Consider the following 57,671-nt stretch of genomic DNA (forward strand, 5'->3'; position numbering starts at 1 on the left):
GCCGGGATCTTCTTCGAGGAAACGGTCGATCGATTTGCGCGGGGCGATGAACCGGCAGTGTCGGCCGAAGTCCTCGAAGGCCATCACGTTGGTGTGGATGATCTTCCCGGCGGTGTTCGGGTGTGCGTACTGGATGTGGTAGCCGTCCAGGAACGCGTCCTGCATGATCTTCCAGTTGGTGGGTTCGTCGAATCCGCCGGCCCGAAAGCACACGAGCTTGTCCATCTCGTACTCGGCGAGCATCGGATCGATGTCGGGACCCAGCCACGACGCCACGTCGATCTCCGCATGCGCGTTGTCCACGACCCAGATGAATCCGTGGCGCTCTTCGGTGGGGATCTCGATGAGGCCGTGCTCTTTACGGTCCACCTCGCCGAAGGTCGAGTCGCGGGTGATCGTCCGGAGCGAACCGTCCGGATCGTATGACCACCGGTGGTAGCCACACGAGAAGATGCGGCAGCGCCCCTTCTCGCTCTGCTCCAACATCGCCCCGCGGTGACGGCACAGGTTCACGAAAGACCGGACGCTGCCGTCCTTCTGCCGCACGACGATGATGTTGTTGCGCGGCATCTGCACCGTGACGAAGTCGTTCGGCCGCGAGATCTCACTTCCGTGCGCGACGATCGACGGCACGCGGCCGAAGATGTGGTCGCGCTCGTCCTTGGCGAGCACCGGGTCGGTGAACTCGTCGGGTTCGAACTGCACGATGTCGTCGAACTCGTCGGTCGTCTCGTTGCGCAGATGCTCGAGCGCGCGACGGATTCGATCCTGACGGGGAAGCGAAGTGGTCATGATTCCCTCCGTGATGGAGCGGTTGTTGCGAGTGGGACAGTGCTCGCCCGGGCCGGGGCGACACTCCTTAAACCTACAGCAATAAGTTTTAACCGGCAATCAGCGGAGGCGATCCGATGGTGAGCCGGTGCGGCGGGGAGGTGAGAGGCAACCCGCCGCACCGGCCGATTCGGTGGCCGGCACACCACCGGCCGGTCAGGACTCGGGCGTGAACCGGATCGGCATCCGCACGCACCCGCGGACCTGGCTGGCATGGAACACCGGCGGATCGGACTCGACGAGTTCGTAGTCCGGGATGCGCCGATGCAGTTCTTCGAGAGCGATCGTCAGCTCGATCCGCGCCAGGTGCGAACCCAGACAGCGGTGCGCGCCTCCGCCGAAGGCCAGGTGACGGTTCGGCTTGCGGGTCAGGTCCAGCGCCTCCGGATCGTCGAACTCGTCCCCGTCACGATTGGCCGAGCACAGCATCAGGATGAGCTGTTCACCCTCGGCAATCGTCACCCCGCCCAGTTCGACGTCGCGGGTCGCGCGGCGTCCGGGAACGACGGCGGCCTCGATGCGCAGGATCTCCTCGACAGCGGTCGGGATCATGTCCGGGTCGTCGATGATGCCCTGACGCTGATCCGGATTGTTCACCAGGTGGACGATCGCCCAGGCGAGCGAGCCCTGCACCGTGTGCAGTCCCGCGATGAGCAGGAGGAAGAACATGCGATTGAGCTCTTCGTCGGTGAGCAGACGCAGCCCGTCCTGCATCTCCACCTCGGTGTGGATGAGCTGCGAGGTGACGTCGTCACCCGGGTTGGCGCGCCGCTCGTCGACCATCTTCTGGAAGTAGCCGAGCATCTGCATGCCGGCGATGCCGCGCGCCTCGAGGGATTCCTCCTCGGTGCCGCCGGGCTTGCCGAACAGGACGACGTCGGTCGCCTCGGTGAACAGCGGCGCGTCCTCGATGGGCCAATCCATGAGCGCCAGGAAGATCCGGGCCGGTAGCTCGTGGGCGAACGCGGAGATGTACTCGGCCTCGCCTTTCGCGGCGAAACCGTCGAGCAGGTCGTTGACCACGCCCCGGATCTCATCCGTCAGCTTCTTCATCCGCGCCGGACCGAACAGGGGCTGCAACGCTTTGCGATAGCCCGTGTGCTCCGGGGGATCGAGCTCGATCGGGATGAACTTCCCGAAGGCCTCGTTGGTCACGAGGTTGTTGGGGTAGCTGGAGAAGGTCTCCGCGTCACGCAAGACCTCATGGATCTCGTTGTAGCGCGTGACGATCCAGTGCCCGCCGTACAGAGGCGAGTACACGACAGGACCCTTCGCGGCGAGTTCTGCCGCACGTTCTTGGAATCGATCGATCGGGGCTGCGATGGACTGGTCGTACACGTCGAAGTCGACGGTGACATCCTCGCGGGACCGTTCCGTAGTTGTCATCACTAGTCCTTGGGTGTGGTGGGTTCGATGGTCTGCAGCGCCAGTGCGCGTTCTGGACACATGGCGACGGCATCTCTGGCCAGGGCTGCTTCGTCCTGCTCGAGAGGGCGGTCGGGCACCACGGGGTCGCCCTGATCGTCGGCATCGATCAGATCGGGGGCGACCCCGTAGCAGAGGCCATGCCCGGCGCACGCCACGCGATCCACGGTGAGGGTGCTGGGCTGGGGGGACATGACTAGGCGTTCGGGTTCTTCTGGTCGAGGTCCTCCGGGAACCACATGCCCACGCGCGAGAGCGTTCCGCCGTCGCCCGAGCCGATCACCTGACCGGACATGTAGGCCGAGTCATCCGACGCGAGGAACAGGGCGATCTTCGCGTTGTCGACCAGTGACGGGGGACGATTGCGCTTCAGCGGGATCGGCGACACGTACGGATCCCACGGGCCGGCAACCTCTTCGTACGATTGCCCGACGACCGGAGAGCCGGCAGGCATCAGGAAGTTCGGCGACATGCCATGAACCGGCGCGATGCCATTGACGCGAATCCCGTAGGGACCCAGATCGAGACTGAGGCCACGGACCAGACCGTTGACCCCGGCCTTGGTCGCCGAGTACAGCGCGATCTGATGGTAGGCGACGAACGAGGCCGCCGACGAGGTGGCGATGATGGTACCGCCACCGTTGCGCTTGAGCGCGGGAACCGCAGCCTGCGCGGTGAAGATCACGCCGCTCAGGTTCACGCCGAGGACGTTGTTCCAGTCCTCCTCGGTCAGGTCTTCGAAGTCGACCTGCTCGCCGCCGGCGACGCTGGGAACACCGCCGCGGGAGACGACTCCGGCGTTCGCCCAGGCGATGTCGAGCTTGCCGTAGTGCTCGACGGTCTGATCGACCGCGGCGGTGATCGCGGACTTGTCCGCGACGTCGGCCGTGATGGCGATGGCGTCGCCACCCTGCTGCTCGACCAGTTTCACGGTCTGCTCGGCACGATCGGCGTCGATGTCGACCACCGCGATCTTCGCACCCTCGCCGGCGAAGAGCTGCGACGACTGCCTACCGAGTCCGGAACCCGCGCCGGTGATCAGCGCTACCTTGCCTTCAAGCTTCATGAGTTTCGATTCCTTGCTCTCGTTGAACGGACCGGCATCTTCGAAAGGCATTCGCGGACAACGCGCTGCCGCCGGATCCGGGGATGAGGTGCCCGAGAAGAACATCTCGCTGATGTGACGCCCGCCACCCTCGGTCCCCACCGTAAGCCGAAAGACATGAGACGTCAAGCGATATTTGTCAGCAGCTCGGAGATTCGAGAGTTGCTTTGCGACACAGCTTTACGGAAACCGAGCACTCTCGCGAAGACATGACAGAAAGCAGGCATGCCGAAACGGCGTGGCAGGCGCCACGCCGTTTCGGCATGCGGGAGGGTTTGCTCTAGGCCTCCGGTTGCGGCGCCGGGAGATGGACCGTCTTGAGCTCGAAGAATTCGTCGAGCCCTTCAGGGCCCCCTTCACGTCCGACGCCGGACTGCTTATAGCCGCCGAACGGCAGCGTGAAGTCGATGACGGACGCGTTCACGTTCACCGTCCCGGTCCGGATACGTTGCGCCACTTCGAATCCATGCTCGACGTCGGAAGTGAACACCGCACCCGAGAGGCCGTACTCGGAGTCGTTGGCGATGGCCACGGCGTCGTCCTCGTCTTCATAGGTGATGATCGAGATCACCGGACCGAAGACTTCTTCCTGCGCGATGGTCATGTCGTTGCGTACGTTGTCGACAAGGGTCGGTTGCACGAAGAAGCCCTGGTCGCCGACGCGGCCACCCCCATGGACGATCTCGGCGCCCTCCTTGCGCGCCGCCTCGATGTAACCCTCCACGCGGTCTCGCTGACGCGCCGAGGTCAACGGGCCGAGGAAATTCGTTTCTTCCCAGGGGTTTCCGATGGGGATCATGCCGAGTGCCGCTTTGTAGGCCTCGACGACCTCGTCGTGTCGCGCAGCCGAGACCAGGACGCGGGTCAGGGCGATGCAGGCCTGGCCGGACTGCAGACACCCGGCCATCGGCAGGTTCTGCATGACCGTGTTCAGGTCGGCGTCGTCGAGGATGATGGCCGCCGACTTACCACCGAGTTCCAGGGAGACCTTCGCGACCCGGTCGCCGGCGAGGTTCATGATCCGGCGACCGGTCGCAGTGCTCCCGGTGAAGGTGATGTGATCGACCCGCGGGTCGGTGACGAGCAATTCGGAGACCTCGCGGTCGGCGACGAGGACGCTGAGTACGCCCTCGGGGATCACGCCCTCGTCGACGAGTTCACCGACCACGTCGGCGAACACCGACGGGGACAGCGGAGCTTCCGGCGAGGTCTTGAGCACGACCGAACAACCCGCCGCCAGTGCCGGGATCACCTTGAACGCAATCGTGCCGATGGGACCGTTCCACGGGATGATCGCGGCGACCACTCCGCTCGGCTCCTTGAGGATGCGCGAGATCCCGCCGTCGGCGCGCGTCCGATCCTCGCGCAGGTTCACCTTGCGGGCCTCCTCGGCGACCGCGCGGAACAACCCCACCGTCATCTGCTGCGTCATCGCGCTCACCGGAACCGGAACGCCGACTTCGACGATGCCCAGCGTCGTCAGCTCGGCAACCCGCGCCTCCAGCCGGTCGGCGATGGTGTCGATGACCGCGGCCCGCTCGGCGATCGGCGTGCGCACCCACGTCCCCTCATCGAACGAGGTCCGCGCCGCCTCGACCGCGCGTGCCATGTCGTCGGCGGTCGCGGCCCGTGCGCGTGCGGCGGTGCGCTCGAAGTACGAGTCGACGACCTCGATCCACTCGTCACCCGACGAGTCGACCCACCGGCCGCCGATGAACACCTGGTCGCGATCGGCCACGGTGGCGAGTGGATCGGTGGCTTGTTCTGTGATTGTCATGAAAAGCAGTTCTCCTCGAGAAAATCGCGGCGGACCAGCGCGGACCACACCACTGCGCCGCCTGTGAAGCGGATCACAGCACAGCTTAATAACCGAACGCCATTAGGTCAACAGCTGACATATTCTGTCCGATGTATCGCAGCGGTGGCCGCGGTCTCGGCACCCTGCCGTCCGTGACGAGACATCAGACCGACGACGCCTGCGGCTCCGGCGGCGGCGCCACCGAGTGCGAAGACCAGGCCGTACGCCGTCTCCGACGGGCGGGCTCCGCCCGTGACCGTGAGGGTCGCGAAGAGCGAGGCCACCGTCGCACTCGCGATCGAGCTGCCGACGATCCGCGCGATCGCGTTCACACCATTGGCAACCGCCGTGTCCGCCGCCGGTACCGCGTCGGTCAACAAGGACGGCAGTGCCGCGTAGGAGCCACTGACGAAGACATTGACCACGACGGCCGCGACGATCAGCTGCCACGGCCGGTCGCGGGCGAGGACGAGGAGCACGAACGCGATCACACCGATGACGCACATCGCCGCGAGGACCCGGTCTCCGCGAAACCGGTGGATGAGTCGCCCACTCACCGCGGCGGCGACGAACCCGGCGCCGGCGCCGGGGAGCAGGAACACCACACTCGCCGCCAGCACACTCGCCCCGAAACCGTAACCGGCGACATCCGGTTCTGCCTGGACGAACTGCGCGATACCGAGGAACTGAAAGTACATCGCCGCTCCCACGAGCGCCGCGGCGATGTGCGCGGGAGTCACCCGCCGTCCGACCATCGCCCTGGGCGGCACCAGGGGCGCACCCGCCCGGCGCTCGTGGAGACACCAGAGCCCGAGGCACGCCACGCCTCCGAGACCCACTCCGACGGCGAGCCCGGCCGATCGGCGCGGGCCTTCGGCGAGTGCCAGCAACACCGCACAGAGGCCGATCGCGAGCAGGAGCACACCGGCCACGTCGGCCCCCGGGCCCGGCACTGCCGCGCCCGGCGTCGCGGGGACCGCAACGGACACCCAGCCGAGCGAGAGGACGCTCAGCGTCAGCAACATCCAGAAGACCCGCTGGTAGGGTCCGTCGCCCGCGACCAGCACGCCGGCGGCTACCATCCCCAGCCCCGCGCCGCCCGCCATCATCCCCGACATCAGCCCGATGGCGTGCGCGAGCCTGCGGTGGTCGGAGGTCTCGCGGAGCACCGCGACGCCGATCGGGAAGATGGCGAACGCGGAGCCCTGCAGTACACGCCCGATCACGAGCAGCGGCAGATTCGCGGCCACTACGCACAGGACGGAACCGAGGACGACCACGACGAGGATGGCGATCAGGACGCGTCGTCCCCCGCGGCGGTCCGCGAGCTTGCTGAGCACCGGCGTACAGATCGCCGCCGAGAGCAGGTTGGCGGTCAGGACCCATCCGATCTCGGCGGGTCCGACCCCCAGTTGCGTCGACATCGTCGGGATCACCGGAACGACCGCGGCTTGCAGGACGGACATCGTCGTCACGGCGAAGCAGAGGGCCGCGACCGCCCAGCGGTTCGACGCCGCGGTGCCTTCGGGACGGTTCACCCCTGGAGCCCCTTCCGTTGTCGTTTGTCAATAAACCTTATACCGTTAGTTTGATGCGTGCATCATCGACGGAGGGAACGTCCATGTCCGACACCACAAGCGCCATCCGCCTGCGGGGGGACGGTGTCACCCTGGCGGCTGATCGCTGGGATCCACGCGAGCTGCCTGCGGCGGGGACCGCGCTCCTCATGCACGGTGGCGGCCAGACGCGGCATTCGTGGCAGCGCACCGGACAACGGCTCGCCGAACACGGCTGGACCGCGACGACGATCGACGCCCGGGGCCACGGGGACAGCGACTGGGCGGCGGACGGTGACTACTCGATCGCCGCGCACGCCCGCGACCTGGCAGCGGTGGTCGCGGCCATGGAGACCCGCCCGGTCCTCATCGGCGCCTCCCTCGGGGGGATGGCCTCGCTGATCGCGCAGGGAGCCGACCCGACGCTCGCCCGCGGCCTCGTCCTGGTCGACATCACACCCAGCGCCGAACCGGCGGGACTGGAGAAGATCTCGACCTTCATGCGGGACGGCCTGGCGGGCTTCGACTCGCTCGACGACGCCGCCGCGGCGGTGGCGGCCTACAACCCGCACCGCCGCCGGCCCCCGCGACCGGACGGGCTGCGCAAGAATCTGCGACGACGCGACGGGCGGTGGTACTGGCACTGGGACCCGCGGATGATGGCGGACCGGTCCAACAGCCCCGAGCAGGCCGGCGTTCGCGAGGAGCAGGCGCGGACAGCAGCGCGGGCGATCACCGTACCCACGCTGCTGATCCGGGGTGCGCAGTCCGACGTGGTCAGCCCGGAGAACGCACGCGACCTCCTCCGGTTGATCCCGACCGCCCGTCAGATCGATGTCGGCGGCGCCGGACACATGGTCAGCGGCGACGACAACGACGTCCTCAGCGAGGGACTCATCGAGTTCCTCGACCAGGATCTCCGGATGTGAGGGCCGCGACGGCGCCCACCTCCGGACCCACCCGCGACAACCAGGCCGCCGCCAGGCCGAGAAGGGCTATGGCGCAGAGCAACACACTGAGCCACACGGTCGTGTCGTCGAAGGCGAGCGGCACCGCGACGAGCGGCACGATCGCGGCGCCGAGCGCGTTTCCGGCTTCCCGGCCGAGCCCCAGTCCGCTGAACACATGCCGGGACCGGAACAACTCGGTCACATAGGCACCCATCGGCCCGAAGACCATGCCCACGCCCAGCCCGTTGCCCAGGGCGAGAACGAGCCAGAACATCGCCGAGGACCCGTATTCGGAGAGCAACCAGAATGCGGGCCAGGCGAACACCGCGCTGTAGACGAACCCGCCCATGATGATGACCCGCCGTCCCACGCGATCGGACAGTCCGCCGAACACCGGGATCAACAGCGCGTTCGCCACCTGGGCGGCGATCAGACCGATCAGGATGTCACTACTGCCCAGCCCGAGCTGATTGGCACCGAAGGTGCCCATGAACACGAGGTAGAAGTAGCCGATACCGGTCATCCCGATGGCCATCACCATCACCACGAGCAACGCCATCGGCTGCTGGTTGATGACGTCACGGACCGGGGTCCGCGCCGGGCCGCCGGTGTCCTCGATCCGATGGAACTCCGGCGTCTCGGGCAGCGATCGGCGCAACCACAACCCGTACGCGAGGATGAAACCGCTGCACAGGAACGGAATACGCCAACCCCAGCTCATGAACACGTCCTCGGACATGACCGTCGAGCAGAGCAGGAGCGCACTCGTTCCCAGCACACCGCCGAGCGCCGCGCCCATACCGGGCAGCGACCCGAGCAGGCCGCGCTTGCGCTGCGGCGCGAATTCGACGGCGACAAGGGTCGCGCCGCCGTACTCGGCGCTGGCCCCGATACCTTGGACGACCCGCAGCATCACCAGCATCAACGGAGCGAGCCAGCCGATCTGGCCGTGACTGGGCAGCACACCGACCAGCATGGTCGCCGCGCCCATCAGGACGAGTGTGAGGACCAGGATGCGCTTGCGGCCGTATCGATCTCCGAGGCTGCCCAGGATGACACCACCGACGGGGCGCACGACAAAACCGATGGCGAACGTCCCCACCGCCTGCAAGGTGCCGAGGAGCGGACTCGATCCGGAGAAGAACACACTCGCGAACACCACGGAGGCCGCGGACGCGTAGAGGCTGAAATCGTAGTACTCCAAGAGTGTCCCGACGAACGCAGCCCGGCCGGCCTTCTTCGACATCTCGGGCGTGGTGGGTGGCGCCGCCGGGGAGTTGTCCCGGCTCGCCGATGATGTGGTCTGACTCATGAGATCCTTCGCCTTCGGTACCGGGCATTGCACCCGAAAAGGACAGTGACCCTGCGAACATTAACCTAAAGGCATTTGTTTTGTGCCAGACCGGGAGAATCGCGGCCGTCGTTCCCCGATCCGAAAGCAGCGACCCCACTTGTGTGGTTCAGTCGGTTCGGGAAGCAGTTGCATTGTGATGCAACCGGATCAGGGGCAGCGACTGGACCGGCCTCAGGCCCGGACGGCCTCGAGAATCCGGTTCCTCGATTCTTCGCGCCGCGGCCAACCGCCCAGGATCAACGTCGTCAGACACGTCGGTTTCCACCTGGTCACGATGTCCTCGCAGATCTTGTCGACCGGCCCCACCAGTGCGACGTCCTCGACCATGGCGGTGGGCACCGCCTGGGCGGCGAGATCGGAGCGGCCGGCCAGATAGAGCGATTGGATCTCGGCACACACCTCTCCCCATCCCATGCGGACGAAGACGTCGTTGTGGAAGTTCGCCCCTTTGGCGCCCATCCCGCCGGCATAGAGCGCGACCACGGGCTTCAACCGCGCGGCCGCCCGTTCGACATCGTCGTCCTCCGCGAGCCAGCACACGTTGGCGATCTCGAAGTCGTCGGCCGTCCGGCGCGCGGTCTCGCGGGCGAACCCGTCCGCCAGCGCGGCACGGTAGAACCCGTCGGTCTTCGGCGAGAACCACAGCGGTGTCCAGCCGTCGGCGATCTCCGCGGCGAGGGCCACGTTCTTCGGTCCCTCGGCACCCATGTACACCGGGATGTCGGCGCGAAGCGGGTGCACGATCGACTTCAACGGTTTCCCCAACCCGGTGCCCCCGTCCAACGGCAGTTGAAAGTGCCTGCCGTCGAACGTGACCGGTTCATCCCGCGCCCACACCGCACGCATGATCGACACGTACTCACGAGTGCGCTCCAGCGGGCGTGGATAGGGGGTGCCGTACCAACCTTCGACGACCTGGGGGCCCGACGCCCCGATGCCGAGGATGAGGCGACCCCCGCTGAGATGATCGATCGTCTGCGCGGCCATCGCCAGCGCGGTGGGAGTGCGTGCGGCCATCTGGCACACCGAGGTGCCGAGCGCGATGGTCGACGTCCGCGAGCCCCACCACGCAAGTGGCGTCAAGGCGTCGGACCCATACGATTCCGCGGTCCAGAAGCTGTCCACGCCGAGCGCCTCGGCCTCGGCGAGCGTCTGCTCGATCCGCCGCGGCGGTCCCGCTCCCCAGTACCCGGCCATCACACCGACCTTCATGCCACCGCTGCCTCTCTGCTACTTCTCGCCGATACCGTTGTCGCCCAGTGATTCCGGCAGGGATGACTGCTCAGTGATTCCGGTAGACCGCAGGCCGCTTCTCGAGAAATGACAGGACCGCCTCGCGATGGTCTCTGGTCATCGCCGCCAGGATCTGCGTCCGGTTCTCCAGGTCCATTGCCGCGCGGAGACTCGGGACCTCGAGATTCGACCACATCACTTCCTTGGTCATCCACACCCCGAATGGACTGTTCCGCGCGACGTTCTCCGCGATGCCGATGGCTTCGTCCACGATCTGTTCGGACGGAACCGATCTCGAGACGATGCCCACACGCTCGCATTCGGCGGCGTCCACCGGTCGCCCGGTGAGCATGATCTCGGCGGCCCGGGCGAACCCGATCATCCTGGGGAGCAACCAGCTCACCCCGATGTCGCAACTCGACTGCCCGCGGTTGATGAACGAGGCATGCATGGATGCCGTGTCGGACATGATCCGGACGTCGGCCATCAGCGCCAGGGCCATCCCTCCGCCGGCGGCGGCCCCGTTGACAGCGGCGATCACCGGTGGCCGAGCCCCACGGAACGCCTCCATCAGTGCGGCGATGTGTTGTTGCACCCGCATGCCGGCCTGCGCCCGTCCCTCGCCTTCTCGCGCGCCGGGTGGTTCGCCATAACCGCGCAGATCGATCCCGGCGCAAAAGGCCCGGCCGTTTCCGGTGAGCACGATTGCGCGCGTCTCGGAGTCGTGGCGCACCTCCGCAAGCACCTCGTGCAAGGACTCGACCAACCGAGCATTCATCGCGTTCAACGCGTCCGGCCGGTCGAGCCGAATCAGCAGAACGCCCGGGCGGGGCCTCTCGGTCACGATCGCATCCGGCATGCGGCATTCTCCTCGCGTTCGCGGCGCGCCCGATTCCGTGGTGCGCGTCTCGAATTCAGGCTAATGTCTTTAGATTAATTCCTCAAGATCGAAGACCACGGAGCACTCGCGGAAAGGGCCAACGCCATGAACGGACTCGACGGAAAGGTCGCCGTGGTGACCGGCGGCGCCAGCGGGATCGGCGCAGCCACCTGCGGCCTGCTGGCAGCCAGAGGCGTGCGAGTGGTGGTGGCCGACATCGATGACGAGCGCGCCGTGGCCGTCGCGGCCGCTCTCGGCGACCGCGCGGTCCACATCCACGCCGACGTGACCGACGAAGACGATGTCGCTGCAGCGGTTCAGGAGGCCACCACCCGCTTCGGCCGTCTGGACGCGATGGTCAACAACGCCGGCCGGGTCGGCAACTGGACCTACATCGCCGACACGTCCGCCGAGGACTGGGATTCGGCGTTCGCCGTGCTCGCACGCAGCGCGTTCTTCGGCACCAAACATGCCTCGCGTGTCATGCGCGACCAAGGATTCGGCACCATCGTGAACGTCTCGTCGGTGGCCGGGTTGCGTACGGGGTTCGGCCCCCACCCGTACGGCGCCGCGAAGGCCGCGGTTCTCGCGCTGACCCGCAGCGCGGCGCGCGAACTGGCCGAGTTCGGTATCCGCGTCAACGCGGTGACCCCGGGTGGCGTCGCCACCCGGATCGTCGGCAGCGGTGCGGGATTGGACGGTGACGACCTGGACGCCAGCATCGAGACCGTACGCCGGGGGCTCGCATCGTTCCAACCCGTCCCCCGGGCGGGTGAGGGAGACGACATCGCCGGTGCCATCGGCTATCTCGTCTCCGACGACGCCTCCTTCATCACCGGACAGAACATGATCGTCGACGGCGGCCTCACCCTGGGCAAGGCGTGGCCGCGGAACTACCGCGCGGAAGCCGACGCCGCGGCCGCGCAGCACCGGCGGTAGCCGACTACGGTCAGACCCCCACGGGCCCGCCGAGCCAGACTCCGACCTCCTCGCCCGAGACGTGCCGGCCGTCCTCTCCGACCAGGAAGGAGATTGTCGCAGCGATGGACTCGGCGGGTACACGTGGCCAGTGCGCGGCCAGGTTCGCCGCCGCGTTCTCGCCGCCCGAGGCGATGATGTCGGTCTCGACGAACCCCGGCATGACGGCATTCACGGTGATGCCGCGGCGGGCGACCTCCTGCGCCAGCGAACGGGTCATCCCCACGAGGCCGGCCTTGGCGGCCGAGTAGGCGCTCATCCCCGGCGACGGTCGCCGCCCGCCGGACGGACTGCTCAGGAAGACGACCCGACCCCACCCGGCGTCGTACATGGCAGGTAGAGCCGCGTGCGCACAGTAGAAGGCGCCGCTGAGATTGACGCCGATGACCCGGTCCCACTCGTGTGGAGACTGCTTGCGCGCCGACGCTGCGAGATTCATCCCCGCGTTGTTGACCAGTACGGTCGGCGGGCCGAGCACCCGTGCCGCCTCGGCGATCAGCTTCTCCGCCTGAGCGGCATCCGAGACGTCGGCACGGATGGCGACCGCGCGTCCGCCGGCCGCGACGATCTCACCCGCCACCTCTTGGGCCGCCGCCGCGCCGGAGGCGTAGTTGACCGCAACCGCATGCCCTTCCGCAGCCAGTCGTCGCGAGATCGCGGCGCCGATGCCCCGCCCGCCCCCGGTGACGACCGCGACCCGTTCCGCGCGATCCACGACCTCACCTGACCTTCGGATAGGTCTGCGGGACATCGGAGTACGTATCCCGGAGCTGCCGCTTGGAGATCTTTCCGCTGGGCATTCGCGGGAGACCCTCGTCGACGAAGACCACGTACCGTGGCACCTTGTAGTCCGCGAGGTTGCGGTTGCAGAATTCGACGATGTCGACCTCGGTGAGGCCCTCGACCTTTTTGACCACCGCCGCGGGTGTCTCGCCGAACTTGTCGTCGGGAACGCTGATCACCGCCACCTCCTCGACTCCGGGGATCCGGTTGATCACCTGTTCGATCTCCACCGGGGAGATGTTCAGACCGCCGGAGATGATCATGTCCTTCAGACGATCCACGAAAGTCAGATAGCCGTTCTCGTCGAGTGTGCCGAGGTCGCCGGTGTGCAGCCAACCGTCGATCAGTGCCGCGCGGGTCGCGTCCTCATTACGCCAATACCCCGGCATCATGCCCGGACCCCGCAACAGGATCTGCCCGACGGAGTTCGGGGCGCAGTCGTTCCCGTCGGCGTCGACGACACGGATCTTGGTGAAGATGCCGCCGAATCCGCATTTGTCGGGATGCTCGGCCGCCTCCGCACGGGGCATCGCCGAGGCCGATCCACCGATCTCCGTCTGCCCGTATATCTGCCGCAATTGGACACCGCGGTCCAGCCAGACACCCACCAGCGCGGACGGCACACGCGCGCCGCCCACGTGCGCGGTGGTCAGGTGGGCCAGATCGGCATCGGCGAAGCCCGCCACCCGGGAGATCTGCTCGAAGAGGATCGGTGGGCCGGTGAGAGTCGTTGCCCGGCTCCCGATCAGGACCCGCAGCGCGGACTCCGGATCGAATCCGGGTTGCAGGAGCAACGTCCCGCCGTGCAAGACGGTGCGTGAGATCCCCCAGATGATGCCCGCGGCCGTGAACAGCGGGAGGACGAGCAACGGGCGCAGGCCGTTCTGCTGGATCGGTTCCATCAGTGACCATTCGTGCATCTCCCCGGCGATCGTCGCGTGCGTGAACACGACCCCCTTCGGCTTACCCGTTGTCCCGCTGGTGAACACGATCGCCGTGGGGTCCGACAACTCGACCACCGGGCTGCGATACGCCGGGTGCGCGACGCCGCGCAGCGGTCGCACATCGGCCTCGAACTCCGCGATGACGAACGTGTCGCGGGTGCTGCGCACCTCCTCCACACGAGAGCGCAGGTCCGCGTCGCAGAACACGACCGCGGGGTCGCAGTCGTCGACGAGGACCGTCAGTTCCCCGGCGAGCATGCGTTGGTTGAACGGCGCCGAGATCGCACCCACCTTCATGGCGCCCAGGGCGGCGACACACCACTCCAGCGAGTTCACGCCGACATAGCTCACCCGGTCGCCTACTCCGACGCTGCGAGACCGCAGGTCGTGGGCGACCCCGTCTGCCCAGGTGTCGAGTTCGCGGTAGGTGACCACATCGCCGGCGAAGTCGATCGCGGCCTGGTCCGGCACCGTGCGGGCCCAGTATCCGAGTGCGTCGACGACGGTTCCGCTCATGTACAGCCTCCTGTTTGGGTGTGGACGTCGCCGACTCGGTCAGGCGCGCGGGGCGGCCCGGGCCGCACCGATCGAAGGTGTCCCGGGTCACACCGACTAATCTAAAAGCATTCGGTTATGTTGGCAACCCCGCACCGGATCAGCGGCGGATCACCTCGACGTTGATCCCGGTGAGATGCGATTGGTTGCTGAGGGGGTCGTACCCCTTCGCCCCGGACGGCGCGAGTTGGTTGACGTTCACCCCCGGATGGCGTCGGGCCACGTCGAGACCGCGCGCCCGGTCCTGGCCCCAGCCATGGGTCATCGCCACCACGCCTTCGCGCAGGGTGTCGTCCCCGACGACCACGGCCGGCAGAGCGCCATGGAGATTGCGCACGGTGACGTCGTCGCCGTCCACGAGATCGCGCCGGCGCATGTCGACGGGGTTCATCCACAGCGGATTGTCCTGATGGACACCCTGTTTCAGAACCGGGAGATTGTGCAGCCAGCTGTTCACCATGAAGTGGTTGCGCCGGGTGATCAGCTTGAGCTGGTCGTCCGGCTCCGCCACGAGACCCTCGAGGATCCGTTCGGCATCGTCGAAAGACCGACGGAACAGATCGGGACAGCAGTCGATCAGGCCGTCGTCGTGCTGCACCGCGATGTCGAAGACATCGCTGGGCACCGCTTCCGGAAGCACCTCGGTCTGACATGGTTTGTCCTTGAGCGTCTCGACGGACAGGTCCGCTTCCCGCAGCACGGCGTCGATCGCCGCGAGAGGGCCGGCCTCCGGGTCGTCGAGAAGGCTCGGTACACCCATCTCCTGCTGGATGCGCGAGAGAATCCACCAGTCGTCACGCCGTTGCCCCACCGGCGCGACGACAGCGGGGGTGTATTGGACGTAGGGCTCCATCGCCACCCCCATCGTGTTCAGGAAGTTGACGTCTTCGCGCTCGAGCCAGTCCGTCGCAGGCAGGATGTAGTCCCCGATCTCGCCCGTCACGGTGCGATACAGGTCCACGGTGACGATCAACTCCAGCGATTCCAGGGCACGCCGCAACCGGTCTCCACCGCCGACCGACAGGAGTGGGTTGCCCGACACCACGATCAGGGCACGGATCGGGTCGTCGGAGCGCTCGATGAAGTCCGGCAGCATGGCGGCGGGGAGATCCCCTCCGACGGTGCGGATCTCCCCGAGCGGACCGGAGAAGAACGGGTCCGCGCGCCGGCGCCGGGAGTTCTGGACGACGTCGGCGACGCCTCGCGAGTAGATGTTGCCGCCGCGGCGTCCGAGGTTCCCGGAGAACAGACTGACCATGGTGAGCATCCAGTAGGCGAGCGTGCCCAGCCTGCCCTGGTTGACGCCGGTGGCCATGTAGATGCTCGCACTCGGCGCGGCGCAGAACTCGTCGGCGACCCGGGCGATCGTCTCGGCGGGGATCCCCGTGACCCCGGCGACCCGCTCCACCGGGTAGCGTGAGACGAAGTCGAGCAGATCGTCGATCCCCCGCGCATGCTGTTCGACTGCGCCACGGTCGAATCCGATCCGGAACACGATCTCGTGCAGGAGCCCGGCCAGAAAGTAGAAGTCGGTGTCCGGGGTGATCAGCAGCACGTCGCCGGTCTCCGGCGTCGACGACTCGATGCGGCGCGGATTGACGAACAGCACTGTCCCGCCGCGCTTGGCGATCGCGCGCAGTTTGGCCATCGGATCCGAGATGTGGATCAACGTCATGTGGGAGACCTGCGGATTGCTCCCGAGGCACAGGAAGTAGTGGGTGTGCAGCAGGTCCGGAATCGGGTGTGCCATCGACGCGCCGTAGACGGCCTCGCTCGCCGCGTACTTGGCCGATGTGTCCTGGGTCCCGGCGCTGAACCTCATCCGCGTGTCGAACCCCCGCGCGATCCGCGCCGCGTTCGCATAGTAGAGACCGTTGAACGCCGATGGGTTGCCCTGGTACACCGCCAATGCGTTGCGGCCGTATCTGTCTCGGATGGCGCCGAGCCGGTCGGCGATGTCGCGAACCGCCTCGTCCCAGGACACACGCTCGAAGTCGCCGTCCCGGCGGTCGCCGGTCCCGACTCGTCGCAGCGGGTGATCGACCCGATCCGGATCGGAATGGACATCCAGGTAGTGCGGTCCCTTGTGGCAGGAGAAGCCGCGGTGTACAGGATGATCCGGGTCCGGTTGCAATCCCACGATGCGATCGGCGTCGACCGTGGCCAGCAGCCCGCACCCGGGCTCGCAGATGCGGCAGAAGGTGTGGACCTGCCGGGCCGGCGCGCTCATCCCGGAACACCGGGCAGACTGGCTGTCCGGGCGATGTTCACCGCCGCCTCGGCATCGACGACTTTCACCCGTGGCCTCCCGGCCGCGCGTCCCTCCTGGCGTTCCCACCTGTCGATGGCCCGCCAGTCGGCCCCGTCCATCACCTCCGGACATCGCTCGCGCACGAGTGCGGTCAGATCGTCACCGCTGCCGACGGGTTCGAGCAGCAGTCCACCGCGGAGATCATCGAGCAAGGAACCCACGGTCTCGACCGCACACCACCGGTTGGTTCCGATCACCCCGGTCGCGCCGCGCTTGATCCAGCCCGCCACATACTGCCCCGGCGCCGGCGAACCGGTCGCCGGATCAACCACACGACCTCCGACGTTCACGACCCTCGACGACACCGGATCGAAGGGGAGGCCGTCGATGGGGAGCCCGCGGTAGCCGACCGCGCGCAGCACCAGGCCGCAGTCGATCTCGGTGCGCTCCCCGGACGCGGTGTGGCTCGTGGCCAGACCGCGCACGCGGTCGGATCCGATGACCTCCAGCGGCGTCGCCTCGAACCGCAGCACGATCCGCTTGTTCCCGGGCACCGGTACTCGTCGCGAATACTCCTCCAGGAGGCGCAGTTTCGCCGATGCCTCCGAACCCGCCGACACCGGCGGGTCGACGATCACGTCGACCCCGGGCAACGAACCGAGTGCCATCAATTCCGGGGTGGTGCAGGCTGCGTACTCGGGCCCGCGCCGACCGAGGACCACCACTTCCCTGATTTCACTGCCGGCCAGAGCGGTCAGCGCGTGATCGGCGATGTCGGTGCGCCGCAGTGCCTCCATATCGGACACGAGTATCCGTGCGACGTCCAGCGCGACGTTGCCGTTGCCGACGACGACGGCACGCTCACCCGACAGGTCGAAGGATCGATCGACGTGGTCGGGATGCCCGTTGTACCAGGCGACGAACTCGCGGGCGGAGTGGCTGCCCGGGAGGTCCTCGCCGGCGATCCCCAGCCGCCGGTCCCCCGAGGCGCCCGAGGCGTGGATGACCGCGTGGTGATGGGCCGCCACCTCGTCGAGTGTCACGTCGCGGCCGACCTCGACACCCAGATGCAAGGTGAACCCGTCGCGCCTCGCGGTGCGCCCGAAGACGCGATCCACGGTTTTCGTGTGCCAGTGATCGGGCGCGACCCCGAACCGGACCAGCCCGCCGGCCACCGGAAGCCGCTCGAACATCGTGACCTCGGCGTCGATGTCCCGGCGCGCCAGCAGTTCCTCGGCGGCGTAGAACGCCGACGGACCCGACCCCACGATCGCGACCCGCACCCGCGGCGGATCCGTCACCCCGGCGGTCGCGATCGCCACCGGGACCGGTTGCACGTGCGCACCTGCCGGGGCGTCTCGTGGATTCCGCCGGAAGTAGTCGGCGTTGAGTTCGAGATAGCGATCGACATCGGGCCCCGTGGAGTCGCCGGGCACGATCGCGTCGACCGGACAGACGTCGGCACAGGCGCCGCAGTCGATGCACGTCCCCGGGTCGATGTAGAGCATCTCGGTCCGCGCGTACTCGCGTTCGGCGGGCGTCGGGTGGATGCAATCGACCGGGCAGACGGCGACACATGTCGCGTCGTTGCAGCAGTTCTGCGTGACCACATAGGGCATCAGCGCTTCTCCTCGCTCATCAGGGTGACCGTCACCGGTATGCCGTTGAAGACCGGCGACGAGGTGGGCACGTCGAGATGCCCGGCCTCGGTCACCAATGCGTTGTAGTTCGCGCCGGGGGCAGCCACCGCGCGCGAGGTCCGCAGGCCCGGACCGTGGTGACCCCAGCCATGAGGCATGCTCACCACGCCCGGGCGCATCGCGTCGTCGACGCGGATCTCCGCCACCACGGTGCTCGTCGACGAGGTCACCGCGACGAGGTCTCCATCGACGACCCCGAGCTCGACGGCGTCGCGCGGGCTCGTCAGCAACGCGCACTGTCCGGCGTCGTTCTGCGGGAGCGCATTGTGCAACCACGAGTTCATCCCGCGCCGCTGCCGGCGGTTGATGAGCACCAATCCCCGGGGAGCCATCGACGCCGCCCGCAGGCGCGGCAGGTCGGCGGTGATCAACTCGGGCATCAGGTCGATCCGACCATTCGGGGTACGCAGCACACCGGGGAGCCGCGGCTGCAGCGGACCGAAGTCGATCCCGTCCGGATTCGATTCCAGGAGAGCCAGACTCAGCCCTCCCTCATCGTCGTCGAACCGGTCACCGTACGGCCCGCTACGCAGGCGTAGGTCGAGGAGACGCTGGGGCCCCGTCCGTCCGGCGACCGCCGACTCGACGACGCCGGGGTCGCGTCCGGACAGTTTCGCCGCCCGGCGAACCGCCACCGCCGCGACGGCGTCGTCCGTCTCCGCCACGGTCCGGTTCGGGGCCCCCTGGGCGATGGCGGCCAGCCGGAGCATGATCTGCCACTCGGCGAGTTCGTCGTCACCGAGGGCGAGCAGCGGCGGGGTGTAGCGGGCGACGTTGCGGATCTGGAAGTGCGACAACGTCACATCGTGGTGTCCGCGGGTCATCAGCGGCGGCGGCGGCAGGATGACGTCGGCGTGGCGGGTGGTCTCGTTGAGGTAGCAGTCCACCGACACCATGAACTCCAGCGATGCGAGGGCGGCCTCGACCGCACCGCTGTTCGGCAGCGAACGCGCGGGGTTCCCCGCGATGGTGACCAGCGCCCGTGTCCGCCCCGGCCCCGGGGTGAGGATCTCCTCGGCGAAGCACACCGCGGGCAACTCGCCCAACGCTTCTGGGAGGCCACGGACGCGCGATCGCCACCGATCGAACATGAGCTTCGGTGGACGGGTCACCGGCCACGTGTTCGGTCCGCCCGCGGCAGGAAGCGAGAACATCGCGCCGCCCGCACGATCCAGGTTGCCGGTGACGATCGTCAGGAGTTCCACGAGCCAGTTCGCCAGTGTGCCGAACTCCTGCATGCAGGTGCCGATCCGGGAATGCGCCACGGCGGACGGGGCCGTCGCGAACCCCCGGGCCACCGCGCGGATGGTCTCGGCATCGATTCCGCAGGCGTCCGCCACCGATTCGGGTGAGAACTCCCGGGCCATGGTCAGTGCCTCGTCCACGCCGTCGACGACCTCGGGAATCCGCTCCGGTCTGGCCAACCCCTCCTCGGCGATCACCGCCAGGACCGCCAGCAGGAAGAGTGCATCGGTGCCCGGGAGAATCGGGACGTGTATGTCGGCCATCTCGGCCGTCCGGGTACGTACCGGGTCGACGACCACGAGGGTGCCACCCCGCTCCCGCAACGCGCGCAATCTCTCGTGCATGCCCGGCGCGGTGACCGTACTCCCGTTGGACACCATGGGATTCGAGCCCAGGATCAACAGGTGGTCGGTACGGTCGAGGTCGGGCAGACTCAGCCCGAGGCCGGTTCCGTAGAGCAGCATGTGGGCGAGATTCTTCGGCCAGGTGTCGACGCTGGCCGGCGAGTAGACATTGCGGGTCCCGACGGCGGCGATCAGTTCGCCGAGGTAGAAGGTGGCGTCGAGGTGATGGGCCGCGGGGTTGCCGTGGTAGATCGCACAGCTGCCCGGGTCGTCGGCGACGAATTCCGGCAGCCTGCGGCCGATCTCGGCGAACGCCTCCTCCCAGCCCACTGCTCGGAAGTCCCCGGACGGCGTCCGCAGGAGCGGGGTGCGGATGCGGTCCGGGTCGTTCTCGATACGGCCCAGCCCGAGCCCCTTCGCGCAGCTGTGTCCGGCACTGAGCGCATCGTCGGGGTTGGGCGCCACCCCCGTCACACTCCGACCGGCGAGTTCGACGACGAGCCCACAGGTCGACTCGCACAACGGGCAGATCCGTCGCCCGACGGTCACCGTCGAGTGTGCTCCGCCGGTCATGAACCCTCCTCCTCGGTGGCCGGGACGATCGCGACGGGAACGGCGGACAGCGTCGGCATGGCGTTGATCGTCTGCACCCCATCGAGCGTCCCGGTCAGGTTGTTGACATTGACCCCGGCAGCGTCACCGTCGACCCCGCCGAAGCAGTGGGTCATCGAGACGGCACCCCGCGCGAGGGTGTGATCGGCGCGCGCGGTGGCGCGCAGGGAACCGGAAGCCGACCGCAGGACGACCTGTGCGCCGTCGGCCACCCCCAGCCGTTCGAGGTCATCGGGATGCACACGTGCCGGATTCCCTCCGCCCGGGACGAGTCCGGGAACCCGGACTCCGGTGGAGTTGACGGCTTCCCGGATTCGCCGCACCACCAGCCGGAAAGGGAAGTCGCCCGCGACCGGCGACGGCTGCAGCGCGTCCTCGAGCTCGGCGCGGACATCGTCGGGCATCAACTCGAGGCGCCGACCGGCCGCCTCCGGGGTCGGCGGCGAGACGACGGTGCCGCTGTCCCCGACAAGCCGACCGTGCTCGGCCGAGACCAGCTCGTCGAACGGCAGGCGCCCCCGCTCGGTCATCATCGCCAACAGCTCTGTGGGCGTGGGCGGGGACGAGGGATCCAGTATCCGTCCGGCGAACTTGAAGGGCTGCCCGGAGGCGGCCGCGAGGTCGAAGAAGAACCGCCAGTCGTCGACGACCCCGGCCGGCGGTGTGACGACCGGGGACGTGAATTGTGCGAAGCGACGCGGGAAAAAGGGCTCCATGACCGCGGTGTGATCGGCGCGTTCGTACATCGTGGTGGGGGCGATGACGTGGTGCGCGAGGCGGGCGGTGTCCGACATGAAGGGATCGATACACACGAGCAGGTCGAGGGAACGCAACGCGCGCAACGTCTTCGCACGGTCCGGTAGGGCTGCCGCGGGGTTCCCGCCCGAGACGACCAGTGCGCGAACACGATCCGGGCCCGGTTCGAGGATCTCGTCGGCGAGGATGCCGGAAGGCAACTCGCCGCGGATCGCACGCACACCGCCGACCCTGCTGCGAAAACCTCGTTCGTACGCCCTGGCCGGTGCGGCGACCTCCTCTCGAGCTGGCAGATGCCGGGTCAGCACGGCACGATCATCTGCGCGTTCTCCTTCGCGGAGGTACCGTCCGCACACCACGTTCAGGGTGGCGACGAGATGCTCGGCGACGTTCGAGTGCGGACCCATACACAGTCCGGTCCCGCTGGTGGCCATCCCCCGGCTTCCCCGTCCGAAAGCACGTGCGGCGGCGCGCACGTCCTGCGCCGGGACATCGCAGATCCGTTCCACGACAGCGGGAGTGACTCCACCGACCGCCGCTCGGAGGGCGGGCAGACCTGCGGCGTGACGGCCGCAGAAGGCCGGATCGTGGAGGCCCTCGGCCAGGATCACGTGGAGGAGTCCGGCGAGCATCACCGCGTCCGTGCCGGGTCGGGGCGCGAGGTGGATGTCGGCGAGGGCGGCGGTCTCCGTGCGTCGCGGATCCACGACGATGAGGGTGAGTCCGCGCTCACGTGCTCGCCGCAGGGTGGTCGCCGGGTTCTGCACGACCGCGCCGTCCCCGTCACCACCGTTGCCGGACACGACGGGGTTGGTGCCGATCAGCAGCCACACATCGGCGTCGGCGAACCGCTGACTCCCACCGAGGTATGTGCCCATCCGCTCGGCCACAACCCATTTGGCGGACTGGTCGATGGTCATGGTGGAGAAGAGCTTGTGCGAGCCGGTCCCGCGGAACCATGCGCGCGCCGACGGCGGGGTGAGGGCGGCGAAGTTCTGTTGCGTCCCACAGAACAGCGCGACCGCGTCGGGCCCGTGCTCGTCGACGATCCGCCGGAGGCGCGCGGCGATGTCGGCGACCGCGAGGGGTACCGCGATCGGCTCGTGCCGCCCGTCGGCGGTGCGCCGCATCGACGTGGTCAGTCGGCCGGACCCATGGGTGAGGTCTGCCCCGCGGCGGCCTTTCGGACAGGTGTACCCACCGGAGATCGGATGCTGCGCATCGCCCAGCACGTCCCGGATGCGTCCATCCTCGATGTCGAGCAGCACGCCGCACGACGACGCGCACAGCCGGCAGTACGACGTTCGGCGCACCGTGTCGGATCGCACGGTCAATGGACGTCCGCCGTTGTCGGGGCGGGTCGGGCTCCGTCCTGCGCGCGCCGCAGACGCCGACCCTCCCGTGCGTTCAACACTCCGAGGGTGACCACCGCGAGCACGGTCGGCATCGCCATGGCCAGGAAGATCGTGCGAGCGTCCAACCCGGCGGCGATGAGTGCCGCACCGACCGTCGGTCCGATGATCGATCCCACCCGGCCGACCCCCATGGCCCAGCCGATGCCCGTCGAGCGCGCGGCCACCGGATAGATCGACGCCGCGATCGCGATGATCCCGGCCGAACTGCCCGAGATCCCGAACCCGACGACGCAGATGGCGATCAGCAGCAGCGCGGCGTTCCCGAGCACCATCGCGACGACGCCGATGAACACCGCCCCCAGCGTGTAACCCGCCATGACCACGACATACGCGGCGCGTGTGCCGCCCGACCGCCAGGCCGCTGCCACCCGGTCGGTGATCCACCCGGCGGACAGCGCACCCGCCATACCGCCCAGGTTGAACAACGCGGCCGCGGTGATCGCCGTACTCGAACTCTGGCCCGCCTCGCTGAACAGCGATGGCATCCAGCCGAACAGGAAGTAGATGACGAGGAAGTTGACGACGAACACCACCCACAGGAGCACGGTGTCGAGACCTCTACCAGCGGTGAACAGTTCGCGAACCGGTGAGCTGGTGACGACCTGGGTGTCCTGGGTGAAGCGCACCGGACCGGTCAGGTCCGTCCGCGGGTCGATCGCGGAGACGATGCGGGCGACCTCACCGTGGTCGCCCCGCGCCGCCAGGAACTTGCCGGACTCCGGTAGCCAGGCCCAGGCACCGAGGACGGCGACCAGCGGGAGGATCCCGCCCGCGACGAAGATCGATTGCCATCCGAAGGCGGGGATCAGCTGAGCGGCAGCGAGACCGCCGACGAAGCCCCCCAGGGACATCCCGGCGACGACGATCGTCACCATCGTGGCGCGAACGCGGGCCGGGCTGTACTCGCTCGTCAAGGCGATGAGGTTCGGCGTGACGCCCCCGAGCCCGATCCCGGCGAGGATGCGCAGGACGATCAGGACGCCCATCGAGGTGGCGAGGGCCGAGGCCAGGGTGAACACGGAGAAGATCACCGTGCAGACGATGATCACCCGCCGTCGGCCCCACCGGTCGGCCACGGGACCGAACACCAGGCTGCCCAGGACCATCGCGCCGCTGCTCAGTGCGAGCAGCAGTCCGAACGACGCCTTGGACAACTCCCAGTCGTCGGAGAGCGCGGGGATCGCGAACCCGATCAGCTGGGCATCCATCCCGTCGAGCACTGCCAGGACGAGGCACATCGCGAAGGCCCGCTTCTGCAGACCGGACACCGGGGCGGTGTCGATGAGGTGGGAGATGTTGACATCACGCGGAGAACCCATCACGGGTGTCCTCTCGGGAGAAGGGGTTGCCTGGTCAGGCGGGAGTCGCGGAGCCCTCGACGGCGAGGGCATCGGCGGGAGGCTCCGGGAAACGTGCTCGCAGCGACGGTTTCGCGAGCTTTCCGGAGAAGGTCCGCGGCAGCGGTTCATCCAGTGCGACCGCATGTTTCGGCCGCTTGAACTTCGCCAGGGCCTCGCCGGCCACATCGGCGATGTCGGCCACGATCTCGGATGCCGGTCGCTCGGAGTGGAACACCACCATCGGGACCTCGCCCCACCTGTCGTCCTTGACACCGATCACGGCCAGGTCCACCAGGCCCTCGATGCCGTGCAGGGCGTTCTCGATCTCGGCGGGATACACGTTCAGGCCGCCCGAGATCAACATGTCCTTGCTGCGGTCGACGATCCGGAGAAAGCCTGCGTCGTCCTTGATCCCGAGGTCCCCGGTGCGCAACCAGCCGTCGGTCAGGGTCGCCGCGGTCGCCTCGGGTTTGTTCCAGTACTCGCGCAGCACATGCTCACCGCGCACGAGGATCTCCCCCACCTCACCCACCGCGGCCTCGTCGTGGGGTTCGCCGATGCGCACGGAGGTTCCGACCAGCGGCAGGCCGGCGAAACCGGGCCGCGTGACCGCGTCTCGGTACTCCAGCGTGGACACCATCCCGGACGCCTCGGTCAATCCGTAGCACTGCGTCAGCGGGATTCCGTGCGTGCGATAGAAATCGAGGAGATCGAGGCTGACCGGCGCACCGCCCGTCCCGGCGAAGGTGAATGTCGCGAGCGACCGAGAACCGAAGTCCGGCAGGGTCGTCATCCGCTCCCAGATGACCGGCACGGTGGTGGTCGCGGTGATCTGCTCCCGTTCGAGGACGTCCAGAGCGATCTCGGGATCGTATTCCCGGAGCAGGACCATCGTCGCCCCGGGAACGACCACCAGCTGCATGAAGATGGACAGCACCGAGCCGGTGTACACCAGCGGCGCCGAGCAGAGCACCCGGTCGCGGGCGGAGAAACCGAAGGTGATCGTCTGCGAGATACCCGGCGTCATCGCGTTGCGATGGGTGATGAGCGCGCCCTTCTGCACTCCGGTGGTCCCGGAGGTGTAGCAGATGAACGCCGCATCGTCGGGGTCGATGGCGACGACGGGTGCCGGGCCGGCATCCAGGAGCGTGTCGTATGCCGGGAAGGCGCCGCCCTCGATCGAATACGTCTCGAAGTCGAGTTGCCCGCGGGCGACATCGAGCAGGGGAGCGAACGCGTCCTCGACGACGATCACCCGGGGCGCCGCGTCGATGACCATCGGCGCGAGTTCTCGACCCGTGAGACGGAAGTTCAGCGGTGCACACACGGCCCCGAGCTTGAGGGTCGCGAGGATCAGGTGGGCGAGCTCGGGCCGGTTGAGCATCATGACCGACACCCGGTCGCCCTTGCCGACGCCGCGGGCGGCGAGACCCCGGGCGAGTGCGTCGGTGATCGCGTCGACCTCAGCCCAGGTCTGCCGGGTGTCCCCGAACACGATCGCTTCCTGCTCGGGCCGCGTTCGTCCCCAGAAGCGGGTCAGGTCCGAGAGATTCATTCATACTCCTTCGTCGACGTCGATCCCCCGACCGGCACAGGGGGGTGTGATCCCCCTCACTCAAAGTGAGATTAAACTAACACCTTTAGATGCTTCGCGCAATGCGGTGCGCCGATCGGCGCAGGCATCTCGGCTCGGTGTCACGGACACGACAATTACACCCGCACAACGGTTTTCGTACGGGTGTCAAAGGCGATACGAGTCAGCCGGAGTGCACCCGTACACCGGCCGCGGGGACGCGCGGATCCGCCGCGACGGCGATCTGGGCGTCGTCGTATCCGGCCACCGTCCGCAACACCTCAGGGGTGTCGGCGCCGACGTCCGGCGGAAGTGGCGGAGCGAACTCCTCCCCCGCGACACGCACCGGACTGACGACGAATTCCAGGTCGCCGACCCCGTCGTGATCCACCCGGTAGGTGTTCTTCCTGGCGCGGAAGTGCGGGTCCGCCAACATGTCCCCGACACTGTTGACCGGTCCGCCGGCGATCTCGTGCTCGAGGAACAACTCGATCCACTCGGCCCGCGTCCGCTGCGCGAAGATCTCGGTCAGTGCCCGCCAGACCATGTCGGCGCGCGCAGGAGCGCCGTCGTCGGCGGAGGACAGGTCGACGTCGATCAGATCGTCACGGCCGACGGCGCGCAGGAAGTTGCGCCAGAACTTCTCGACATGGGACCCGAACAGGACGGCCTCGCCGTCCCTGGTGCGGTATGCCTCGAGCCGCGGCCAGTCGGGCAGTCGCCCATCGGGCAGCCAGGTCGGCCGCGCGATCGACCGGTCCTTGTTCAGCTCGGCATCGGCAAGGTCCGGCATCCACGCAGCCGCCACATCGATGCCGGCCACCTCCACGTGGCAGCCGACGCCGGCGGCGCGAGCCTTCAGCAACGCGGCGAGCAGGCCCATCGCACCGTAGGCACCGAGGGCGTACATCGCGATGGGCGGCGCCGTCGAACCGGCCATGCCGGACACCGGCGGTTCGGTCGGGGTTCGCACCTCCCGCAGCCCGGCGTACGCGTCGAAGACGGGACCCCCGGTGCCGAGTGTCCGGTAGGGGCCGTCGCCGCCCATCCCGGAGACCGTGCACAGCACGATCGCCGGATTCACCTCTCGCAGCGAGTCGTAGCCGACCCCCAGCCAGTCGAGATAACCGCCGCGCATCCCCTCGACGACCGCGTCGCACTCGCGCGCGAGGTCCAGGAAGGCCTGTCTCCCCTCAGGGCTGCGCAAGTCGAGCGCCACGGACTTCTTGCCACGGTTCCAGCGCAGATGCATGAAGGCGGGCCCGTCCGGGGACCCGACCGCCCGGGCGCCGCCGACGCGCACCGGATCGCCGAGCGGACCGGCCTCGACCTTGATCACCTCGGCACCCAGGTCGGCGAGATGGCCACCCACCGACGAAGGCGCCAGCTGGGCCACCTCGATTACCCGAATCCCATCGAGAAGGGAGTACCCACTCATCGTCAGCCTCTCATGTCTGTGAAGTATCCAGTGTCTGTTCAGGTTTGAGTTCGACCCACAGCCCGTGCACCTCGGCCAGCAGAGTCTCACCCGCAAACATCGCGCCGCGCATGGTGCGTTTGCGCCCGCACTGTTCCACCAGCTCGGCGGTGAGCGTCAGTTCCGTGTGCAGCGGTGCAGGTGATCGGTAGTCGACGTGGAGGTACGCCGTCCGGCCCCACGGCCGGCCCGCGCTGTTGGCCAAGCGTGCCAGCAGTTCGTCGAAGATCAGTGGGGTGACGCCGCCGTTCATCGCATATCGTCCGGAATGGAATCTGCCGATGGTGACCCGTGCGACAGCGGTGGTCTCGGTGACATGGTCGATGTGCAGTGCCGGCGCCAGTGCGTGCCCTTTTCCCGGGGTCGACCAACGCTTACCCGCGATCTGCTCGTCCTCGTCCACCTCGTGTGGCGACATGAGACGTGCGACCGCGCGGAGTGCCGCAGTGGCTTCGGCGGCCGCTGTCGGCGTGGGGCGACTACGGGTCACCGCCTCCTGAACCTCCCGAAGCGCCTGCACCATCGACTCGTACTCGTCGTCCCCGCTCGTCGTCGGCCGGAACGGATCCGACCAATCCGGTCGCCACGGGTCGGCGTCCGACATCGCTTCGGAGATGGCGTCGGTCATGCCGTGTCTCCGCTCATTGCTCGGCCGCCGTCCGCCGAAGCCGGGCGTCGCGGTCGGCGAGACCGGCGAGGCCGGCGACCAGTCCGGCGATCTGGTCCGGGTGCGAGTGCGTTCGCGCAGCAGCGATCTCGCGGTCGTAGCGCGTCCGCAGATCCAGTCCCGGGCCGTGCTGGAGCAGCGACTTGATCTCCCGAATGCCCTCCGGCGGGAGTTCGGCCAGGCCGGCCGCCGTGTCGACAGCAGCCGACGACACGCCGCCCTCCTCGACGAACCGGCTCAGGAGTCCGATCCGGTACGCCTCCGCCCCGTCGACGGCCCGCGACGTCATCAACAGGTCTCGGGCGTGTCCGGCACCGACGACGGAGTCGAGCAACCAGGTGAGGTTGGCGCCGCCGTACCGCGCGGCCGTCACGGCGAACCGGGTGCGCGGGTCTCCGACGCGGATGTCCGCACACACCGCGAGGATGGTTCCCGCGCCGTGTGCCGTTCCGTCCACGGCGGCGACCACCGGCTTCGGGAACGACCAGAACCGCCACACGAGTTCCTCTCGCTCGGCCGCGGCGTCTGCCGCTTCGCTCGGCGTCCACCTCGCCAACTCGGTGATGTCGTATCCCGCGGAGAAGGCAACCGAACCCGCGCCGGCGATGATGACCGACCGGATCGCGTCGTCGGCCGCGATCCGGGTGAGCGCTCGGTCGAGTTCGCGCTGGACCGAGAGCGAGATCGCGTTGCGAACCCCCGGACGGTTGATGGTCAGGCGGCGCACACCCGGTGCCGGCTCATCCACCTCCAGTTCGGACACGGATTCAGTGCGCGGCAGCCGTGGCGGGACGGGATCCACGTTCGCGCTCCAGCGCCTCGACATCACCGGCCACCATCTTGTGAAACAGCTGTCCCGGCAATTCGTTTCGTCCGTAGATGAGTTCGTCGACCTGACCGAACGCCGCATTGTCGGTGATCGTCTTGGTGACGAACCAGTCCTCGTCGTGCAAGGTCTCCATCAGCAGTTCCCAGTTCTTGTCCAGGATCCGCTCTTCACGAGGGGTCTGCGGCTTCGTCGGCGACAGCAGCCTGATGGTGCAGTGACTGACGTTCGGGTCGTCCTTGTCCGGGACGATGGTCCAGATCTCGAAGTGCTTGGGCTCGGTGACGAGCATGGTGCCCGGATACACCGTGTAATTCGCCAGCGAGTAGTCACGGACGTCGAAACTGTCCGGGTCGGCGTCCCTGACCTCGGTGATGGCCTTGCGCGCCACCACGAGTCGCCACGACCGGTCCACCACGTCGAGAGCGGTGATGTTGCCCTCTAGGTAGTTGCACACCGTCTTCGTGTGCAACTGGCACAGGTGATAGGAGTCCTGGACGCCGTCGACCGCGATCTTCCAGTTCATGTCCAGCCGCCAGGTCTCCTTGCGCACCTGGAACGACTCCGCCATCCCGGTGTCGGTGACCTCGTCGTCGTGCTTGTCCCCGAGCACCGATCGGATGTCGAGATCGGCGCCGACCGTCGGCACCACCCAGACGAGTCCATGCCGGACCTCACACGGAAACTCCACGAGTCCGTAGTCGGCGCGGTCCATTCCGTCGAAACCCTCGGCATGCGGCATACCCCGCAGCGCACCGTCTTTGCCGTAGGACCAGTTGTGGTACGGACAGGCGAAGACGCGCTTGCACCCGGACTCACCGAACTCCACGCGCGACCCGCGGTGTCGGCACACGTTCGAGAAGGCTTTCACCGACCCGTCACTCTGCCGGATGACCAGCAACGGCGTACCGATCAACTCCGTGGTGACGAACGAGCCCGTCTTCGGCAACTCGTCGACGTGGGCGACGATGTGCGGGAATCTCCGCACCACGTCGCGTTCCTTCGCCGCCAGTTCGGCGTCGTTGAACACCGAGAACGGAACTCTCAGCAGATCGTCCGCGTAATCGGTGCTGTCGTTGTCCACGTGGTCGATCAGTCGCCGGGTCAGCCTGATCTTCTCGTCGCGCTCCATGTATCGAGACTGACACACGAGACAATCACTGTCTAGTGTCTTATCTATCTTCTTTCGATTAGGGCGCCCTTGCTACCGTCGTGTCGTGGCCGCAAGCACCGACTCCGACAAGCGCACTGACGTCCAGGAAGCGATCCTCCGGGCAGCAGAGGAGTGCTTCGCGCGTTTCGGCATGGCCAAGACCACGATGGAGGACGTCGCACGCGCGGCCTCACTGTCGCGTGCGACCGTCTACCGCTACTTCCGTGATCGCGAAGCACTCATCACCGAACTGGTGGTGCGCCGCGCCCACACCAACATGGACAAGGCCCGGGCACACATCAACAAGTGGCCGACCGTCTCCGAGCGCATCGTCGAGGGGATCTGCCGGGACATCCGCAAGGGCCATTCCGATCCGATGGTCAACCGACTGGTCGCCCCCGAATCCATGGCGCTGTCGATGCAGTTGCTCAGCGTGTCGGGACGTGCGATCGAGCTGACCCGAGAACTGTGGGAGCCAGTCCTTCTCGCCGAGCAGTCGGCGGGCAACCTCCGCCCCGAGGTCGACATCGAGTTGCTGTGCGAGTGGATCTCCGAACTCGAGATCATGTACATCAGTCAGTTCGACTCCACCGATCACTACCTCGATCGGGTCCGGACGAAGTTGCGCGCCTTCTTGATTCCCGCGATCGTCGCCGACTGAGGAGACGGCCTCGCAATCCCCGGCCGGCCGGACTCACGCGTTCCGTTCCGTGATCAATCTAACTATGTTAGTTTCGGCGGCAGCGGGACCATACTCCGCCCCGAGACGCCAGGCGCGCCGACGAGAACGTCGTGTCCTCGAACAGTGCTGCGCCACAAACCAATCCGGTCCTCGTGATCCGATTGCTCTCGGTCCGACCAGAGAAAGACGACCATCATGCAGAGACTCAGTGGAAAAGTTGCGTTCATCAGCGGCGTGGCGCGCGGACAGGGACGTTCCCACGCCATCCGACTGGCCGAGGAGGGCGCCTCGATCATCGGACTGGACATCTGTGACCAGATCCCGACCGTGTTCTACCCGATGGCCACGCGCGAGGATCTCGCCGAGACCGAGCGACTGGTCAAGGAGGCGGGCGGACAGATCGTGACCGCGGTGGGCGACGTGCGCGATCGGGACGACATCCGCTCGGTGCTCGACGCGGGCATCGATCGCTTCGGCCGCCTGGACACCGTGATCGCCAACGCGGGGATCATGCCCGTGATCGGCCCGGGCGAACAGACCCAGGCCTGGCATGACGCCGTGGACGTCATGCTGACCGGCGTGTGGAACGTCCTCGATCTCACCGTCCCGCGGTTGATCGAGCAGAACGAGGGCGGATCCATCGTGATCACGAGTTCCGCCGCCGGGCTGACGAGCATCGGACTCAACACGTTCGCGGGCCAGGCGGGTTACTCGGCAGCCAAACACGGCGTCGTCGGTCTGATGCGCCTGTACTCCAAACAGCTCGCCAAGAACCTCATCCGCGTCAACACGATCCACCCGACGGGGGTCAACACCCCGATGGTCGCCAACGTCGAATACGGCGAGTTCGTCAACTCCCACCCCGAGGTGGCGAACGACGAGTCCTACAAGAACCCGATGCCGGTCGAGCTGATCGAGTCGGTCGACATCAGCAACGCGATCGTGTTCCTTGCCTCCGACGAGGCCCGCTACATCACCGGGGTGACCCTGCCGGTGGACGCCGGCTACAACGTTCGCTGACACCCGGGGCAACGGCGAAATGACGGTCCCATCCGGCGCCCCGTTCCGCCTGCTGCCAGGTATTCGCGGCGCGTGACACCGACCACCCTCGGGCACAGCCCGAGGGTGGTCATCGTCGTGGCACAGAGGGTGTCGCGCCGGCGAGTGACGACCGAACCGGGCACCTGTCGGATTCGGGCGATATGGTCGGCAACGATGAACATCCGTCCGTCCACGCTCGACGCGGCCGTGCGTCCCGGACACGTGCTACGGGTCGACGACGTGGACGGCCTCGCCCTGGCCGACCTCGTCGACTCGGTCTCGGCCGAGCTGCCCGTGTTCCTGGACCACCGCGGGCCGACGGATCGCACTGCTCGGGAGGTCGTCGGTGAGGTCCTCGACGCCCTCGAAGACATCGTCGTCGCGCTCTTCCCCACCTGGCTCCCGGGCGGCGAGTCCGGCTCGCTGGTCGATGCCGACGACGCCGAATCACGGGCGCGTGCGCTGTGCCGCGACGCCGGCTTTCCCTCGCCCGCTGTCGCCCATCTGGCCCGTGCAGCTGCCGGTGCGCGTCGACCGGCTTCGAGGCCCGCCGACGATGCCCGGGCGGGAGCGCTGACATTCCTCCTCAGACGGTCGTACGGTCGGGACGCCGTCGTCCTGGCAGTACGCGCCCACACGGCACTGCCCGAGCGCGCCCAGCACGCCGCGGCCGCCGCATACGACTGGCTGGCGGACCACGCGGACCTCACCGTGTGGCTCACCGCCGACGCGCTACCGGCCGTCGCGCGGGTGCCGGTGGTGCGAATCGGGGTCGCCGACGGGCGGCGCCCCGACCAGACCGGCCTCGCGGAGGTGCCGGTCGACCCGTCACCGGCCCCGGGTCCCGTTCTCGTCGTCTCCCGACCGGCGGGTGGACCGGCACCGCACAGCCCCGCCGAGCAGGCTCTCGAACGAGCCCTTGCGAGGGCGCCGTGGGCGCGCGACCGCCAGTGGAACCGGAGTCCGGGTGACCTCGACCCGCTGACGCCCGCGGTCATCGTCGACCTCCTGTGGTCGAGTGAACGGATCATCGTGGAGGTCGACGGCGCCGATCATCGCGGACCGGTAAAGTACGCGCGAGATCGACGTCGCGACAACATGCTTCAGCGTGCCGGGTACCTCGTTCTGCGCTACACGAACGACCACGTTCTCGATGACCCCGCGCTTGTCGTCGCAGAATTGGCCGCCGCGATCGCCGAACGCTCCCCGTCGCGGGCACCCTCGCGACCGACGCCCGCCCGACCCCCTATGAACCGCGAGGAGCATCCGTGGACCACGCCCAGCTGACGCCGACTCAGAGCGCGGCGCTGTTCGTCCTGCTGGCCGAGTCACGCGAGCTCTCCAACCCCGAACTGAAGGAGCTCGGTCCCGCGCTCGACAAGCCGGCCCGGGACCATCTCAACGCACTCGGCCTCGTCGACTCACGGATCGGCGCCCGTCGCGCCTGGTTCCACACGCTGACCGACCGCGGCTGGGCCTGGTGTGCATCCGAACTGACCTCCGAGCCACCCAAGAGATCGACCGCGCCGTCGAAGGCCATGTACGCGGTGCTCGCCGGACTCGCCCGCTACCTCGACGACGAGGACCTCCGTCTGCACGAGGTGTTCGGCCGCCCCCGTCGCCCGGATCACACGGAGTCCGACACTCGAGCCCCGGCGACGCCTGCGCCCGACCCCGCGTCGCGCGATCCCCGTGCGCAGATCGCGGCGGCCTACCGAGCCCGGGCCGCCGCTGCGGGCGACTTCGTCCTCGTCGCCGATCTCCGCACCGACGTGCCCGGGATCGGCGCCGAGGTCTTCGACGCCACCATGGTGGAGTTCCAGCGCGAATCCGGCGTCAGCCTCATCCCTCAGGAGGACCAGGCGCTGCTGACCCCGGAAGACCGCGCCGCCGCGGTCACGGTGGGCACCCAGCCCTGTCATCTGTTCGCGATCGAGGAGATCTGATCCGATGGACGCCGACGCCCGTCAGGCACTCGAGTCCATCCGACTCAACTGGGCCGACACCCCTGACGACGTGTGGGGCACCGCCGACCCCTTTCACGTCGGCGGCCTGCACGAGGACACCATCGTCGACATCGTCCGATCCTTCGACGACGCCCGGCGCTCACCGTCGGGAAGCCCGATCGGGGTCACCGTGCGCGGACCGGCCGGATCGGGTAAGACGCACCTGCTCGGTCGGGTCCGACATCGGGTCCAGGAGGAGGGCGGCTACTTCTTTCTCGTCAAGTTGCTCGACGCCACCGACTTCTGGCGTTCGGTTCTCGTCGCGATCATCGATGATCTCGGACGACCGGCTCCGCGACATCGCTCGCAACTGAACCAGCTCCTCCACCGACTCGCGATCGACGCCGAGGTGTCGGACGACACGCGTGCCGCGGTGACCGGTGGCGCACCGCTGCAACCCGCGGCGCTCGACGACTTCATCCACGGCGTCTACACGCGCCACTCCCGGCACCGGCGCCGTTCGCAGCACATCCTGCGTGCACTCGTACTGCTCGAGTCCGACGACTTCGCGGCCAAGGACCTCGGCGAGGCGTTCCTGCATCTCGACATCGACGACGCCGACGAGCTCGCCGCGTGGGGGATCCGCAACGCCCGACTCGGCTACCAGGAGATCGTGGAGAACATCTCGCGCATCATCGCCTTCGATGATGCCGCGGTGCTCGCCATCGACCAGATCGACACCCTGATCGAGGCCGGGAAGACCGCCGAACCCGGCGAGGAATCCCAAGTGGAGAAGCTGGCGCACGGTCTCATGTCGGTGCGCGAGACCATGAGCCGAACGACCTGTGTGGTCTCCTCGATCTCCGCGGCGTGGGACTACCTGTCCGGGCACGTCATGCGATCGGCGGTCGACCGCTTCCGGTTACCACCCACGCTGCAGCGGCCGGCCAGCGCCGATTTCGGCCGGTTGCTCCTCGCCCGGCGCTTCGCCCCGGGTTTTTCCGGGGTGGGATTCACACCGCCGCACCCTACGTGGCCGGTGTCCGATACCGCGCTGAGGACGGCAACCGACTACACACCACGCGAACTGATGGTGACCGTGGACCGCCAGATCGCCGCACTGCTCCGCAGCGACACCTTTGCCGAGATCACCGACCTCACTGGAGCCGCGCAGACGAGTCCCGCGACGACCACCACCACATCCATCTCGGGGGCGGGCCAGACCACGATTCCGGGAATCGACGAATCCGGTCGCGACACAGCAACTCCCGCGACCGACCACACTCCCTCTCGAACATCGCCGCCGACAGCCGTCTCGTCGGACGATGCGCCATTCACGAAGATCGATCAGCGATACGCGGACCTGATCTCGCGCGCCGACCCCCTACCCGCGTTGGTACCCGACACCGAGGACAGGATCGTCCCGTCACTCCTGCACGCGGGACTGTCGACCTGGATCCAGGCCCTCACGCGCGACGCCGACCTCTGGCAGCTCGACGCTCGGCCGGGCCCGAAAAGCCCGCTGCACGGGCGCATCCGGCAGCTCGTCGACCCCAACCGGGACATCGAACAGTCCTGGAGCTTCCGCGCGATCGCCGCATCGAACGCGCGGGCCGTCCAGACCCGACTGTCGAGCGCGACCACGACCTCCGGGTTCACGCTCGGCGACATCGAACGCACCCTGGTGATCCTCCGGCGGGACCCCTGGCCCACCGGCCCCAAGACCCAGCAGATGGTCACCGAACTCCACGATCGTGGGGGCCGGGTCGTGGCCTGGACCGAACACGACATCAAACGGCTCAGTGCGTTGGCCACGCTGCGCGCCGAACGGCCATCGCATCTCCGCGAGTGGATCTCCGCCCGCAACCCGGCCGCCGAGATCGAATTCATCGCCGACATCCTGGGCCCCGCACTCGAGGCGCCTGCGGCCCGTGTGGACACACCGGTGGCCCCGGCGTCACAGACGGACACGACGTCAGGACGACGCGAGCCGGGCACCGCGGGCCACACCTCGACCCCGCCGACACCCCGCGAACCGGAGGCCGGGAACCCCCGGTCCACCGACCCGCAGTCCTCCGACCGCCAGTCCCCCGACCTACCGTCGCGGTCGGAGTCGCCGGGTTCGGACGTCGGCGGATCACGCTCGCGGACAACCGCGTCCGTCGTCGACCAGTCGATCACACTCGGGCGAAGTGTCGCCACCGGCGAGGGGGTGACGGTCTCACTGCTCGCCCTGCGCAAGCACGTGGCGCTGTTCGCCGGATCCGGTTCGGGTAAGACGGTGCTCATCCGACGCATCGTCGAAGAGGCTGCGTTGCGGGGAGTGTCATCGATCATCCTGGATGTGAACAACGACCTCGCCCGCCTGGGGACACCGTGGCCGGACGACGACCCGCGCCCGTGGACACCCGCCGACCGCGAACTCGCCAAGCGCTACCTCCACGACACCGAGGTCGCCGTTTTCACCCCGGGCCGGGCATCGGGACGTCCACTGAGTTTCCAACCGCTACCGGACTTCAGCACGGTCGCCGGCAACCCCGACGAGTTCCGCGCCGCGGTCGACTCCGCCGTCGGCGCGCTGATCCCGCATGCCCGGGCGATCGGCACCAGCGCGAAGGCCTACCGGCAGCAAGCAGTCCTGCAGCAGTCCATGGAGGCCTTCGGACGCCGCGGCGGCGGAACCCTGCAGGCCTACGTCGGATTGCTGACCGAGTTGCCGGACGACGCGAGCACCCTCGCCGACGCTCCCAAGCTCGCCGCCGAACTCGCCGAGAACCTCAAGGCCTCCATGGCGATCGATCCCGTCTTCGGGGGTGACGCCGCCCCGGCCGACCCCGGGTTCCTCCTCACCCCGGGTCCCGGCTTCCGGGCCCGGGTGTCGGTCATCAATCTCGCCGGCCTGGGCACCGACGACCGGCGGGCGAGTTTCGTGAACCAGCTCCAGATGGCACTGTTCGCCTGGATCAAGAAGAACCCCGCCGTGGATCGACCACTCGGCGGCCTGCTCGTGATGGACGAGGCGCAGAACTTCGCCCCGTCCGTCCGGATGACCGCGGCGTCGAAGAGCACCAGTGCACTGGCGTCGCAGGCTCGCAAGTACGGGCTCGGTCTGATCTTCGCGACCCAGTCGCCGACCGGTATCGACAACAAGATCTCGGCCAACTCCTCGACCCAGATCTTCGGGCTTCTCAATCATCCGACACAGATCGACCGCGCCAAGGAACTCGCCGCCAACAAGGGCAGCAGGGTGCCCGACATCGGCAAGCTACCGGCGGGAACGTTCTACATCGCGAGCGAGGGCGGGCGGTTCGCGAAAGCGGCGACCCCGCTGTGCCTGACATATCACCCGTCGAGTCCCCCGACCGAGGACGAGGTGGTCGAACTCGCCCGCTCGACGGCACCGCGCGGACAGTGATGGGGATACCCGACTCCGCCGACGGTCGGCCGCGCCGATTGGCACAATGGACTCCGTGCTCACGCTGACCGCCGGAGAGAACCGACCACTGCCCTCGTCGGCCGTGACCGTCTCGGTGCGCTCGGCGTCGCCGGTGAACACCTCGGCGATCCTCCTCACCGACGCGGGCCGGGTCCGCTTCGATGCCGATCTCATCTTCTACAACCAGCCCGCCGGCCCCGGCGTCGGCTACCGCTCCGACGGATCCGCCGACATCATCTCCATCGACACCGCCGCCCTACCCCGCGACATCGTGACGGTGGTGGTCGCGGCGAGTCTCGACGGGACCGGACCCGCGAGCTTCGCCACCGCGGGTGCGCTCACCGCCACGGTGACCGGCGGCGGCGCCGAGCTCACCTTCAGCCCCGCGGGCCTCACCAGCGAAGCCGCCGTCGTCTGCCTGGAGATCTACCGGCGCAACGACGTGTGGAAGGTCCGTGCCGTCGGACAGGGATACGACGCGGGTCTCGCGGGCCTGGCGACCGCCTTCGGCATCGAGGTCGACGAGGAGGAGCCCGCACCGCCGTCACCACCCGGACACTCTCCGCGGGTGACCGATCCGCAGCCCTGGCCACCGGCGGCCACACCACCGCCGGCAGCACCATCAGCGTCGTCGCCTGGAGCTCAAGCGTCGCAATCGAATACACCCCCACCGAGGCCTCCGGTCACCGCCCAACCACAGGGAGTTCCCATGCACAGCGATCTGTTCGCGCCGTCCCACGCCGAGGTCACCGGGCAGGGCATCCAGAAGCAGGGCAGCAAGATGTGCCGCGTGGGGCTCGCCGGCGAGGTGATGGCCCGCAGCGGCTCGATGGTCGCGTACCAGGGCAATCTGAAATTCGAGGCGCTCGGCTCCGGAGGGCTCGGCCGGATGATGCGTCAGGCGATGACCGGCGAGGGCGTCCCGCTGATGAAGGTCACCGGGCAGGGCGACCTGTTCCTCGCCGATGCTGCGTCGGACGTGCACCTCATCGATCTCGACGGGTCCGACGGCCTCACCATCAACGGCGCCAACGTACTCGCCTTCGACTCGTCACTCTCCTACGACATCGCCCGCGTGCAGGGTGCCGGCGCGATGAGCAACGCCGGCATGTTCAACTGCGTCTTCACCGGCCGCGGGCGGATCGCCATCACCACCGACGGCACGCCGGTCGTCCTCAACGTCGACGCCGCGACCTACGCCGACCCCCAGGCCGCGGTCGCGTGGTCGTCGAGCCTGCGCACCTCGGTGAAGTCGAACGACTCGTTCAACCTCGGCACCCTCATGGGACGCAGCACCGGCGAGCGGTTCACCCTCGAGTTCTCCGGTCGGGGTTTCGTCGTCGTCCAGCCGTCGGAACTCCCGCCCGGCGGGTTCGTCGGCGGCACCGGCGGCGGGAGCGCGGCCGGCTCCGGCGCCGGCGGCATGCTGGGCGGCATCCTCGGCCGCTGACGAAGCGGAACTCGGCACGTCTCCCGAGTTTGCCGGTGCCGCCTGCTCTACTACGCTCCACCGTCGAACACCAGGAGCGAGCATGGCCCACCCCTTCTCCGATCTGCGGGGTCTGCCCCGCCGGCACCCCGACCCGCTGATACGCGAGACGCTCGACCGCATCCGGCGCTGCGGTTGGGCGGAATCCTCGGGCGCGGGCCGATCAGGATCTGGTGGCGAAAACCGCTGTCAGAAGCCATCTTTCGCTCCGAAGTCCGGGCGACGGGTATCGTCGACGCCATGCCTGAAGCATCAGCGACCGTCCTCGTCCAGCAGCCCGTCGACACCGTGTGGGAGTACAGCCTGATCCCCGACCACGTCGCAGCGCTGACTCCCGGCGTCGTCCGCGTCGAGCGGGTCACCGACGGGCCGGTCTCGGTGGGCACCGTCTGGCGGGGCCAGATGAAGGGCCTGGGCCGGGCGGTCGACTGGACCGGCGAGTTCACCAGGGTCGACGCACACACGGCCACCGAGTTCACCTCGACCGAGTCGCCGCTCGAGTTCGCCATCTCCGCGACCTTCGCGGAGGTTCGCCGCGGGGTCGAACTCACCTACCGCATCCGCAACGCGGGGATGGGCGGTGCGGTCGGCAAGGTCGCCGATGCGCTGGCGATCCGGGCCTACCAGCGATCACTCGCCGCCAACGCGAAGAAGCTGCCGCGCCTCGTCGAGGACTGGGCCGCCACCCGCTGACGACAGCGGCCCCACCTCGCGAGGCGAGGCGGGGCCGCTGTGGCAATCGGTGGCGAGGATGCGCTACGAGCGCATCGTCGCTACGAAATCCGAGGGGTGAAAGTCACCAGCTGGACTTCTGCACACCCGGCAGCTCGCCGGCGTGTGCCATGTCGCGCAGGCAGATTCGGCACAGGCCGAACTTGCGGAACACCGAGTGCGGGCGACCGCACTTGTTGCACCGGGTGTAGGCCCGCACGGCGAACTTGGGCTTCTTGTTGGCCTTGTTGACCAGAGCCTTCTTTGCCATGTCAGTTGTCCTTAACGTTGTTGTCCTTGAACGGGAAGCCCAGGGCACGCAGCAGCGCCCGGCCTTCGTCGTCCGTGGTGGCCGACGTCACGACGGTGATGTCCATACCGCGGGGCCGGTCGATGTTGTCGATGTTGATCTCGTGGAACATCGACTGCTCGTTCAGGCCGAACGTGTAGTTGCCGTTGCCGTCGAACTGACGGTCCGACAGGCCGCGGAAGTCGCGGATACGCGGGAGGGCGATGGACACGAGGCGGTCCAGGAACTCCCACATGCGGTCGCCACGGAGGGTGACGCGCGCGCCGATCGGCATGCCCTCGCGCAGCTTGAACTGTGCGATGGACTTGCGAGCGCGACGGATCTCCGGCTTCTGGCCGGTGATCTTGGCCAGATCCTCGACGGCGCCGTTGATCAGCTTCGCGTCACGGGCGGCGTCGCCGACACCCATGTTCACGACGACCTTCACGACGCCCGGGATCAGCATCACGTTGGGGTATTCGAACTCTTTGTTCAGCGTGTCCTTGATCTCCTCGCGGTAGCGAGTCTTCAGGCGCGGCTGGATCTTGTCGGCGGAGCTTGCGGAGCCGCCGTTCACAGTTTCAGTAGAGGTCATGTCAGATGTCCTTCCCGCTCTTGCGCGAGATCCGGACCTTCTTGCCCGATTCCTCGTCGACGCGGTAGCCGACGCGGGTCGGGTTGCCGTCGGAATCCACGACCATCACGTTCGAGACGTGGATCGAGGCTTCCTGGGTCACGATGCCGCCGGAGGAGGCACCGCGCTCGTTGGCCGACGCGGCGGTGTGCTTCTTGATTCGGTTGACGCCCTCGACGAGAACTCGCTGCGTCTTCGGGAAGGCCTGGATGACCTTGCCCTTGGCGCCCTTGTCCTTGCCCGAGATGACGATCACGGTGTCACCCTTGTGGACCTTCATGTCAGATCACCTCCGGTGCCAGCGACACGATCTTCATGAACTTCTTCTCGCGCAGCTCGCGGCCGACCGGGCCGAAGATGCGGGTACCGCGGGGGTCGCTCTCACCCTTGAGGATGACGGCGGCGTTCTCGTCGAAGCGGATGTAGCTTCCGTCCGCACGACGGCGCTCCTTGGTGGTGCGCACGATGACGGCCTTGACGACCTCGCCCTTCTTGACGTTGCCGCCCGGGATGGCGTCCTTGACAGTGGCGACGATGACGTCGCCAATGCCGGCGTAGCGCCGCGAGGAACCGCCGAGCACGCGGATGCACAAGATCTCCTTGGCACCGGTGTTGTCGGCGACTCGCAGGCGGGATTCCTGCTGAATCACTCGTTAGTCTCCTTGACCTGGCTTCTTATGTACGGCGGATTTCCGACCCGACGCACACGGTCCGTTGCCACCGAACACACGCCTGCCTGGGGTTTTGGCCAGGCTGTGACACCTGAGCGGTCCGCCCCAGTGGGTTCGTGAGCCGATTCGCGACACAACAGTGCCGCAGGCAACCCCACAAGTGTAGGGGAATGCCCAGGTCCGGGCCAAATCGGTGCCGCCGTCATCGGCCGCGGGTTTCGGATGGCACCGGGCCGGGAAACTTTTTTTTCGCATCGACCCATCTGGGGTGTACCGCCACGCGAAGCACCCATGAGACGAGATCGACCAGATTACAAGCCCGCCCGGCGAGCCACGAGAGCGCGTCGGGAGGGAGCGAAACACGGGGGGCGTGTCAGCACCGGGGGAAATCTCGGCTGCCGATCGTGAGCCGAACGATCACCATGCCTCCCGGCTCCGCAGCTCAGTCCGACAACCGCGGGCCTGACGGCAAGTCCTCGACTCCGGGCCACCCGCCCCGAGTTCGTGGACCGGAGTTCGAATCCCCACGCTCGATCCGGGTTCGACGCTGCCGTGCGGGCGCACTCACAGGGGAGGCACGCGTGACCACAGACGACGCGGTCCGGAACACCGTTGCTACCGACATCGACACCGGCCTGACGATCCCGATGACCGCCGCACAGCGCGGCATCTTCTACGCACAGCAGCTCGAGCCGGACGTGCCGATGACCATCGACGCGTACGTCGAGTTCCGCGGTGACACCTCGGGTCCGCAGGCCGAGAACGGTGACGACCCCCTCGTCGACGTCGATCCGGACATCATGCAGCGGGCGGTCACCCTGACCGAGCGCGAGACCGAGGCCCCCCTGCTCCGCCTGATCCCGACCGACGACGGCGAGCCGATGATGGTGCTCGACCGGTCACAGGGAGTGATACTCGGGCGGCAGGACTTCTCCGATGCCGACGACCCGCGCGCGGCCGCGCTGGCCTGGATCGACCGCAGGCGAAGCGCGAGCTCGGACGTGTTCGAAGACCGCATCCTGGAGACCCATCTGCTGAAAATCGGTCCCGGACACTCGATCTGGTACTGCCACGGCCACCACATCGGCTTCGACGGCTACGCGGCGATGTACATGATGCTGCGCGTCGCCTCGCACTACACCGCGATCGTGAACGGGACCCCGCCCCCGATCGCGGACACCGCGTCGATGGTCGACATCGCCGAGTTCGACCGCGAATACCGCGCGTCGGCGAAGTTCGTCGAGGACCGCGAGCACTGGGCGGCACACCTGGCCGATATGCCCGAGACGACCACTCTCACCAGCCTTTCGGCCTCGGCGGCGCCGCTGTCGGACGTCCGCTCGGCGGTGCTCGACGACACGCTCGTCGCGCGCATCCGCGAACTCGGCCGCACGCACCGGGTCCGGCCCGCCTCGGTCATCACTGCCGCCGTCGCCGCCTACGTCGCGCGCTACACCGACCGCGACGAGGCGATGCTGAGCCTGCCGGTCGCCGCCCGCGATCGCGATGTCCTCCGCACCTCGGCGGGCCTGACGTCGAACGTCATCCCGCTGCGCATCGCGCTCGACGACGACACGGCCACCCTGGCCGATCTGTTGACGTCGGCGAACTCGGAGATCAAGGTCGCCGTCCGCCATCAGAAGTTCCGGCACGAGGACATCACCTCGCAGATCCTCGGCGCGGCCGGTGCCCGACGAGGATTCTTCGGCCCGCTGGTCAACGTCATGCTGTTCTTCCAGCACATCGACTTCGGTCCGCTGAAGGGCGAATTGCACGTGCTGTCCACGGGTCCGATCGAGGACCTGTCGGTGAACGTCTACGACAGCCTCGACGGTGGGATGACCCTCGACCTCGAGGCGAACCCCAACATCTACCCGGCCGACGAGATCACCACCCATCACCGGCGCCTGGTCGACTTCGTCACCGCCTTCGTCGGAGCGCCGGTCGAGACCAGGGTGTCGGACCTGCATGTTCTCACCGACGCCGAACGCACCGAACTCCCCGAGCGCATGACCGGGGAGCGGGTCGACCACGGCGGCACCACCCTCGTCGACCTGCTCGACGACGCGGCCCGGGCCCACCCCGACGAGACCGCGATCACCGACGCGCAGGACGGGCGCTCGCTCACCCATCGCGAGTTCGCCCGCGCGGCAACGCAGATCGCCTCCGCACTCGCCCGTCGCGGGATCGGCCCCGAGAGCGTCGTCGGCGTTCAGCTGCCCCGCAGCACAGACCAGGTCGTGTCGTTGCACGGCGTCGTCCGGGCCGGCGCGGCGTTCCTGCCGATCGACCCGGCCGAGCCGGCCGACCGGCTCGGTCACATCCTCGAGGTGGCCTCGCCCGACCTCGTCATCACCGAATCGGTGCTCGCCGAACTGCGCGCCGACGACGATCCCGACGCGGCCGCGCCGACGCCCCCGGGCCCCGACGCGGCCGCCTACGTGCTGTTCACGTCCGGGTCCACCGGAAAGCCGAAGGGCGTGGTCATCACCCACCGCGCCATCGTCAACCGCCTTGCGTGGATGCAGTCCCGGTATGACCTCGCCACCGACGACCGCGTGCTGCAGAAGACCCCGGCCACCTTCGACGTGTCGGTGTGGGAGTTCTTCTGGCCGTTCACGACCGGCGCCGCGCTCGTAGTGCCGACCGCCGACGGGCACCGTGATCCGTGGTACCTGCGCGATGTGATCGCCGAACATCGGGTCACCACCGTGCATTTCGTCCCGTCGATGCTGGCCGCCTTCACCGCGGCGCTCGACACCGACGACGCGTCGGCGCTGACGAGTCTGCGCCGGATCTTCACCAGCGGTGAGGCACTGACGCCCTCGACGGTCGGCGCCTCGGCGACGCTGACCGCCGCACCGATCCACAACCTCTACGGTCCCACCGAGGCCGCGGTCGACGTCACCCATCACGACCACTGCCGCGCCGATCTCCCGGTCATCCCCATCGGCTCCCCGGTGTGGAACACCAGCGTCCACGTGCTCGATCACCGCCTGCGGCCGCAACCGCCCGGCGCGATCGGCGAGCTCTATCTCGGCGGTGTCCAGCTGGCCCGCGGGTACCGCTCCCGCGCGGACCTGACCTCGTCGCGGTTCGTCGCCTCGCCCGCGGCGCCGGGTGAACGTCTTTATCGCACCGGCGATCTCGTCCGCCTGAACGCCACCGGCGAGCTGGAGTACCTCGGCCGCACCGACTCCCAGGTCAAGATCCGCGGCCAGCGCGTCGAGCTCGGTGAGATCGAATCGACGCTCAGCGGCCTCGACCACGTCACCGCGGCCGGTGTGGTGATCCGCGACGATCTCATCGCCGGTGAGGCCACGATCGTCGGCTACGTCACGGGAACCGGGCTCGCCGACCGTGACCTGCGCGCCGAACTCCGCACCGCGCTTCCCGATCACATGATCCCCACCGCGATCATGGTCCTCGACTCGTTGCCCACCACCGCCAACGGCAAGCTCGACCGGCGCGCCCTCCCCCGACCGGATCTGCGGACCCACCGCGAGTTCGTTCCCGCACGGACGGCTCTCGAGCGGCTCGTCGTGACCACCGTGGCCGACGTGCTGGACCTGCAGGGCGATTCGTCCGACACGTCGGCCGGGGACACCTCGGATGCGGCGACCGCGTCGGTCTCCCTCGGCGACAACTTCTTCGAGATCGGCGGCTCGTCGCTGTCCGCGACGCGGATGGCGTCCCGACTGTCCCGGGCCACCGGCAATCGGATCGGGATCCGCACGATCTTCGATGCCGACGACCTCGCCGGTATCGTCGCGACGCTCACCGATCTCGGCGTCGACTCCGACCATCTGGTCACCGTGGGTGCCGGCCGCGCGGACGACACCGCCGGCCGGACCGCATCCGGGGCCGTCCCGCTGTCGCCTGCCCAGCATCGCCTGTGGCTCGCGACGCGACTGGACCCAGCGTCGTCGGCGACGTACAACATGCCGTTCACCGTCCGCCTCGTCGGCGAACTCGACACCGCCGCCCTCCGGGCCGCCCTCGTCGACGTGATCCGTCGACACGAGCCGTTGCGCAGCGTCGTGGCCGAGATCGACGGCGTCGCGTGCATCTCCTCGACCGACCCGGACGCGGTCGACATCGACCTGCCGGTGCTCGCGACCTCCGACATCGCCGACTGCCCGGATCGCGAGTTCGCCTCGCTCCCCTTCGATCTGGCTGCCGAGATCCCGGTTCGCGCCCGTCTCGTCCGGACCGCCGACGACGATCACCGGCTGACGATGGTCGTCCACCACATCGCGGGCGACGGATGGTCACTGGCACCCCTGGCCGGGGACCTCGCCGCCGCCTACCGCGCTCGGCGCAACGGCGACGAGCCCACCTGGGCCGAGCTGCCGGTCACCTACTCGCAAACCAGCGCCGCGCGGCACGCGTGGCTCGACGAGAGCCCCCATGCCGCAGCAGAACTCGACTTCTGGCGGAACACCCTCGCCGAGACCCCGGGCGAGACCGAACTGCCGCTCGACCGGCCGCGGAGCCGGGATTCCGAGGTCACCGGCCGTTCGGGATCGTCGGTGACGTCGACCATCGACGCGGACACCTACCGCGCGATCCGCACCATCGCCGCGGGCTCCGACGCCACCGTGTTCATGGTCCTGCACGCATCGGTTGCGGCACTGCTGCGTTCGCTCGCACAGTCTTCGGACGTCATCATCGGCACCCCCGTGTCCGGCCGCGGCGACGCCGATGTCGACGACCTCGTGGGCATGTTCGTCAACACGCTCGCGCTGCGTACCGAGGTCGACAAGGACATGCCCTTCGCCGAACTGGTGGCCCGGGTCCGGGACACCGACCTCAATGCGTTCGACAACGCCGACATGCCCTTCGACCGGCTCGTGACGGAACTCAACCCGGCCCGTTCGGGCAACGTCCACCCGTACTTCCAGGTGTCGCTGGCCCTGGAGGACCGCTCCGCGATCCGCCTCGACTTCGCCGGACTCGCGGCGACCGCCTCCCGCGTGGACACCGGCCGCACCACCTTCGACCTGCAGTTCACCTTCACCGAGGTGCGTGACGCAACCGGCGAGCCGACCGGCCTGACCTTCGAGATCGGTTATGCCACGGCACTCTTCGATCGCGACACGGTCGCCGGGCTGGGCTCACGCCTGACCCGCATGCTCGACGCTGCGACCGCCGATCCGACCTCCCCCATCGGCGACCTCCCCGTCCTCGACCTGCACGAACGTCTCGACCTCGTGCCGGCAGTCGGCGAGGGCCGCCGGCCGGTCGAGCACCTGACGCGCTTGCTGACGGCGGCCGCGGACGCCTCACCGCACCGCATCGCGGTCACCGATGGCACCCGGTCGCTGACCTACCGTGAGCTCGACGCGGCGTCCAACCGTCTGGCACGGGCGCTCATCGATGGCGGCGCCGGACCCGAACACCATGTGGCCGTGTCGCTTCCGCGCGGCGTGGAATGGATGACCACGATGTGGGCGATCGCCCGCACCGGAGCGGCCTGGGTCCCGATCGACCCCGCCTACCCGGCGGGCCGCATCGAACACATGCTGACCGACTCGGGAGCGCGGCTGCTCGTCACCGATCGCGCATCCGATCCCCGCGCCGGGGGTGAGGTCACCACCGTCGTGCTCGACGACCCGGACACCCGCACCCGCATCGACGCCGGATCATCGGCGGCCGTGACGGATTCGGACCGCCGAGGCGTCCTCGACGTCGACCAGCCCGCCTACCTGATCTACACATCCGGCACCACCGGCACGCCGAAGGGCGTGGTGGTCAGTCATCGCGGACTCGCCGACTTCGGTGCGCAGCAGGTCACGCAGTACGGGATCACCCCCGGCAGCCGGACCATGCACATGGCTTCGCCGAGCTTCGACGCGTCGGTGCTCGAGATCCTGATGGCGATCTCCGCCGGGTCGACGATGCACATCGTCCCGCCGGGCATCGTCGGCGGCGCCGAACTCGCCGAGCTCATGCGGGACGCGCGGATCACGCACGCGTTCCTCACCCCGTCGGTGCTGACGACCATGTCCCCGGACGACGTGCCCGACCTCGAGGCACTCGTCATCGGTGGCGAACACCCGAACTCCGAGGTGGTGCGCACCTGGTCGTCCGGACCGAAGCTGTTCAACGCCTACGGTCCCACCGAGACCACCGTCGTGGCCGCGGTGTCGGCGGCGATCAGTCCCGATTACACGACGCTGACGATCGGTCGCCCCATCCGCGGCATCTCCGCGGTGGTGCTGGACGAGCGCCTGCGCCCGGTCGCCCCCGGTGCGGTCGGCGAGTTGTACATCGCCGGCGAGCATCTCGCCCGCGGGTATCACGGTGTCCGGCCGCTGACGTCGAAGCGTTTCATCGCCAACCCGTACGGCGATCCCGGCGAGCGGATGTACCGTACCGGCGACCTCGTGCGCTGGACCGCCGACCACGAACTCGAGTTCCGCGGGCGCGCCGACCATCAGACCAAGATCCGCGGCCATCGCATCGAGCTCGGCGAGATCGACGCCGCCCTCGTCGCCGACGACGCGGTCCGCGCCGCGGTCACCACCACGCACGGCGAGGACGATCGCGCCCATCTCGTGTCGTACGTGACGGTCACCGACGGTGGCCACGGTCAGGCCGCGGCTGTGCGCGACCGGTTGGCGCAACGCCTGCCCCGGCACATGATCCCGTCCACGATCATCGAACTCGACGAGATCCCCACGACTCCCATCGGCAAGGTCGATCTCCGCGCCCTGCCCGCGCCCGAACCGGCCTCGGTGGGCGCCGACGTCGCGTTCGTCGCACCACGCACCCCCATCGAGCAAGCCGTCGCCGATCTCATCGCCGAGCGTCTGGAGCTGGAGCCCGGCACCATCGGGCGCGATCACGACTTCTTCGATCTCGGCGGCAACTCACTGCTGGCGACCCAGATCGTCGGCGCGCTGGAGAATCTCACCGGGCAGCGCATCCCCGTCCGCGAGGTCTTCGATCATTCGACCGTCGCCGGCATCGCCCGTCTCGCCGGCACCGACGACGGCCACGCCTCGCTCGTCGAGGCGCGGACACTGCCCGATCTGCGGCACGATCCGGACAGCCCGGCCCAGCCCGGACCCGCTCAGCAGCAGCTCTGGTTCCTCAACCAGCTGGCCGGCCTCCCGGATGCCGACGGCAGCCACCCGGAGGCCGAGACCGGCTCGCCGACCGCCGATTACGCCATCGCCTTCGCGCTGGACCTGCGCGGCGACCTCGACGTGGCCGCCCTGGCCGGCGCACTCCGGTACGCCGTCGAGCGCCACGAGATGCTCCGCACGGTCTACCCCGAGCACGACGGACGGCCCGTCCTCGACGTTCGTCCCGCCGACGAGGTCCACACCGACCTGACCGTCGACGAGACGACCGCGGCCGACTGGGCGGAGCGGGCACAGGCACTGGCCCGTCGTCCGTTCGACCTCACCGTCGACGTGCCGCTGCGCGTCGCTCTGCACCGGATCGACGGCGACGTCACGCATCACAAGCTGACTCTCGTCATCCACCACATCGCCGCCGACGGCTGGTCGATGGTGCCGTTGCACCGCGACATCACCCACGCGTACGCCGAACTGCGCACCGCCGCCGAGAACGGCGCCGAGCCCACGCTCACCGCCACCCCGGCAGCCCTGGACTATCGCGACTACCTCCGCTGGCAGGCCGACCACCTCGAGTCCCGGACCGACCTGGCCGACCGGTGGCGCCAGGATCTCGACGGCCTCGACGTCGGACCGATCCTCCTCCCCGATGCGCCGGCCGGAACCAGCCGGACCGCCGGCGTCGTCGACATCGAGTTCGACGCCGACCTGCGCAGCCGGTTGAGTGCGCTGGGTGACGGCCGGGCAACCGAGTTCATGTGCGTGCATGCGGTGTTCGCCGCGCTGCTGCACCGGTTGACGGCCGACCCGCAGGTCCACGTCGCCGGTACGCCGTCGGACATCGTCATCGGCACCCCGGTCGCCGGACGCACCGACCCCCGCCTCGCCGAGATCGTCGGCATGTTCGTGAACTCGGTCGTCCTCCGGACCCCGGTCGACGGGAGCAAGGGGTTCGCGGCGCTCCTCGAGTCGGTGCGCAACCGGGATCTCGAGGCGCTGTCGGCCGCGGACATGCCCTTCGAGCAGATCGTCTCGATGCTCAATCCGCCTCGAACAGATCGTCATCCGGTGTTCCAGATCGCCCTCGCCTTCGACGCGGGGGTCTCCGACACCCTCGAACCCGATCACACCCGGGTGGACCTGCCCGGCCTGGAGATCGTCGCCGAGGAGATCGAGACCGACGGCGTGCGGTTCGACCTCGAGCTGCGAATCCGCAGCGGTCGCGCACGATTCACCTACGCGACCGACGTCCACAGCGCCGAGCGTGTCACCGAACTGGCCCGCATGTTCGTCGATCTCGCGCGTACGGTCGTCGCGGACCCGTCCACCCCGCTCGACGACCTCGCCCTCGGCCACCCCGGCATCACCGGCAACGCGAACGTCGCCGACGCCGACGCCGATCGGGGTGACGCCGTCGAGCCGAGGCACCTCGCCGACATCATCGCCGACACCGTCATCGATCACGCCGAGCAGGTCGCGATCGAAGACGGCGACCGCACGCTCACCTACGCCGAGCTCGACCGGGTGTCCGCCCGCTGGGCGCGATCCCTGCGAGATCTCGGGGTCGGTCCGGAGGACGTGATCGCGATCGCCGTCGATCGCAGCCTGGAGTCGGTCATCGCCACCTGGGCCGTGGCCAAGTCCGGTGCTGCCGCCCTGCCGGTCGACATGCGGTATCCGGCCGAGCGGATCGCCCACATGATCGCCGACTCCGGCGCCATCCTCGGCATCAGCGGCACCGACCATCGTCGCGATGTGCCGCGCGACATCTGGTGGCTCACCCCGCAGGACCTGTGCGCAGGCGAGCGGACGGCGTTCGCGTCCCCGGCCCGCCACCTCGATTCGATCGCCTACATCGTCTACACCTCGGGATCCACCGGAAAGCCCAAGGGCGTCAGCGTGACCCACCGCGGCCTGGCCGCGTTCGCAGCGACCCAGCGGGAACGGTACGAGGTCGGGCCCGGTGACCGCACCCTGCTGTTCGCCTCCCCCTCGTTCGACGCGTCCATGCTGGAGTTCCTGCTCGCGGTCGAAACCGGTGCGACGATGGTGGTCGCCCCGACGACGATCTACGGCGGCGACGAACTCGTCGAATTCCTCGACGACCGCGAGGTGACCCACGCGTTCATCACCCCGTCGGCTCTCGCGGCCGCCGCGCCGCATCCCCTGCCGCACCTGCGCACGCTGGGTGTGGGTGGCGAGGCGAGCACGCCGGAGCTGGTGTCGCGCTGGGGAACCGGCCGTCGATACATCAACTCCTACGGACCCACCGAGACGACGATCGTCGCCGCGATGTCGGCCCCGCTGCACCCGGATGAGCCGATCACCATCGGCACGCCGGTCCACGAGTGCACCGCGCACGTGCTCGACCACCGATTGCGCCCGCTGCCCGACCACGTCCCCGGCGAGCTCTATCTCGCCGGGCCGGGAGTGGCACGCGGCTATCTCGGCCGGCGGAGTCTGACCGCCGGACGATTCGTGGCCTCACCCACCGGTCGCGGGGCCGTCATGTACCGCACGGGCGACATCGTCCACCGCGGCGCCGACGGCGCGCTGACCTACCACGGACGCAGCGACAACCAGGTGAAGGTCCGCGGCTTCCGCATCGAGCTCGACGAGGTGAGCGCCGCGCTGGCGGCCGTCGACGGGGTCGACTTCGCCACCACCGTCGTGCGCGGTGAGAGCGCATCGGCCACCCTGGTCGGCTACGTCACCCGGTCCGGCGGTAGCCCGGACGCCGAGACGCCAGAACACCAGACCTTGGACACGGCAACGGTTCTCGAGTCCGTGCGCCGTCGACTCCCCCGCCACATGGTCCCGTCCGCGATCGTCGTGCTGGACGAGATCCCGTTGACCGGCAACGGCAAGCTCGACCGGCGGGCGCTGCCGGAGCCCTCGGCGAGCAGCATCTCGTCCACCGGTCGCGCTCCGCGCACCGACGCCGAGACCGCGCTGGTCGAGATCGTCGCCGACGTGCTCGGTCTCGCCCGGGACGAGGTGGGGGCCACCGACGACTTCTTCCTGCTCGGCGGCACCTCACTGCAGGCGACCACGCTGGTCAGCCGGATCAACCGCGCGTCGATCGATGGTCGGCTGCGCGTCCGGGACGTGTTCGACAACCCGACCGCCGAGGCCCTCGCCGACCTCATCAGCCTGCCCGAGGACTGGGAATCCGCCGCTGCGGCCGACGCCTCGGCGGACCGCCCCGAGCGCCGGGACGCATTCCCGCTCGCGCCGGTCCAGCGCCGGTTGTGGTCATTGGCCGCGGCCGACCCGGCGTCGACCGAGTACCTCATGCCCTTCGTCCTGCGACTGTCCGGCGAGGTCGATGTCGACGCGCTCCGCGGGGCCCTGGCCGACGTGGTCGGGCGGCACACGAGCCTGCGGACGGTCTTCGAGGCCGTCGACGGCACCCCGTCCGGCCGCGTGCTCGACGATCCCGAGGCGGTCGTCGGCGCGCTGACGCCGATCGTCCCCGCGAACCCGGACGCGCTCATGAGCGAGATCGCACGTCTCGCGTCCACGCCGATCGATCCGACCACCGAGGCGCCGTTGCGCGCAGCGCTTCTCGTCGACCCCGGTACCGGTGACGACGCCGGCACCCGGCACGGCGCCGACCACGTACTGATGCTCGTCGTACACCACATCGCCGCCGACGGCGCGTCGTTGCCGATCCTCGTCGGCGACCTCGCGCAGGCCTACCGCGAACGGCGCTCCGGCCGGATCGGGACCTGGGCCGCCGCCGAACTCGACTACCGCGATCACGCCGTCGAGAGTGCAGCGGCGATCACGGCCGCCGAGGAGCTGGAGTTCTGGACCGGACATCTCACGGGTGCGCCCGCCGAGAGCACGGTCGAACCGGTGGCCGGTGGACAGCGTCGATCGGGCGGACAGGGCGAATCCGGCGCACGGTCGGTGAGCCTGCCACTCCCCGCGCACACCCGGGCGGGCCTGACCGCCTTCGCCCGCGAGCAGTCGACGACACCGTTCTCGGTGCTGCACACCGCGCTCGCGATCCTGCTGCACCGTCTCGGTGTCGGCGACGACCTCGTCATCGGCAGTCCCGTGGACAACCGCACCGGGGTGGCCGGAGTCGACCGCGACTACAGCGGCGTGGTGGGCATGTTCGTCAACATGGTGCCGCTGCGCAGCCGGCTGCGGAGCGCGGACACCGTCGCCGCGCTCGTCCGCCGGACCCGCGATGCCGACGTCGACGCCCTCGATCACCGGGGCGTGCCGTTCGACGACGTGGTGACCGCGCTCAATCCCGAACGGGCGCACGGCCGACACCCGCTCTTCCAGGTGGCGCTGTCGGTGCACGACTTCGCCGGCGGCGCACCGTCTCCGGTCGGAGGTGCGGACTCCCTCGCCGGGGCCGCCGTCCCGATGGACGACGACCTGCTCGCCGAGGTCGCCGAATTCGACTCGCTCGCAGCCAAGTTCGACCTCCAGTTCACCGTCACCGGCCTGGGTGCGACCGATGCCGACACCGACGCCGCCGTCCAGATCACCTACGACGCCGCGCGGTACGGCCACGACGACGCCCACCTGCTGGGGACCCGCTTGATTCGGGTCCTGCGCGGGATGCTCGGCGATCCCGGACGCGCGATCGGCGACATCCGCATCACGGATCCGCTCGAGGTCGCCGAGCGCACCCCTGCGCTGGGTCCGCGCGGCAAGGCGCCGACCACGCTGGATGTCCTGATCGCCGACGCCGTGCGACGCAACCCGAACGGACTCGCCGCCATCGGCGGGTCCGCCGGGGACGGCGACGCCCCCGAGACACTCACCTATGCCGAGCTCGACGCTCGTTCGAACCGGCTGGCGCGGGTGCTTCTCGGCCGCGGGGTCGGGGCCCACGCCCGTCCGGACGACGAGCCGGGGACCGCAGGTCCCGACGTCCGGTCGTCCCGGGAACCGGTGGTCGCGATGGCGATCAGCCGCTCCCTCGATTCCCTGGTGGCGATCTGGGCGATCGTGAAGGCCGGTGCCGCGTACGTTCCGATCGACCCGGAGTATCCGGCGGACCGCATCGCGCACATGCTGGAAGACAGTGGCGCGCAACTGGTCGTGACGACCTCGTCGGCATGGGAACGCGTCCGGGAGAGCTCGGCCGGCAACGACGTACCGACCGTGGTGCTCGACGCCGCGTCGACCCGGACCCGCATGAAGCACTCGTCGCCGGCACCGATCACCGACGCCGAGCGGGAGGCGACGATCCGCCCGGATCAGTTGGCGTACATCATCTACACGTCGGGGTCGACCGGTAAGCCCAAGGGCGTCCTGGTCCCGCACAGCGGGTTGCGCGCCGTGCACGACGAACTCGCCGAACGGATGACCCCCGGGCCCACCTCCCGCGTGTTGCACTTCGCCTCACCGAGTTTCGACGCCTCGGTGCTGGAGATGCTGCTCGCACTGGCCGGTTCGTCGGCGCTGACCATCGTCGAACCGCACGTCTACGGCGGTACCGCACTCAGCGACGTGATCAACACGCGACAGGCGACGCATGCGTTCATCACCCCCGCCGCGGTCGCCAGCATGGATCCCGCCGCCGTACCGTCACTGCGCGCTCTCGCGGTCGGCGGCGAGGCCTACGGAACCGATCTCGTGCGGCGCTGGTCGCCCGGTCGCACGATGATCAACGTCTACGGCCCCACCGAGACCACGATCATCACGACCGGCAGCCGTTCGCTCACCCCGAACACGCCGCTGACGATCGGCACGCCGAACAACGGCGTCGGCGCGCTCGTCCTCGACGACCGGCTCCACCCGGTGCCGCCCGGCGTCACCGGCGATCTGTACCTGACCGGCGTGCAGCTCACGCGCGGCTATCACCGCCGACCCGGCCTCACCGCCGTCCGGTTCGTCCCGGCTCCCATGGTCACCGGGCCGCGGTTCGCCGGTCAGCGGATGTACCGCACGGGTGACCTGGTCCGCTGGACCGGCGACGGCGAACTCGTCTACGTCGGCCGCAGCGACACCCAGGTCCAGGTCCGCGGGTTCCGCATCGAACTGGGTGAGATCGACGACGCGCTGGCCGCCGAACCCGACGTCGACTTCGCCGTCACGCTGGTCGACGGCACCGGGACGCAGGCGATCCTGCGGAGCTACGTCACCGCGACGCGCGGATCCGATCCGGAGCCCGCCGATCTGCGACGTCGGGTGGGGCGCCGCCTGCCCCGGCACATGGTGCCCGCGTCCGTGTCCGTGCTCGACGCCATCCCGCTGACCCCGACCGGCAAACTCGACCGCGCAGCCCTGCCGACGCCGTCGGCGTCCGCGTCGGGCCGAGCTCCGGCTCCCGGGACCGAGGCGACCGTCGCCCGCGTCTTCGCCGAGGTCCTCGAGATCGACGTCGACGCCGTCGGTGCCGACGACGGGTTCTTCGACCTGGGCGGCAACTCGCTGATGGCCACCGCGGTGACGAGCAGGCTGACCGAGCTCACCGGGCAGCACGTCGCGGCGCAGACGCTGTTCGGGGCCCCGAGTCCCGCGGAACTCGCCGACCTGCTCGACGGCGGGGCGGATCCGAACCGGGCCGACGAGCCGTCGGCATCCGGCCTCGGCACACTCCTGCCGCTGCGCCGCCTCCCGGACCGTGCCGGAAGCGACACTCCCGCACCGCTGTTCGTGGTGCACCCGGCAATCGGTCTGTCCTGGAGCTTCACCTCCCTGCTGCCTCACCTGCCCGCGGACCGCGCGGTGTACGGGCTGCAGCACCCGGCGCTAGCCGGCGATCCGTGCCCACAGACGATCGCCGACCTCGCCGAGGTGTACGTCTCGCGTCTGCGGTCGGTCTCGCCCGCGGGGCCGTACCACCTGCTCGGCTGGTCTTTGGGCGGGCTCATCGCCCACGAGATGGCCGTGCAGTTGCAGGATGCCGGTGAGACCGTGGAGCGTCTCGTCCTGCTCGACAGCTACGTCGTCGCCGAACGCCCCGATCTCGACACCGAGGCGTCGATCGCGGAACTGATGCGCGAGTTCGGACTCGACGTCCCCGACGAGATCGCCGAGAAGGGCACCGGCGACGCCGCCGAGCCCACGGTGGCGGATGCGTTCCGGGTCATCTCCGCGGCCGGCGGAGCACTCGGCGGGCTGTCCGAGGACACGCTCACGACGGTGCACGAGGTGTTCCGCCACGCGTCACCGCTGGCGCGGAACTGGCAACCCCGGATCTTCGACGGCGACCTCACCTTCGTCACCGCGACCGTGGACGCCCACGACGGCCCACCGGCCGTCGCCGGCTGGCACGACAAGGTCACCGGTCGCGTCGTCGAGGTCGAGGCCACCAGCACCCACGCACGCATGTTGCTGCCGGAGAACGTCTCCGAGTGGCTGACCGCAATCGAAACAAGCCCGGGCACACCGGGAATCGCAGCACAGGAGGAGGAATCATGACGAACCCGTTCGACGACACCGAGGGGACCTTCCGCGTCCTCGTCAACCACGAGAACCAGCATTCCCTCTGGCCGGACTTCGCTCCCGTCCCGGACGGCTGGCGCGTGGTGTTCGGCCCGTCGGGTCACGACGAGTGCCTCGAATACGTCGAGGAGAACTGGCGGGACATGCGCCCGGCCAGTCTGATCCGCGCCATGGAACGTTCGCAGGACAGTGAAAGGGAGGTCACACATGGGGCGGCACAGTATGGCTGACACGACATCGGCTGAGGCGACCACGACAACCCCGACGCCGGGTACCACCCCCGGCGCCGCCGCGCCGGCGCGGAACGCGCTCGAACTGCGCGGTCTGCGAAAGACGTTCCGCACCGGCCTGTTCGGCCGCGGCCGTCGCGTACACGCCCTCAACGGTCTGGACCTGACCGTGCCCGCGGGCACCGTGCACGCGCTGCTCGGGCCCAACGGTGCGGGCAAGACCACCACCGTCCGCGCGGTCGCGACCCTGATGAGGCCCGACGAGGGCAGCGTCCTGGTCGACGGTGTCGACGCCATCGCCGACCCCGGCGCGGCCCGCAAGATCATCGGTGTCTCCGGCCAGTACGCGGCCGTCGACGGGAACCTGACCGGCTTCGAGAACCTGCGGATGGTCGGGCAGCTGTACGGGCTGTCGCGCGGCGAGGCCTCCACACGTGCCCGTGAGCTGATCGCCGACCTCGCCCTCCAAGACGCCGCCGACCGGCCGATGCGCACCTACTCCGGCGGCATGCGCCGACGGCTCGACCTCGCCGGCGCCCTCATCAACCGGCCGTCGCTGGTGATCCTCGACGAGCCGACCACCGGGTTGGATCCCCGTGGGCGGCGCCAGATGTGGGAGGTCATCACCGAACAGGTCGCGGGCGGCGCGACGGTGTTGCTGACGACGCAGTACCTCGAGGAGGCGGACGCACTGGCCGACGAGATCACCGTCATCGACCACGGGACCATCCGTGCCCAGGGCAGTGCCGCCGATCTCAAGGCGGCCACCGGCGGTTCGATCCTCACCGTCGAGGTCGACATGCGCTCGGGATCGCCGGAACCGCAGGACGAGCTCGTCGCCACGACACTGGCCGAGATCGGTCTCGGCATGCCCGAACGACTCGAGAGCGAGGCCACCGCCCACCCGGGGTCGACGGGCACCCGATGGTCGATTCCCGTCGACAACGGAACGCGCAGTGCCGTCGAGGCCGTCCGCGCCCTCGACGCCGTCGGCATCGACGTCGTGGACGCCACGGTCGCGACCCCGACGCTCGACGACGTGTTCCTGACCCTCACGGAGCGCGACACGCACGGGACCGACGGCGACAGCGACGCCGGTGTCGGTACACCGGCGGGGTCCCATGCCGATGCCGAGACCGCCGTCATCCCGAAGGTGTCCGACGCCGATCCCGACCTCTCCCACGCCCCGACGACCCGATCGGATCGACTCCATGCTCACTGACACCGCAGTCCTGGTCGAACGAAATCTGCTCACCGTCAAGCGAATTCCGACCCTGCTCATCAGCGCCACCATCCAGCCGCTGATGTTCGTGTTCCTGTTCGCCTACGTCTTCGGCGCGACGTTCGGCGGGGGTTCCTACCGCGAGTTCCTGATGGCGGGCATCTTCACCCAGACCGTGGTGTTCAACGCGGCGTTCACCACCGTCGGCCTGGCGAACGACACCTCCGACGGCATCGTCGACCGGCTCCGGTCCCTGCCGATGTCCCGGTTGGGCGTCATCAGCGGACGCGTCACCTCGGACATGCTGCTGGGGATCGTCGGCCTTGCGGTGATGGTCGCCTGCGGTCTCGCGATCGGCTGGCGGGTCCAGGGCAGCGCCGGCGACGCCGCCCTCGCCTTCGGCATCATCGGCCTGTTCGCACTCGCCATGGCCTGGGTCGGGGCCGTGACCGGTCTCGCCGCGCCGAATGTCGAAGCCGCGCAGAGCATCGGCTTCCTGTGGATGTTCCCGGTCACCTTCTTGTCGAGCGCGTTCATCTCGGCCCAGAGCCTGCCCGGACCGTTGCGTGCGATCGCCGAATGGAACCCGGTCACCGCAGTGGCGACGGCATCCCGGCAGCTCTTCGGCAACGAGGCGCCGCCCACCTTCCCCGAGGCCACCGGATGGGTCGCCGACCACGCGGTCGCGTACTCGGTCGGTTCGGCCCTGGTCATACTGGCGGTGTGCATACCTGCCTCGCTCATCCTGTACCGCCGTGCCGCCAACCGGTGACCTGTAGGTCCGTGATCCATGAATTCGCGATCGGTCTACCCGGGATCAACGATCACCCGAGAAATCCCCACGTGTTCGTTACCGTGGAACAGTGACACCGGACGATGGCAGCGCGGCCGCCGACGCGCACCACGGACGCGGGGGCGAAGCACAGGTGCTGCGGGAGTTGCTGGCCGCCGCGGCGACAGGCGACCGGACCGCGTTCTCCGCTCTGTACGACCGCACGAGTTCACGGATCTACGGACTCGCGTTCCGGGTCGTGCGGGACCGTCAGTACGCCGAGGAGA

General features: G+C 68.6%; 38 protein-coding genes and 1 pseudogene (2 of these 39 only partly in view). 14 read left to right on the forward strand and 25 right to left on the reverse strand.

Annotation, left to right across the window (positions count from 1 at the left end; genetic code table 11):
• The 6 genes and pseudogenes from BCM27_RS19125 to BCM27_RS19150 all read right to left on the reverse strand — a co-directional run.
• Positions 1-792: pseudogene (locus tag BCM27_RS19125) on the reverse strand (aromatic ring-hydroxylating oxygenase subunit alpha) (it extends 392 nt beyond the left edge of the window).
• Positions 793-987: 195 nt separating this feature from the next.
• On the reverse strand, positions 988-2,217 hold the full coding sequence (locus BCM27_RS19130) for a cytochrome P450 (RefSeq protein ID WP_004019461.1): 1,230 nt from the start codon (positions 2,215-2,217) through the stop codon (positions 988-990).
• Between the two features lie 2 nt (positions 2,218-2,219).
• Positions 2,220-2,450 (reverse strand): ferredoxin, encoded by a 231-nt coding sequence (locus BCM27_RS19135; RefSeq protein ID WP_004019462.1) that lies wholly within the window; start codon positions 2,448-2,450, stop codon positions 2,220-2,222.
• 2 nt (positions 2,451-2,452) lie between these two features.
• Positions 2,453-3,322, reverse strand: a complete 870-nt coding sequence (locus BCM27_RS19140; protein WP_033204111.1) for an SDR family NAD(P)-dependent oxidoreductase — start codon at positions 3,320-3,322, stop codon at positions 2,453-2,455.
• Between the two features lie 319 nt (positions 3,323-3,641).
• On the reverse strand, positions 3,642-5,138 hold the full coding sequence (locus tag BCM27_RS19145) for an aldehyde dehydrogenase (protein WP_004019464.1): 1,497 nt from the start codon (positions 5,136-5,138) through the stop codon (positions 3,642-3,644).
• Between the two features lie 107 nt (positions 5,139-5,245).
• Complete coding sequence (locus tag BCM27_RS19150) at positions 5,246-6,697, reverse strand: MFS transporter (protein ID WP_004019465.1); 1,452 nt, start codon at positions 6,695-6,697, stop codon at positions 5,246-5,248.
• An 83-nt stretch (positions 6,698-6,780) separates the two neighbouring features.
• Here BCM27_RS19150 and BCM27_RS19155 point away from each other — a divergent pair, with 83 nt between their 5' ends.
• Entirely contained in the window at positions 6,781-7,644 is an 864-nt protein-coding gene (locus BCM27_RS19155) for an alpha/beta fold hydrolase (protein WP_004019466.1), read from the forward strand.
• Here the strand turns inward: BCM27_RS19155 and BCM27_RS19160 are convergent.
• The 3 genes from BCM27_RS19160 to BCM27_RS19170 all read right to left on the reverse strand — a co-directional run bounded on the left by BCM27_RS19160 (position 7,610) and on the right by BCM27_RS19170 (position 11,111).
• Positions 7,610-8,977 (reverse strand): MFS transporter, encoded by a 1,368-nt coding sequence (locus BCM27_RS19160; protein ID WP_004019467.1) that lies wholly within the window; start codon positions 8,975-8,977, stop codon positions 7,610-7,612. The two genes, BCM27_RS19155 and BCM27_RS19160, sit on opposite strands and share 35 nt — an antisense overlap.
• A 213-nt stretch (positions 8,978-9,190) precedes the next feature.
• The gene (locus BCM27_RS19165) at positions 9,191-10,231 is read right to left on the reverse strand and encodes an LLM class F420-dependent oxidoreductase (RefSeq protein ID WP_004019468.1); all 1,041 of its coding nucleotides are present in this window, start codon (positions 10,229-10,231) and stop codon (positions 9,191-9,193) included.
• A 70-nt stretch (positions 10,232-10,301) separates the two neighbouring features.
• A complete protein-coding gene (locus tag BCM27_RS19170; RefSeq protein WP_004019469.1) occupies positions 10,302-11,111 on the reverse strand; it encodes an enoyl-CoA hydratase-related protein in 810 nt (269 codons plus the stop codon).
• A gap of 126 nt (positions 11,112-11,237) precedes the next feature.
• Here BCM27_RS19170 and BCM27_RS19175 point away from each other — a divergent pair, with 126 nt between their 5' ends.
• The gene (locus BCM27_RS19175) at positions 11,238-12,071 is read left to right on the forward strand and encodes a glucose 1-dehydrogenase (protein WP_004019470.1); all 834 of its coding nucleotides are present in this window, start codon (positions 11,238-11,240) and stop codon (positions 12,069-12,071) included.
• A gap of 10 nt (positions 12,072-12,081) precedes the next feature.
• On the opposite strand, the gene BCM27_RS19180 is transcribed toward BCM27_RS19175, so the two are convergent.
• The 12 genes from BCM27_RS19180 to BCM27_RS19235 all read right to left on the reverse strand — a co-directional run bounded on the left by BCM27_RS19180 (position 12,082) and on the right by BCM27_RS19235 (position 29,730).
• The gene (locus BCM27_RS19180; protein ID WP_004019471.1) at positions 12,082-12,825 is read right to left on the reverse strand and encodes an SDR family oxidoreductase; all 744 of its coding nucleotides are present in this window, start codon (positions 12,823-12,825) and stop codon (positions 12,082-12,084) included.
• A gap of 4 nt (positions 12,826-12,829) precedes the next feature.
• Positions 12,830-14,353 carry a class I adenylate-forming enzyme family protein gene (locus BCM27_RS19185; protein WP_004019472.1) on the reverse strand — a complete coding sequence of 508 codons (1,524 nt, stop codon included), beginning with the start codon at positions 14,351-14,353 and terminating at the stop codon, positions 12,830-12,832.
• A gap of 139 nt (positions 14,354-14,492) precedes the next feature.
• Entirely contained in the window at positions 14,493-16,622 is a 2,130-nt protein-coding gene (locus tag BCM27_RS19190) for a molybdopterin-containing oxidoreductase family protein (RefSeq protein ID WP_004019473.1), read from the reverse strand.
• Positions 16,619-18,262 (reverse strand): FAD-dependent oxidoreductase, encoded by a 1,644-nt coding sequence (locus BCM27_RS19195; protein WP_033204087.1) that lies wholly within the window; start codon positions 18,260-18,262, stop codon positions 16,619-16,621. Before BCM27_RS19195 ends, BCM27_RS19190 begins: the two co-directional genes overlap by 4 nt.
• Entirely contained in the window at positions 18,262-20,505 is a 2,244-nt protein-coding gene (locus BCM27_RS19200; protein ID WP_004019475.1) for a molybdopterin-dependent oxidoreductase, read from the reverse strand. Before BCM27_RS19200 ends, BCM27_RS19195 begins: the two co-directional genes overlap by 1 nt.
• Positions 20,502-22,628 carry a molybdopterin-containing oxidoreductase family protein gene (locus BCM27_RS19205; protein WP_081486973.1) on the reverse strand — a complete coding sequence of 709 codons (2,127 nt, stop codon included), beginning with the start codon at positions 22,626-22,628 and terminating at the stop codon, positions 20,502-20,504. The genes BCM27_RS19200 and BCM27_RS19205 overlap by 4 nt, the downstream gene beginning before the upstream one ends.
• Positions 22,629-22,630: 2 nt before the next feature.
• Complete coding sequence (locus tag BCM27_RS19210; protein ID WP_004019477.1) at positions 22,631-24,034, reverse strand: MFS transporter; 1,404 nt, start codon at positions 24,032-24,034, stop codon at positions 22,631-22,633.
• A gap of 34 nt (positions 24,035-24,068) precedes the next feature.
• Positions 24,069-25,610, reverse strand: coding sequence for a class I adenylate-forming enzyme family protein (locus BCM27_RS19215; protein WP_004019478.1), 1,542 nt, complete (start codon positions 25,608-25,610; stop codon positions 24,069-24,071).
• Between the two features lie 202 nt (positions 25,611-25,812).
• Entirely contained in the window at positions 25,813-27,066 is a 1,254-nt protein-coding gene (locus BCM27_RS19220) for a CaiB/BaiF CoA transferase family protein (RefSeq protein WP_004019479.1), read from the reverse strand.
• A gap of 10 nt (positions 27,067-27,076) precedes the next feature.
• Positions 27,077-27,733 carry a PaaI family thioesterase gene (locus tag BCM27_RS19225; RefSeq protein ID WP_004019480.1) on the reverse strand — a complete coding sequence of 219 codons (657 nt, stop codon included), beginning with the start codon at positions 27,731-27,733 and terminating at the stop codon, positions 27,077-27,079.
• 13 nt (positions 27,734-27,746) lie between these two features.
• Positions 27,747-28,535, reverse strand: coding sequence for an enoyl-CoA hydratase/isomerase family protein (locus BCM27_RS19230; protein WP_004019481.1), 789 nt, complete (start codon positions 28,533-28,535; stop codon positions 27,747-27,749).
• Between the two features lie 4 nt (positions 28,536-28,539).
• On the reverse strand, positions 28,540-29,730 hold the full coding sequence (locus tag BCM27_RS19235) for an aromatic ring-hydroxylating oxygenase subunit alpha (protein WP_004019482.1): 1,191 nt from the start codon (positions 29,728-29,730) through the stop codon (positions 28,540-28,542).
• A gap of 85 nt (positions 29,731-29,815) precedes the next feature.
• Between BCM27_RS19235 and BCM27_RS19240 the strand changes: the two genes are divergently transcribed.
• The 7 genes from BCM27_RS19240 to BCM27_RS19270 all read left to right on the forward strand — a co-directional run bounded on the left by BCM27_RS19240 (position 29,816) and on the right by BCM27_RS19270 (position 39,038).
• A complete protein-coding gene (locus BCM27_RS19240) occupies positions 29,816-30,412 on the forward strand; it encodes a TetR/AcrR family transcriptional regulator (RefSeq protein ID WP_004019483.1) in 597 nt (198 codons plus the stop codon).
• Between the two features lie 216 nt (positions 30,413-30,628).
• Positions 30,629-31,453, forward strand: coding sequence for a mycofactocin-coupled SDR family oxidoreductase (locus BCM27_RS19245; RefSeq protein WP_004019484.1), 825 nt, complete (start codon positions 30,629-30,631; stop codon positions 31,451-31,453).
• Positions 31,454-31,648: 195 nt separating this feature from the next.
• Positions 31,649-32,761, forward strand: a complete 1,113-nt coding sequence (locus tag BCM27_RS19250; RefSeq protein WP_004019485.1) for a DUF559 domain-containing protein — start codon at positions 31,649-31,651, stop codon at positions 32,759-32,761.
• Positions 32,743-33,420: a hypothetical protein gene (locus BCM27_RS19255; protein WP_004019486.1), complete on the forward strand. Its 678-nt coding sequence runs from the start codon at positions 32,743-32,745 to the stop codon at positions 33,418-33,420. The genes BCM27_RS19250 and BCM27_RS19255 overlap by 19 nt, the downstream gene beginning before the upstream one ends.
• A gap of 4 nt (positions 33,421-33,424) precedes the next feature.
• The gene (locus BCM27_RS19260; RefSeq protein WP_004019487.1) at positions 33,425-36,835 is read left to right on the forward strand and encodes a helicase HerA domain-containing protein; all 3,411 of its coding nucleotides are present in this window, start codon (positions 33,425-33,427) and stop codon (positions 36,833-36,835) included.
• A gap of 46 nt (positions 36,836-36,881) precedes the next feature.
• Complete coding sequence (locus BCM27_RS19265; protein WP_004019488.1) at positions 36,882-38,306, forward strand: AIM24 family protein; 1,425 nt, start codon at positions 36,882-36,884, stop codon at positions 38,304-38,306.
• A gap of 279 nt (positions 38,307-38,585) precedes the next feature.
• Entirely contained in the window at positions 38,586-39,038 is a 453-nt protein-coding gene (locus BCM27_RS19270) for an SRPBCC family protein (protein ID WP_033204105.1), read from the forward strand.
• Positions 39,039-39,141: 103 nt separating this feature from the next.
• On the opposite strand, the gene BCM27_RS19275 is transcribed toward BCM27_RS19270, so the two are convergent.
• From BCM27_RS19275 to rplN, 4 genes are read right to left on the reverse strand one after another with little or no spacing between them, the layout of a single operon-like run.
• Positions 39,142-39,327 (reverse strand): type Z 30S ribosomal protein S14, encoded by a 186-nt coding sequence (locus tag BCM27_RS19275; protein ID WP_004019490.1) that lies wholly within the window; start codon positions 39,325-39,327, stop codon positions 39,142-39,144.
• 1 nt (position 39,328) lies between these two features.
• Complete coding sequence (rplE, locus tag BCM27_RS19280; protein ID WP_004019491.1) at positions 39,329-39,940, reverse strand: 50S ribosomal protein L5; 612 nt, start codon at positions 39,938-39,940, stop codon at positions 39,329-39,331.
• Between the two features lies 1 nt (position 39,941).
• Positions 39,942-40,259 (reverse strand): 50S ribosomal protein L24, encoded by a 318-nt coding sequence (rplX, locus tag BCM27_RS19285; protein WP_004019492.1) that lies wholly within the window; start codon positions 40,257-40,259, stop codon positions 39,942-39,944.
• Position 40,260: 1 nt separating this feature from the next.
• On the reverse strand, positions 40,261-40,629 hold the full coding sequence (gene rplN, locus BCM27_RS19290) for a 50S ribosomal protein L14 (RefSeq protein ID WP_004019493.1): 369 nt from the start codon (positions 40,627-40,629) through the stop codon (positions 40,261-40,263).
• A 602-nt stretch (positions 40,630-41,231) separates the two neighbouring features.
• Between rplN and BCM27_RS19295 the strand changes: the two genes are divergently transcribed.
• The 5 genes from BCM27_RS19295 to sigK all read left to right on the forward strand — a co-directional run.
• The gene (locus BCM27_RS19295) at positions 41,232-55,136 is read left to right on the forward strand and encodes a non-ribosomal peptide synthetase (RefSeq protein WP_033204083.1); all 13,905 of its coding nucleotides are present in this window, start codon (positions 41,232-41,234) and stop codon (positions 55,134-55,136) included.
• Positions 55,133-55,390, forward strand: a complete 258-nt coding sequence (locus tag BCM27_RS19300; protein WP_004020520.1) for an MbtH family protein — start codon at positions 55,133-55,135, stop codon at positions 55,388-55,390. Before BCM27_RS19295 ends, BCM27_RS19300 begins: the two co-directional genes overlap by 4 nt.
• Positions 55,368-56,612 (forward strand): ABC transporter ATP-binding protein, encoded by a 1,245-nt coding sequence (locus tag BCM27_RS19305; protein WP_004020521.1) that lies wholly within the window; start codon positions 55,368-55,370, stop codon positions 56,610-56,612. Before BCM27_RS19300 ends, BCM27_RS19305 begins: the two co-directional genes overlap by 23 nt.
• Positions 56,602-57,384 carry an ABC transporter permease gene (locus BCM27_RS19310; protein ID WP_004020522.1) on the forward strand — a complete coding sequence of 261 codons (783 nt, stop codon included), beginning with the start codon at positions 56,602-56,604 and terminating at the stop codon, positions 57,382-57,384. The genes BCM27_RS19305 and BCM27_RS19310 overlap by 11 nt, the downstream gene beginning before the upstream one ends.
• A 91-nt stretch (positions 57,385-57,475) precedes the next feature.
• Positions 57,476-57,671, forward strand: the 5' end (the start) of a protein-coding gene (sigK, locus tag BCM27_RS19315; RefSeq protein ID WP_004020523.1) for an ECF RNA polymerase sigma factor SigK. Its footprint extends 413 nt past the window's final position; only the first 196 of its 609 coding nucleotides appear in the window; the start codon lies at positions 57,476-57,478; the stop codon falls past the right edge of the window.

The sequence above is a fragment of the Gordonia terrae genome, from assembly GCF_001698225.1.
In the GTDB taxonomy this organism is placed as follows: Bacteria; Actinomycetota; Actinomycetes; order Mycobacteriales; family Mycobacteriaceae; genus Gordonia; species Gordonia terrae.

Bases quoted from the DNA above. Each gene is read 5' to 3' on its own strand.
- BCM27_RS19130 (WP_004019461.1), bottom strand. From the start codon at position 2,217: ATGACAACTACGGAACGGTCCCGCGAGGATGTCACCGTCGACTTCGAC.
- BCM27_RS19135 (WP_004019462.1), bottom strand. From the start codon at position 2,450: ATGTCCCCCCAGCCCAGCACCCTCACCGTGGATCGCGTGGCGTGCGCC.
- BCM27_RS19140 (WP_033204111.1), bottom strand. From the start codon at position 3,322: ATGAAGCTTGAAGGCAAGGTAGCGCTGATCACCGGCGCGGGTTCCGGA.
- BCM27_RS19145 (WP_004019464.1), bottom strand. From the start codon at position 5,138: ATGACAATCACAGAACAAGCCACCGATCCACTCGCCACCGTGGCCGAT.
- BCM27_RS19155 (WP_004019466.1), top strand. From the start codon at position 6,781: ATGTCCGACACCACAAGCGCCATCCGCCTGCGGGGGGACGGTGTCACC.
- BCM27_RS19160 (WP_004019467.1), bottom strand. From the start codon at position 8,977: ATGAGTCAGACCACATCATCGGCGAGCCGGGACAACTCCCCGGCGGCG.
- BCM27_RS19165 (WP_004019468.1), bottom strand. From the start codon at position 10,231: ATGAAGGTCGGTGTGATGGCCGGGTACTGGGGAGCGGGACCGCCGCGG.
- BCM27_RS19170 (WP_004019469.1), bottom strand. From the start codon at position 11,111: ATGCCGGATGCGATCGTGACCGAGAGGCCCCGCCCGGGCGTTCTGCTG.
- BCM27_RS19175 (WP_004019470.1), top strand. From the start codon at position 11,238: ATGAACGGACTCGACGGAAAGGTCGCCGTGGTGACCGGCGGCGCCAGC.
- BCM27_RS19185 (WP_004019472.1), bottom strand. From the start codon at position 14,353: ATGAGCGGAACCGTCGTCGACGCACTCGGATACTGGGCCCGCACGGTG.
- BCM27_RS19190 (WP_004019473.1), bottom strand. From the start codon at position 16,622: ATGAGCGCGCCGGCCCGGCAGGTCCACACCTTCTGCCGCATCTGCGAG.
- BCM27_RS19195 (WP_033204087.1), bottom strand. From the start codon at position 18,262: ATGCCCTATGTGGTCACGCAGAACTGCTGCAACGACGCGACATGTGTC.
- BCM27_RS19200 (WP_004019475.1), bottom strand. From the start codon at position 20,505: ATGACCGGCGGAGCACACTCGACGGTGACCGTCGGGCGACGGATCTGC.
- BCM27_RS19210 (WP_004019477.1), bottom strand. From the start codon at position 24,034: ATGGGTTCTCCGCGTGATGTCAACATCTCCCACCTCATCGACACCGCC.
- BCM27_RS19215 (WP_004019478.1), bottom strand. From the start codon at position 25,610: ATGAATCTCTCGGACCTGACCCGCTTCTGGGGACGAACGCGGCCCGAG.
- BCM27_RS19220 (WP_004019479.1), bottom strand. From the start codon at position 27,066: ATGAGTGGGTACTCCCTTCTCGATGGGATTCGGGTAATCGAGGTGGCC.
- BCM27_RS19225 (WP_004019480.1), bottom strand. From the start codon at position 27,733: ATGACCGACGCCATCTCCGAAGCGATGTCGGACGCCGACCCGTGGCGA.
- BCM27_RS19235 (WP_004019482.1), bottom strand. From the start codon at position 29,730: ATGGAGCGCGACGAGAAGATCAGGCTGACCCGGCGACTGATCGACCAC.
- BCM27_RS19245 (WP_004019484.1), top strand. From the start codon at position 30,629: ATGCAGAGACTCAGTGGAAAAGTTGCGTTCATCAGCGGCGTGGCGCGC.
- BCM27_RS19250 (WP_004019485.1), top strand. From the start codon at position 31,649: ATGAACATCCGTCCGTCCACGCTCGACGCGGCCGTGCGTCCCGGACAC.
- BCM27_RS19260 (WP_004019487.1), top strand. From the start codon at position 33,425: ATGGACGCCGACGCCCGTCAGGCACTCGAGTCCATCCGACTCAACTGG.
- BCM27_RS19265 (WP_004019488.1), top strand. From the start codon at position 36,882: ATGGACTCCGTGCTCACGCTGACCGCCGGAGAGAACCGACCACTGCCC.
- BCM27_RS19270 (WP_033204105.1), top strand. From the start codon at position 38,586: ATGCCTGAAGCATCAGCGACCGTCCTCGTCCAGCAGCCCGTCGACACC.
- BCM27_RS19275 (WP_004019490.1), bottom strand. From the start codon at position 39,327: ATGGCAAAGAAGGCTCTGGTCAACAAGGCCAACAAGAAGCCCAAGTTC.
- rplE (WP_004019491.1), bottom strand. From the start codon at position 39,940: ATGACCTCTACTGAAACTGTGAACGGCGGCTCCGCAAGCTCCGCCGAC.
- rplX (WP_004019492.1), bottom strand. From the start codon at position 40,259: ATGAAGGTCCACAAGGGTGACACCGTGATCGTCATCTCGGGCAAGGAC.
- BCM27_RS19300 (WP_004020520.1), top strand. From the start codon at position 55,133: ATGACGAACCCGTTCGACGACACCGAGGGGACCTTCCGCGTCCTCGTC.
- BCM27_RS19305 (WP_004020521.1), top strand. From the start codon at position 55,368: ATGGGGCGGCACAGTATGGCTGACACGACATCGGCTGAGGCGACCACG.
- BCM27_RS19310 (WP_004020522.1), top strand. From the start codon at position 56,602: ATGCTCACTGACACCGCAGTCCTGGTCGAACGAAATCTGCTCACCGTC.